A 57,671-nucleotide genomic window follows, 5' to 3' on the forward strand; every position below is an offset into this window, starting at 1 on the left:
ATGACGAGAGCAGTGAATCTTTTTATAAGCTATCGCCATCGGAGGCCAATATTTTAAGCTATCTTGTTGATAGAAATGGCCAATTAGTCTCGAAGGATGAGTTGATAGCGTTTGGGTGGAAAGGCAGGGTTGTGGGGAACAACTCTTTAAATGTTGCAATTCACAACTTAAGGAAGGTGCTATCTGTCAGTGAAGATATAAAACTGGAAAACATACCTAGAAGAGGATATGTTTATTCTAGTAGTTACATTGAATATGATAATAGGGAAGTCGTCTCTAAAAATAAAGAGCGAGTTAATATCAATGTGCGGCATGAAAATCTTATCAGTAGGAAGACCTTTCAGTTCATTAGACTAATGATACTCGTGTTCGCTAATTTGGTATTTTTCAGGTTTTATCTGATGACGTATATAGATGTTGTTGATGTGGAATGTAAGAGAAATCATTTAGGTATTGCCTGTTACTCTAAAGATAGTGCAATTGGTGCGCATGTTGACGATATAAGTAAAGGGGTTAGTGTTTTGTCTGAGTTAAACTCCACAAATAAGGAGATAACATGGTCAAAATTATAATGAAAAGTTTAAAGTTACTTTTAATCGCTAATGTTATCTTTTCGATCGTCTTTATCACTTTGGTTTATGTTAATGGTCTCGGTTGTAGCTTTTCAATGAAGTATTGGTTGCCGGATGCTCCATTTGATATTTATGCCACTTGTCACGCAGGAACTGTGAACCTAAGAGTTTCTGATAAAGAAAAACCGTCCAATACTATTTTGGAGCTTGAAGGATTACTATTTCCTATTTTTGATTATCAGATGGTATATGTAAAAGAAATTGATACAAAAAATTTAAATCAAACAGAACAATATCCATTTAAAGTTGGTTTGGAAAATAATTTTTTAATGAGTTCAGCTATAAAAAGGTTTAATCATAAGTGGGTGGGTGTGTTTGCAAGTAGTCCGATTGATATCGCTTATCTTGCTCAGATCGATGGCTATCTCAATATGCAGGATCGGTTGAGACTTAAGCAGGATTGACACAGTGTTGTATCGTCTGATTTTACCTGCATTATTAAATAATCACTTATGGTGGTGATTGTTTGGGTTTATCTTTTCGTAATAATTGCGAGTTATGTTATAACATAACAATAAATAAAAGGCGTTAGCATTATGAAAAAACACCATCTCCATCACTTTCGGCAACGAACCCATTTATTCAGACGAGCCTCTCGTTTTGTCAGTAATGTCTATCGCCAATTATCAAATTACAAACATTTATCGCGATGGCCACGTAAGAGCCTATTGCTTTGGGCGTTAGCGGTATTTGTGGTGCCGACTGTGCAAGCCCATCCTCATTCCTGGGTTGATATGAAAACCTATATCGAAGGTAAGGATGGGATGATCACTGGCTTTAAAATGGAGTGGTCTTTTGATGCGATGACCTCGGCTTACATGCTTGATGGTGAAGATGTTTCTTCCGAAAACGAGCAGGAAACCTTTCGTAAGATCTCGGCATCGGTGCTAGAAAATATGAAGTACGAACACTACTTCACTTACTTTTATGATGGCGATAATCCGATTAAGTACAAAGTGGCCCATAGCGAGAAACTAACGCGTGACAGAGCTAAGTTAGTACTCAGTTTTGAGCTTCCTTTTTCAAAGCCAAAGCCGGTTACACGAGATTCGTTGCGTTTATTGATTTTTGAGCCGAGTTACTATGTTGATATGGCGTGGAAATCGGCAAACGATGTTGTCTTGTCGGCTGAGCTTGCCCGCCAATGTCAGCTGGAAATGATTGAGCCTAATCCGACTTCTGAGCAAATGAGCTATGCGATGTCTTTGCCTACTGACGCCGATCCGGATAATGCGCTGGGACAGCTGTTTACCCAGACAGTGAAAATCCATTGTGCGGGTATTCCTGCTGCCTAATGAGTACTCGTCAGCCCAAAAGAAAAATAACCATGAACCAACCTTCTTCTCAATCAGAGCGTAACGAAATGGTAAGACATCGGGCTCACCGAGGTCGTTGGTGTGTAGCCGCTATTGTCTCATCAGCCTTAGCAATCGGGTTATATCAGTTGTGGTTGTTGTGGCCATCACTGGTGGTTGCCAGTATTCAGTGGCAGCGCGAGGTAAACGCTCAACTGGCAGACTTGTTATACGATGCCAAGGCAAACCCGTTGATTGCTGGTGGATACCTGGCCGGATTCAGTTTTCTTTATGGCATGCTTCACTCATTAGGGCCGGGGCATGGCAAAGTGATTGTTACTACCTACCTCGCGACCCATCCGACGAAGGTAAAAGCAAGTCTGATGCTTACAGTTATTTCAGCTTTGTGTCAGGCATTGGTCGCGATTGTATTGGTGAGTGTTTTGGTTTGGGGCTTTAGCGCGTCAATGCGTGCGGTTAATCAAAAGGCGATGATTTTTGTGTCGCTGAGCTTTGCGTTGGTAGCTGTGCTGGGAGCACTGATTTGCTGGAAGGCGATAAAGCATATTTATTACTCAATGCGGCATTCTAAGCTTCAGGTGATGGCTTTGACGCCGTTGTCAGCTCAATCACCTGACGAAACCGGACAGCTTGCGTTAGAGTCAGCGGCTCACTCTTCAGCCCAGCCTTTTGCAGGCAAGCCTTCTTTAGCTGAGAACCATCACCATCATTACGAAGGGTGTGGTTGTGGTCACCAGCATGTCGCTGATGCTGAAGCGATTAACCGGGCTTCCACATGGAGGGAGTATGTCGGTATTGTGGCAACGATTGGGATTAGGCCTTGCACCGGTGCCATTATGGTACTTCTGTTTGCCAATATGGTCGGAATGTATTGGATGGGAGTCATTAGTGCGGTGGTGATGGCGGCAGGGACAGCACTTACAACCTCCCTCATTGCGATGATGACTTTAACTGGTAAGCATTTGGTTAAGCGCTATCTGATGGCCGGCAACAATAGTAGCAAGACGGGCTGGAAACTGGCTGGTTACTATCTACAGCTTTTGGGCGGTATATTGCTGGTGGTTATTGGACTATTGCTGATGGGCGGGCAGGATTACGGTATTTCTCCGGTGTTTTCTGTTTAAATGAAAAAGCCCTGTGATGTTTCTCATGACAGGGCTTATTGATTTCAGTCAGATCCGCGAATTAAGGCTACTTCGTCAGGTCAAAATCGACCCACACCAGACGGTGGTCAGAAGAGACACCTTTGCTGTTACCTAGTTCTTTATCGTAAACAAGATGGTAGCCGGCTTCATCGCTTGCCGGCCAGAATACGCCAGAGTCTGTTACAGTCAGGTTTTCAGATGGGATTACGTGGTCGAGGCGAAGACCACTCTTACTAGTGATGTGATCAATGTACGGTGTGTTTTTGTTGTCACCGGTGCAGATTTCTAGATCGAAACATTCCGGACCGCCTTTACTGGTTGGGGTTTGGGAGCCGATTGTCGCGTGAATGTTTACCAGCGGACTCTTTTGCAGATCGTTAATGGCTGTCAGATCGCCATCCCCCTGAATTGGATCGGCGTTCAGATCACCTGCAATAACGAATTTGCTGCCTGCTGCAAGGCCGCCTGTAATGCCTTTGTCATCATACATGTAGTTGTCTGATTCGATGTAGTCTTTCCAGAACTCGATTTCAGCATGATTTCGGATGACATTGTGGTTTGCCGCATTTGCCCAGATTGGCGGGGTAGGGTGCGAAACCAGGAAGTGAATGACTTGTTCGCCGGAAGGTGTCGGGATAATAATCGGCAGATCCGCGTGGTTTTTCGATGAAAGCGGGAACTGCTGCCAGGCTTCATCACTGTACCAGTTGTCACCACAACTCTTGCCTGCCGGGATCTTAGTTGGGTCATCACATTTCACTATTTTCAGGTTGGTTTCGCCAGGCATATCTTTCCATTTGAAGTTCTGGAAAGTACGGATGTTGTTTTTATCAATTTTAAATTGGGAGAAAACGGCAAAGGCATACTGCCCGTGGTAATTACCAAAGCCCCATGCATCATTACCTTTATTTGTGTTGCCGAACTTATAGTCTAAATCGTAGCCGCTAGGCTTACCGGTATTGGTTGCTATATTTTGTTTGTAATTGAAACTGATTGGTTTCTGGCCATTTTGAGCATGAGCTAAATAGTTATCATGGAAGCCGTTTAGGGCTCTCATGTCTTCGCCTTTACCGTCGTTATTGAATTCAGCCAGCAGGAAAACATTCGGGCGGGTACGCTGAATGCTTTCGGCAACGTTGCGGATCTGGATAACTTTTTTCGCTGTTGCTTTCTCTGCATCTGTTAATGATGCGTCATTGTTATTGTAACGCTGAATAAGCGTAGATTGTTCATTGCGTTTTAGCGCCATTTCGGCAACAAGATCTTCATAAGAGGCACGGTCAAAAGAGAGATTATAAGTTGCAAAGCGGGCTTCAGTGAAAGTGTGGGGAGTTTCGTCATTATTCGTGCTACAGCCAGCTAGTGCAGCCAGGGCAATGGATGCAGCAATTATGCTTCGGGAAAATTTCATTTTTATTATCCGTAATGGGGTTTGAACGTGACGCATCCTACATACTTTTGTTGCAATGTGATTAGTTGCTTATTGTTGGTGTGAGCACAGTCTAACTAATTTGTCTTTGATGACTAAATTGTCGGCAATAAATAATCTGGTAAGCGTTTTGTTAATCTTGATGTGAGCAAATGATTATTTTGAGAGCGTATAGCGCCTTAGGCGCTGATCATTGAGTGAGTACAATGATGCTTTGGATTCTCTAATGATAGTTTTGTCAATTTAATGTGAGATTTGTCCAGAATGGGGGGTATGCGTTAGAAGAATATATGGTTGTTTTGTACTCTACGGGTTGAATTCATATTGAGGGTTTTATCAATGAGGCGTTTGGTTGTAGCGGGTATGGTAAGCCTTGCTCTTGTAGGGTGTAACTCTGGTTCGTCAGATAGTAATACGGCAAAATTTAATTTGGCATTTTCAGATGCGCCAGTTGATAGCCTGAAGAAGGTTTGTGTCGCTTTTGATCAGATTGCTGTAAAGAAGGCCAACGAGGATGAATCAAGTTGGGGAACAGCGTCATTTGCAGCTGACCAGAGCTCAGCAGAGTGTATCCCTGACAGCTACTCCATACCCGTTGATGCGGACGGTAATCCTCTGTTTATGGTCATTAACTTAATGGCTTATCAGGGAGATAAATCATTACAGGTTTTAAGTGATGAAGCTCTAGAAGCTGGTGCGTATACGCAAATGCGTTTGAATGCGATGGCTAGCGGAGATTATGGCGATTCTGCTAATACCCCATTTTCACATGTTGTAACGGATACCGATCAGGTTATGGAGTTGGGTTATACAAACGCCAATGGCAAGATCATTATCCCTAATTCTTTCAATATTTCGGCATCGTCGGCACCGAAATATACACTTGAATTTGATCTGCGAAAAGGCATTGTCGAAAATCAGGCGCATGGATACCGCTTAAAGACAACCGCTATTCGTATGGTGAACAATGAAAGTGTAGCTACTATTAGTGGTTCAGTGGGTTCGTCTGCTTGTAGTAGCGATATCAGTGATGCTCATGTTTACGTTTATACCGCACCGACTGATGGGAATTACGGAGATATTCAGGAGGGAGGAGAGAATACTCCTTACGCAACTACTGCTGTTGATTCTTCAACCGGTGCATTTGAGATAGGTTATGTTTCTGTCGGGACTTATGACATTGCCTTAGTGTGTAACGGTAGCGTTGATCATCCTGAAGAAGATAACAGCGGTGCCCTGAATATTGAAACGGGTTCAATCCATAAGGATACTGTTCTGACAACAGAAAATCTGACTGTTACGTTCTAAGGGAAATTAACTCCTCCGAATTTGAAGCCTGCTTGAATGAGCGGGCTTCTTTATTAATAACTATTTTTAAATCAAGTGATTATTCACTAAGCCTCACATTTTTCCTCAAACAATGGGCGTAGAATCTTTCGTTATCTCCTAAAGGAGTCAGTGTCAGCCCGGTATTTTCTGTCATCGCCACAGAATGATGCCGAGAGGGTTGATTGTCGAAAATAAGACTGGAGGGATACCATGACGATAGGCAAATACCTGCGTTGGAAAGATGAAAATGGCAATGAATTCAGACCAGTTTCCCTAACTGGTACCGAACTGCTCAACGACCGGACACTTAACAAAAGCACTGCGTTTACTTATGAAGAGCGGGAAGCGTTCCAGCTAAATGGCTTACTCCCTCCACGTGTTCAGACTTTCGAAGATCAGCTTAATCGTGTTTATGATGGCTTCAGGAATGCTTCGACTGATATAGAAAAATACCTTTTCTTGCGGGCGCTGCAAGACAGGAACGAAACTCTGTACTATGCACTGCTTTCGCGCCATGTTGAGGAAATGACACCCATTATTTATACCCCAACTGTGGGTAAGGCATGTCAGGAGTTCAGCCACCGTTACCAGAAAGCGCGTGGTCTCTACATTACAGAAGATAATGTCGACAATATGGGTGAGCAGGCCCGTCACTTCACGGGTAAAGATATTAAAATCATCGTGGTTACCGATAGCCAGGGAATTCTGGGGTTGGGTGACCAGGGTGTTGGTGGCATGGGTATTCCTATTGGTAAGTTGTCTCTGTACACATTGGGTGCGGGTATTCACCCTGCTCACTGTTTGCCAATTGCTCTAGATGTGGGTACTGATAATCAGGATCTTCTGGATGATCCAATGTATCTGGGTGTACCTCGTAAGCGGATGCGCGGTGAGGAATATAAAACCTTCATTAAGAAATTTGTTCATCAGGTTAAGCGTCACTTCCCGAAAGCTGTGCTCCAGTGGGAGGATTTCAGTAAGTCGAATGCATTCGATAACCTTAATGATTATGAAGACTTCCTGCCATCTTTTAACGATGATATACAGGGGACAGGATCGGTTGTTCTTGCTGGTATTTTGGGTGCGGTCAAAATCAAGGGTGAATCTCTGGCCGATCAAACCTATGTGGTATACGGTGCCGGAGCTGGTGGTGTAGGTGTTGCTGACCAGATTTATGCAGGCCTGTTGAAAGAAGGCTGCACCCAGCAAGCAGCTCGCGATAAGATCTTTATTCTCGATTCAAAGGGATTGGTCTTCGACGATCGTGATGGACTGGATGAATATAAGAAGCGTTATGCCAAACCTCATACTATTGCTGCTGACTGGCATACTGAGGAGCTAGGCAAGGTTAGCCTGACTGAGCTGATTAATAACCATCCGGTGACCGTGCTTCTGGGTACCAGTGGTATTGGCGGGGCATTTAAAGAAGAGCATGTGCAGAAGATGATGGAATACACCAAGCGTCCGATGGTGTTCCCGTTATCGAATCCAACCGCTAACTGCGAGGCTTTGCCTGCTGATATCTACAAGTGGAGTGATGGCCAGGCAATTGTTGCAACAGGTAGTCCGTTTGGAGATGTGAATTACAATGGCCAGGAATTCCGGATTGGTCAGGGTAATAACGTCTTCATCTTCCCTGGGGTAGGCTTGGCGGCGATTGTTTCCCAAACTAAGAAAGTCACTTTGGATATGTTTACCACGGCATCGTATGCGTTGGCGGAATGTGTATCTGAAGAAGATTTGGCTGCTGGTTGTGTATACCCAAGGATCAATCAGTTGACAACCGTATCACACCGGGTTGCGATGAGTATTCTGCAAAATATGCAGACTACGGATCCTGATAGCATCATGCGCGGCAAAGACATAGAGCAAGAGCTGGCCGAGCATATGTGGGAACCGACATACCTGCCTTACCGTCGGGTATAGCTTATTCGTTGATAGCAAGCAGTTTAAATTGCGCTTTATCATGAAAGAGCCCTGCATTATTGCAGGGCTCTTTGTGTTTATCTGGTTTTGGCGGTAGTGCTCTTTGCTTATATCGCTTTGTTTCGCTGTGCCCAAGCACCGACAAAAAGAAACGTTGCGACAACAACACAAAATAACCATTGGCTTGGTATGTTCCCCAGCTGTTTGGCGAGCCAGGGAGAGACGGAAATGCTCAGGAAACCATAGCCAAAGGCGTTAACCAGCACAAATACCAAGGTACGAACAATAAAGTTGGTGCAGGCAAGGTGGCGGCGTAGGATTCGGTTTATATCGGATCCGAAGATAACAAGCAGGCAAGCAATCATAGCGGTGGCAATTTCAGCCAGCCACGGACGCATAAACTGACCACCGTCGGCAAGGTAAGCTATTACTGTGTTCATGGGTATAAAAACCTAACTGTCAGATTGTACAGAGGATACTGTCTTAGCATAATCTTCAATATAGTATTGGGTTGAGCCTGTAAGCATGATCACAAATTGAGTCAAATCTTTTATAATAGTTGTACTTTGATTTACCGTTACAGGCGGGTTTAGCTTTTCGTGTTTACTATTTCTAATACCGTTCAGCTAGCCTTATTATAAATCCACCTTTTTCCTCAATACTTTCGTAGTGCCACGTTTTGTTTTGCTATCCATTCGGCGACGTTGTGAGCCTTTGGTCGGCTTCGTTGCTCTTCGAGCTTTCTGCACAACCATCGCTGATAGAATTAGTTCCTTCAGGCGCTCCAAAGCCGCTTCTTTGTTTTGTAACTGAGTTCTGAATTGCTGTGATTTGATGATGATTATACCTTCGGAGGAGATTCGACTATCAGAAAGCTTAAGCAGTTTTTCTTTGTAGGTGGTGGGTAAAGATGATCGCTTGATATCAAAACGAAGGTGAATGGCAGTTGCCACTTTATTGACATTTTGTCCCCCGTTACCTGCTGATCTGATTGCGTTAAGTTCAATCTCCCAATCGGCAATGGTTACGGTATTTGAGATTGCTAGCATGGCGACACCTATTTGTTCTGAACTAGTTTTGATGATTTGATCACTCGATTAGCCACCGAGTGCCAGCGGCGCTAAGGATAGCAAATAAACTGCCTTCGACATACTGGAGAGTCGTGTCTGTTGGCGGGGTATTGAACCATAGGCCTTCATTGAACGATTTGACTTATCATTATGCTACTTCACTGGGCTCAAATAGGCTAAGATGCTCGCCATTATTTTAGCTAGAGCCTTTATTACCCAATGACTACTGCCACAACGCCAGCCAGCTTCACTGAGCTTGCCCTAATTCAACCTTTGTTAGCTCGGCTAACAGAGCTGGAATATCTGCAGCCTACACCTATTCAAGCGCAAGTTATCCCAAGTGTGTTAGCGGGGCGTGACTTAATTGCAGGTGCAAATACGGGATCGGGTAAAACGGCGGCTTTTGCACTGCCAATGTTGCAGGATCTTTTTACGCAAAAACACACAGAGAAGACGAAGGGCAGCAAAGGTAACTATGTTACTGGGCTTATTTTGGTGCCAACGCGTGAACTGGCTAAACAGGTTGCTGACAGCATTAAGTCATACGCAGTGCACTTTAACGGTGCAATTAAAACGGTGGCTGTTTTTGGTGGTGTATCTGCCAATATTCAAATGCTTGCGCTGCGTGGCGGCACCGATATTTTGGTTGCAACGCCAGGCCGTTTACTTGATTTAATTTCAAGTAATGCGATTAAGCTAGATAGGGTAAAGACCTTAGTGCTTGATGAAGCCGATCGAATGTTAAGTCTTGGCTTTACTGAAGAGCTATCTGAATTGTTGGGTCAATTGCCAAAACAGAAGCAGACGCTATTGTTTTCTGCGACGTTCCCTGAGCAAGTACAGGCTTTAACTCAAGAGCTGCTTAATGACCCTGTTGAAATACAACTACAAAGTGATGATGCCAGCACCGTAGTACAGCGTGTTTTTAACGTAAATAAGGGCGAAAAAACAGCGGTGTTAGCGCACTTGATCAAACAGCATCAATGGCGACAAGCTCTTGTTTTCGTCAATGCTAAGAACAGCTGTGAGCACTTAGCCGATAAACTTTATAAGCGTGGTATTGAGGCCGAAGTGTTTCATGGTGATAAAGGGCAGGGCTATCGTACTCGTATACTTGAAGCGTTTAAGTCCGGTGAGATTGATGTGCTAATAGCAACGGATATCGCGGCCCGTGGTTTAGATATCGAAAAATTGCCAGTGGTGATCAACTTTGATCTACCAAGAAGCCCATCAGACTACATGCACCGCATTGGTCGAAGTGGCCGTGCTGGTGAAGTTGGCCTAGCCCTATCGCTGATTGATTATGAAGATTTTCATCATTTCAAAGTTATCGAGAAGAAGAACAAAATTCGCCTTGAACGTGAACAGGTAGAAGGCTATGAACTCGATGAAACCATTACCCAAGAGATGTTAGAGGCAAATAAGCCGATGGCAAAACCTGAAGGCACGGGTAAGAAAAAGCGTAAGAAGAAAGGACTTGGTAAATCTGATGTTTGGTTGAGAAATTCATAACCAAGCAATTAACCGATCAACCAAGCGATAAACATCATGCCAGTTGATAGTTGCTGACGTGCGATGATATACCCAAGTACCCTGAAGTTACTTGGGTATAGTCATTTGGTAGATAAAGCTTGATTTGAGAAGCGTTTAATCAAAGATACACTGAACAATAAGGTAGAGAGAATGAGTGGAACCAATCGAGCCAATATTCACCCTGGATTAGAAGTGAAAATTGTTCTTAAAAAAGATCAACGAAGCGGAACACTAACCTCAGGCATTGTAAAAGACCTTTTAACGAAGTCACCAAATCATCCTCACGGAATAAAAGTCCGCTTAGAAAATGGTGATGTTGGTCGTGTGAAAGTGATCTGTTAGTCATTTTTCTCAAATGGCGATCACTTTCAAAATGGTGACTACAGGTATGAATAGAAGTATCTAAAAACAACGATTACATGTCGTTGTTGAGTTTATTCACTAAATCACTTCTGGATAAAACTTTGTTAGCGAGATTCATCTTATATATTTTTTAAAAATAGGAAATATATCTAAACTGATAGTAAATATGGAGGTTTTCAGAGAAAAAAGCACTAAATCAAATATAGTAGAATGACACAAAGTTCAACCATTGGTATAAGGCTTGCTGTATTTCATAACGTGGTTCATTAATATGGCTAAGCTAGGAATTTGTGATATCAACAACCTAAAACTAAGTGAAAAAAGTCGGCGTTCAGTTGCTGATATAAAAGATATAATGGAATCTGGAGATTTGCTAAGTGGTGTGTTGGCTGCTACTCCGTTTTACTATATTTTTGGTACACCCAGTGTTACAACAAGCCCATTTGAAACACTGATTAACATTAGGGAGCATGATTGGGAAACCTTTGGTAAAGCTATGTTTGCTTCAAGCAAATATACTAGAGGAGTTATTTTTCAAATCGCTTATGAGCAGGAAATATACACTTATGGCGAAGAAAGAAAATTTTGGAATTGTGTCAGTGAATTATCTAAGTAAAGTATGTGCTCTCAGCTTTCTTCTCTTTGGTTGCTCGGCTCAAACCATTAGTAGCGTTGAAGCGGAAAAACTATGGCAAAAGCAATTCGATTATTGTCATGAAATCGCGCAGCAAAACAAGTCTTCTTTCCCTAAATCTGAATGGTTTCAATCCCTGTCTTTAGATGATAAAAAGACTGTCGTTGGTTATCTAGCTAACTACACTGATAGAATCTGTATGGAAGAGGCTTCAGCACAATTAAAACGCTCTCTGAGTGAAGAAAACAATCTAGAAAAGCTGAGCTACTATTCTGTTGACTTAACCCCGCTTGATGAATTGGCAGCTGAAAGGATTGCACATTTGGATGGGAATCAACTAAAAGATCTACAGCAGCAATTCAAGCAACCGTTCAACTTACGGTTTATCATAGAAGAGCAAAACCTTTACCCTTCACAATAATGGTACAGATTCGTGTCAGCTTAGGTACACTGACACGTCTTTGGGCTGAACTGACTTAGAGCAATCTGTCAGATCTAGTTAAATCGTGGTTTGGGAACTGTTCGATTGCGTCCTGACCCATTCTACTTACTTTTATTTAGAGATTGCGCAATATCGTGCTCAAATGCAGATAGCGTTTGATCGATTAGAAGTAGCCTCTAAGTAATAGCCACTCAACAGTATCGTACCTAAGAGCAAAACAAAGAAGATGCGCTACTGCTACTGTAGGAATTGATTCAGTTGGCGGTTGTACAGTAAAAAGCCCGCCGGGCGACTAAGCCGACAAAGGGATCACAACGTCGTCGCATGGATAAGAAAACACAACGAGGTCAGACGAAAACTTTGCTGGGAAAGGTGAAATTCTGAGCGGGTACAAACCCGACCTGTTACTTTTTAATCAGCATTTACTGGCAAATTGTGAGTTAAGCTGGTATTCATTTCAGTATGTTGAGATGAATGTTGAATGACAAGTGAGAGCCTGACCTGTGAATACAAGGACGAATACCATCAATTCGGTTGCTGTTGTTGGCGGCACACATGGAAACGAATTTAGCGGGATCTACCTGTTACGTAAATGGCAGCAGAATCCACAACTGGTTTCCCGAGATTCTTTTACGACCCAAATGGTTTTTGCCAACCCAAAAGCGTTTGATGAAAACAAGCGTTACCTTGATTGCGACATGAACCGTCAGTTTAGCCAAGAAGATCTGAATAATCAGGATCTGGCTAACTATGAGCAAAGTCGTGCGAAAGCCATTAACTTTCAGTTAGGGCCGAAAGGCAATGCCAAAACAGACTTCATCATCGATTTGCACAATACCACCAGTAACATGGGACCATCGCTGATCCTGCTTCAGACCGATGCGTTTAACCGAAAAATGGGCGCATACGTTAAATTTAAAATGCCTGATGCAGTTGTGGTTTTAGAAGATCAGGTTTCAGTTGAGCAGCATTATTTCCTCAGCTCGATTTCACCGCAAGGTGTGATTGTGGAAGTTGGCCCACAGCCACAGTCAGTGATCCGCCAGGATGTCCTCGATTGGATGGAAGAGATGACGCAGCATATTCTGGATTATATCGAGCTGCATAACACCGATGTTTTGCCTGAGCTTCCTGCCAGCTATGAAGCCTTCAAATATGAAGAGACGCTGAAACTTCCGGAGGATGCTGGTGGTGAGCGCATTGGTATGGTTCACAAAAATGTTCAGGATGCTGATTTTAAACCGCTGCATGCCGGTGATCCGGTATTCACATTGTTTGATGGCACTGAGATCTGCTGGGAAGGGGATTACGAAGCATATCCTCACTTCATTAACGAAGCTGCATACTATGACAATAACCTCGCTATGTCATTGGCGAAAAAAGTGGTTGTTGAAATTTAACGCTTATAATCTACCACTATTTCTTTTAAAACAGCTTTGAGGGAGTCACCCTCAAAGCTGTTTTTAATGGTGTGAGAAATCCAGATGTCGCTGTTTTATGAAATTTACGATCCATTGGGCGACAGGTAGATGATCGGTCTGTTCGTCCAATGAGTCCAGTGCGGAATCATAGGTTGGTTCGCTGAAATTATTGCGACGAAGCTGGATTAGGTCTTGGCTGTATGCTGGAGTAAATTCCGGGTGTCCCTGAATGCCGAGGAAGTGATTGCCAACCAGGATCATGGCATAGGGGCAGAATTTGCTACCAGCAAGCACAAGGGTGTCGGGGGGAAGTTCGGTAATTTGCTCCTGATGGCTGACAATCAGCGCATAATTTGCATCGGGAGCAGTAAGCCAGCTATGTTGAATAACTTCTTCCGGATAGAAGCTGACCCGCTTGACACCAATGCCCCATCCTTGGCTTGAGCGGCAGACTTCACCGTCAAGCGCCCTTGCTATCATTTGATGGCCGAAACAGATCCCGACATAGGGAATTAGTTGGTGGTAGAGCTGGTGGATAAAAGCTTCGAATACGCTTATCCATTTAGCTTCATCGTTAACTCCGTATTGGCTGCCGGTGCTTATGTAAGCATCACATTCATCTAAAGCATTAGGATACTGGCCGTCGATCACCCGGTAGAAATTGAGCTGCATATTGGGATCAACTTGTCCGAAGAGTTCGCTAAACATGGCCGGGTAATTACCATGCTTTCGCTGTAATTCCAGCCTGACATCATCGCACAGTAATACTCCTAATATCATATCCAGCCTCATTCACTGATAGATTAGTGTGCCTTTGACCGCATTGGTAAAGATCTCGGCATATTGCTCGGCCGTGAAATGGATTGGGTTACCTGCCGCAGACTGGTCTGAAACGGCCATTTGGCCGATGCGCTCCGCTTCTTTGCTATCAATACCGATAGCGGCAAGCGTATGCGGTATATTCAGATCTGTTCGCAGTGAGAGTAACCATGCCATTACCCCGTAAAAGTCTGGTTTGGGTAACGCAAGATAGCGGCCTAGCCGGTTCGTTTTTTCATCAATGTGGAGCTTGTTGGCTGATAGCACATAGGGCAACAGGATTGCGTTCAGCAGTCCGTGATGCTTGTCGTAGACAGCGCCCAGAGAGTGGGAGAGTGCATGTGTGGCTCCGAGTCCCTTTTGGAAGGCGGTTGCTCCCATACAGGAGGCAATTTGCATATGGAATCGGGCATTGAGGTTCTGACCTTCAATGTAAGCAACGGGTAGGTAATGCGAAATCAGTCGTATTGACTCCAGTGCAATGGCTTCTGCCATCGGGTGAAAAGTGTGAGTACAGAGAGCTTCCAGGCTGTGCGACAGTGCATCCATGCCTGTTGCAGCCGTTAGTTCTGGCGGTAACTCTGCCGTTAAAATCGGGTCCAGCAAGACGAGCTTGGGCATCATCTGGGGATGGAAAATGATCTTTTTAACCTGTTCTGTTTCATCTTTGATCACTGATGCCCGGCCGACTTCGGAGCCGGTACCTGCTGTCGTCGGTATGGCAATCACTGGCGCAATTTGATCTGGCTCTGCTTTGTGCCAGTTGTCGTCTTTGTCTTCAAAATCCCACAACGGGAAAGATTGCCTTGCTACCAAGGCGACAGCTTTGGCTACATCGATGCTGGAACCGCCGCCTAATGCAATAATGCCGTCATGGTAACCGTCGACATAATGCTTAATCCCTGCTTCGACATTCGCGCCGGTGGGATTACTTTGTATATGGCAGAACAGCTCAATTGGCAGGTTAGCTTCACGACATACTGCAATTGTGTTGCGGACCATTTTGGTTTCGGCCAGGTTGTGATCCGTGATCAGGAGGGGGCGATAGATCCCTGTGCTTTTGCAGTAGTCTCCCAGTTTGTGGGTGCAATTTTCTCTAGCGATGATCTCTGTGGGGTAATGCCAGTGTCCATAGTGCATGAGGGAAGCTCCTACAGGTGTTTGATATGAAAAGACTTAGGCCGGGTGAGGGCTTCAAATCCTAACTTGGATAAAGCGCAGCCATGTCCGGAGTGCTTAACGCCTGTCCAGGCCAGAGCCGGATCCAGATAATCACAGCGATTGACAAAAAAAGTGCCGGTATCGAGCTGCTCACCGAGTGCAACGGCAGTGTCAGTATCACGAGTGAAAATACTTGCTGTGAGCCCATACTGGCTGTCATTCATCAGTGATACGGCCTCATCATCAGAATAGACTTTCTGGACAGCGAGCACCGGGCCAAAGGTTTCTTCGGTCATGATTCGCATTTGGTGGTTTACATCGGTGAGTAACTGTGGGGCCAGATAAGGTGTACCCTGCTGACTTTTGGGGAAGGTCGTTTCCTGGATATGGGCTTTGGCACCTAATTCGATAGCTTCGGTAACTTGCTTGCGTACAAAATCAGCGGCACTGGTTCGTACCAAGGGCCCCAGTGTTGTATTTTCATCAATGGGTGATCCGAGCCGGTAAGTGCTGACGAGTTCTGTGGCTTTTGAGACAAACTCATCGTGACGGCTTTCATGTACATATATCCGCTCGATACCACAACAAGATTGACCAGAGTTATATAGTGCGCCATCCACTACCGTCTGAACTGCGTGATCAATATCTGCATCGGCCCTGATATAGGCTGGATCTTTACCGCCGAGTTCTAGCCCTAGGCTATGGAAGTGTCCAGCCGCAGCTTTTTCGACTATTTCCCCACCGGATACCGAGCCGGTAAAGACTACATGATGGATTTCCTCGCTGGCAATGAGTGCTTTTGTACTTTCATGGCTTAGGTGAAGATGCTGGAACACACCATGAGGCAATCCGGCTTCATCAAAGGCTTGTTGCAGTCGCTCTGCACATAGCGGTGTTTGCGAGGAGTGTTTCAGGATCACCGTATTGCCAGCCAGCAAAGCTGGGATAATGGAGTTGATTGCAGTGAGGTAGGGGTAGTTCCAGGGAGCAATAACCATTACAGTGCCGAGTGGTTCCCGCTTGATATAGCGGGTAAAACCCGGTTTCTCTGTGAACTTGATGGTTGCCAATGCTGTTTCGCTAATTGCAATCATGTAGCGGGCACGTTCTTCGACACCAGACAACTCGTTGCCGCTGAAGCGGATTGGGCGGCCCATCATCCAGCTGAGCTCGCTGGCAATTTCATTTCGGTGTGACAAGAGGGCATCAATTGCGAGAATACAGTAGTGTTTGCGCTGCGCCAGAGAGGCCAGACGCCAGCTTTGCCGGGCATAGCGTGATGACGTTAATGTCTCAAGGCAGCGTTGCCGCGAAGCGAGTTCACGGGTGACAACAACACTGCCGTCAACCGGAGATATTGTCTGTAATGTGGTTGTGTTGCCCTGAACAGTCATCACCGTTTCCTTTAAATAATTTCGAAGTAGCGATTGAGCTCCCAGTCAGTTACATGTTTTCTAAACTCACGGTCTTCCCATTCGCGGGAGGCGGCAAAGTGTTCAACAAAAGCATCGCCAAATAGCTCGCGAGCGGCTTCGGATGCCTTAAAGCGCTGGGTGGCATCCCATAGGGTACGTGGTAATTCCAATTTGGGTTGATGTGGTTGTTCATAGGCGTTGCCCACGACGGGAGCATAAGGCTCCCAGCCTCTTGCAATACCATAGAGACCAGAGCCTAATGCTGCAGCCAGGGCCAGGTACGGGTTAGCATCGGCAGCTCCGATGCGATACTCAATACGTTGGCTGATGGCAGAGCCGGCAATAACACGTAATGCCGTGGTACGGTTTTCAACTCCCCAGGTGGCATCGGTTGGTGCCCAGAAGCCTGGTATCATTCGGCTGTAGCTGTTGACTGATGGCGCTATCATACAGAGTAGTTCAGGCATCAGCCGTTGTTGACCGGCGAGGAAATGACGTTGAACGTCACTCATAGAATGGGGGAGATCGGGCGCGTAGAAGGCTGAAGAGCCGTCTTTGTGTCTTAGCGAGAGATGGATATGACCACTTTGTCCCGGGTAATCGTTGCTCCATTTCGCCATGAAAGTCGCCAGTAAGTCATTCTTCTGGGCCAGTACTTTCATATAGGTTTTGAACAGGGCTGCTTTGTCGCCGGCTGCTTCGGCATGATCGACCGCGAGCGCGGCTTCGATTACGCCCGGCCCGGTTTCTGAGTGAATGCCTTCGATTGGAAAATCCATTGTTTCGGCCATGCTAAGAATACTTTTGTACAAGTCAGAGTAGGTAGAATTGCGGATCATGGAATAGCCGAACCAGTCGGGAGTGATTGTTTCCAGGTTTCGGAATCCTTTCTCCCGTGCTGAGTGTGGTGTTTCCTTGAACAGGAAAAATTCATATTCCAGAGCGGCAAATGGATTAAAGCCCATATCTTTTGCTTGTTTTATCACTTTTCTTAATGTTGCACGCGGGCAGACTGATTCAGCATCTCCACTGAATTCTGCAATGAACAACAGCATGCCGTCTTCATCAAGTACGTCTCGGCAGCTTTCCGGAATAATACGGACCTGCGCATCCGGATAGCCGGTATGCCATCCCGTGTATTTTGCATTGTCATAGAGTTGGTCTTTTACATCCCAGCCCAACACAACATCACAGAAGGCAAAATCGTTTTCGAGTGAGGAAAAGAATTTGCTTTTTGACATGTACTTACCACGCATGACACCGTCACTGTCAAACAGGCCGACTTTAACGTGGGTCAGCCCTCGTTGCTTGATAATCGCTTTGGCATCTTCGATTGTTTTGACATCTCTTGGTTCCATATCGCAAGCATCTCCCCGAATGAACTAGCAGCCGTAGATTGAGTCATGGATTTGCAGCGGGTTAACGAAATCACGCTGGTACACATGCATTTATAGGTGGCTGATATATTTAACGTAGGAACGGCGTGAATATTCGTCAACTTACCTGGTTAGTCTTTATTGCTCCTGATAATACAAAGGGATCTGTGATGCCTATCTCAGTGCTGAGAAAGTATAAATTTTTCAGTAAGTAGCTGACTATATTCAGAGTAAGCGGAATTAAATCAGCTGGATGATTGTGCCTGTGATGTGTAAGGGGCAAAGAGCAAGGAGCAAATAAGATGAATAGAAAAGCTCTATGGGTGAAGTGGCTGTCGGTTATTGGTTTATTTTGGGTGTGTTCGACAGGTAATGCGGCGCAACTGGTTTTCTCGGAAGAGGGGGAAGTTGTTAAAACAGTTACTTTAGATGAGATGAAGAAGCAGCTTTCGATTCATCAGGTTGATATTTATGATCCGCATTATGGGAAGGACAAACGATATTTGGGCTTTTCGCTTCATGATGTTATGGCGTTGGCATATGGTAAAGCTTGGGAAGGTAAACAGACGACCGATGTCAATTTTATCGCACAGGATGGTTATCAGGCGGTGGCAACGTTTGAAAAGCTTATTGAACAGGGGGGATATATCATTTATCACGATGTAGACCTTCCGGAATGGGAGCTAATTGGTCATAACCAATCTAATCCCGGGCCATTTTATCTGGTCTGGAAAGGCAAAAAGCAGACACCCAAACAAGCCTATCCATGGCCTTATCAGCTGGCCGCCATTAATACGGTTGAATTTCAGCGTCAATATCCCGCGATTTACCCGAATGGAGTACAGACAGACTCTAGTGTATACAATGGTTTTAAGCTGTTTAAAGCTCGTTGTATGAAGTGCCATGCCCTTGATAAGCAAGGCGGGAAGGTTGGGCCAGATTTGAATGCGCCGAAGAATATTATGGCGTACCGTAGCTCTGATATGTTGCGAGAGTATATTCGCCAGCCGTCCAAATTCAGATATACCCAGATGCCGGATCACACCGATCTTAGCTTCGACCAGATAGACCGACTCCTTGATTACCTTGATCACCAAGGAAAAGTCAGTAGGAAATAGCAGGTATTAGCTCCGATATTTGTTTGTGCGTTAAAAGTCCGAACGCTGAACAGGGCTTATTCCGTTGATAATGGTTGGTTAAAAATAAGTTTGCGGTGTTAAGGAACTGTGTTCCAATAAGAAAAAATAAAAAGTTAGAAAAAGGAAGAATTTGATGTCCCTCATCATTCCGATGGTGATCTTTATGCAGCAGCGGATGGCTGAAGTTGGTGATCCCGAGGTTGCGAAGGAAATGCAGGCTTACATGAAGACCGATCAGCCGTTTTATGGTGTAAAGACGCCAGAGCGCTACGCTATATTCAAGCAGGCTCGTGAACATACGCAGATAAACACCTTTATTGATTATAGCCGTTTAGTGCTCTGGTTGTGGTCGGGGGAAAACCGTGAAGAGCAATACATGGCGATGGATGCTGCTGAGTATTACAAAGCATTTCGAATCAAGGAAGCGTTCGCAATTTATGAAGAGATGCTGCTGGGGGCGAGTCATTGGGATACGGTGGATAAGATTGCGTCTAACCTCATAGGCGTGTTGGTTAAAGAGCACCGTGAGTTTGAACAAAAGCTGATAGAGTGGCGCCAGTCCGATAATATGTGGCTAAGACGGGCATCCTTGCTGGCTCATTTAAAGCACAAAGAAAAGACGAATGTAGCGCTTCTGCAAGAGACGGTTCTGATGCTAGCCCATGAGGATGAATTTTTTATCCGTAAGGCCATTGGTTGGGCCTTGCGGGAATACTCTAAAACAGCTCCTGATTATGTTGCCAATTTTGTAGCCGACCATGATGAGGAGCTATCACCACTCAGTAGAAAAGAAGCTTTAAAGGTGATAGAAAAGGTGAGTGGGTAGAGTGGTATATAGATGTCAAAAAGCCATCCTGTTGGATGGCTTTTGCATTTTTCGTTGTTCTGCTACATTAAGCTCAGAAGTGCAGGCGGATCACTGATTCAGCAACACAGCCCGGACGACGAACACCTTCAATTTCAATCGTTAGCTCTTGAACAATTTCCAGACCGCGCTTAATAGGCGTGACGGACTGGATTTTAGTGCTCGCACGAACACGGTTTCCGGCTTTAACCGGGTAAGGGAAACGTACCTGGTTCATACCGACATTAACTGTCATTTTTGCAGTCGGGAACTTTTGGTTGTCAGGGTCAACACTGTCGGTAAGAACAGATAGCAGAGACAGAGTTAAAAAGCCGTGCGCAATGGTTGTTTTGAACGGAGACTCAACCGCTGCACGTTCAGGATCGGTGTGGATCCACTGATGGTCTTCAGTAACTTCAGCGAAAGCATTGATACGTTCTTGATCAACGGTTAGCCATTTACCGACGTGGATAACTTCGCCCAGAGTTTCATTCAGTTCATTCATCAGCTTTTCAGCTTCTGGCTTCATGGCGATTGGAGCTGGTTTGGGCTCTTCAACCGGAGCTGGCACTTCTTCAACAGCATCATCATTAGATGCAAGCTTATGATCTTTGATCAGTGAACCAAGCTGGCTATTATTGGCTTTATTAATTAATTCAAGCCAGTAGTCACGCAGAGATGGTGATAGCAAATCTTTCAGTTCAAACGGATGATGAGACAGAACATCACGTTTTTGTTTTAAAAAATCGACTACTTTCATGACCATGTGACCTTATTTTAATTTGTCTTGAAGAGGCTAAGGCGTTGTATTGTAGCGGCTATAGCGAACAATAAAAGTTATTTTGTGTCCCAGGTCGCACTTTTGGACTCGTCGGGTGAGTTTTTTTCTTTATATATCAGTGTTATAAGTCGTCGTTATTTTTAGTGTAAATAATCTATAAATTTTTCTTATAGAGTTTCAAATAGCATTAACTCTCAATAAAACATCGTTTTCAGCGAACAAGTGTACGCAGAAAAATATGTTTTGTATAAATAAAAAGCAAATAAACGCAATGGGTTAAAAATAAACAGCAAAATAATCATAGTGGAAATCGAAGATGTTTTCTTGAACTATTTTCTAAGAAATGATCTTTTTTGTTTTAACATATTTTACTTTGTTGTGATCGAGTTTGATTCTCAATTCAGAGAGCATTAGAAATCGTGGTTAGGCACTACCCTTAGGTGACATTCGTTGAGGGTTGATGCCTGTGTTGCTGAAGTTTTATAGACTGCTGGCGGCGATATTCCTGACTTTGTACTGTAGTGCGGTGGCTTTTTCAGCACTTAATGATGAAATTGTGTTCGCCCTTGATAGCTATGTGAAAAAGTCGGTCAAAGAAGGTGTACCGGGGGCTTCATTAGCGGTCATCATTTATGGTGATATCCGGCTTTTACGTGGTTATGGGGTGACGAAAGTTGGTGGTAAGAACAGAGTCAACTCCGCGACAGTTTTTCCATTGGCTTCCATTTCAAAGACTTTTACTTCAGGGGTTACCTCTATTTTGGTTGCCAAAGGGGTAATAGAGTGGGATACCCACGTAGTGCCCTACCTTGAGGATATTGAATTTAGCGATCCTGAATTGGGGAGTACGGTAACGCTCAGGCACCTGCTTTCACATGCATCCGGCCTGATGCCTCAAGCGTATTCTAATCTTCTTGAAGATAATGTTCGCTATACTCGGATTTTGCAGATGCTCAAACGGGTGAAATTTGTTTGTGATCCCGGCAAATGTTACGGCTATCAGAACGTCGTGTACAACCTTAGTGCCGATATGCTGGCTCTGGCAGCTGGGAAAGATTTTCCCTCTCTGGTGAAGGAGCTGGTATTTATTCCCTTAAAAATGGATCACGCTTCGTTTGGATTGGATGAATTCAAAAAAGCTCCCAACAGGGTGGTTCCCCATGTGAAGGTAAAATCGGGTTATTCGGCGGTAAAACCGGATCCGTACTACTATAAGGTGCCGGGAGCTGCTGGAATTAATGCCAGCGCCCAGGATCTGGCGAAGTGGATGCTGGCGCAGTTCGGTCATTATCCATCGGTACTACGTACATCTTCATTGGCAATTATGCATAAGCCTCATGTCAGGGCAAACCAATACCGTTATCGGGCTAAATTGAGCAATGTCTATTATGGTTTGGGGTGGCGTACCTTCGATTATCGCGGTATCACCGGTTTTGTTCACCACGGTGGTTGGGTTAAAGGGATCCGGACAGAAATGGTGTTTAATCCTATAACTCAGACCGGGATGGTTTTTCTGACTAACAGTGAAACCGATGTAGCTCGTGAAATTGTTTTGGAATTCCTTGAGCTCTATCGGAAGCATATCGTGGGCGAAGGAAATTGATGAGTTCGGTATAACGCATACCAGCCCATGTTAAAGGTTACTTATTTGGCTTGGGCTGGTTCTGCTAACATTACAAATTCTTCCAGGCAAACCGGTCGGCTGTGTAAAAAGCCTTGGGTGAAGTCGACATCCAGAGAGCGTAAGTACTCCAGCTGCTCCGTTGTTTCGACGCCTTCAGCGATAATATTGAGCTCAAGAGACTTGGCAATGTTGACGATATGTTCAACCAAGTTTTGTTTTAGGGACGGTGTTTCAGCTCCCCATATAAAGCTTTTGTCGATTTTCAGGGTGCTGACACTCAATTCGCGTAAACCTTCGAGATTAGAAAAACCAGTTCCGAAATCATCAATCGCTACTTCAAAACCGAGTTTCCGAAGATCCTGAACGCCTTTGCAAAGAGCCTCAAGGTTGTCAATCTTTTGCTCGGTCAGCTCAATAGAAAATAGCGAGTAATATTCTTCTGGAAGCTGTTGGCAAAGCAGATCTCGAATATGGCCTGAAGCGATATCACAAGGGAAAGCGTTGATTCCTACTTTGAGCTTACCCAGCAAGCCAGTTTTGGATAAATCGTTAATACACGTAGATACAACCAGCTTGGTTAGCTCTGCTGTTTGTCGGTTTTGTTCAACAATGGCAATGAATTCATCTGGTCGAATCCATTTGTTGTCCAGTGTGCGCCAGCGGCTTAGTACCTCACAGCCGATAATGCTGCCAGAGCTCATATCAAGAATTGGTTGGTAATGCAGGGTCAGCTGGTGGTCGTTAATACCATGACGGATCTGACGGGGAACATTGAAAAGGTGCTGGTGAGTACGCTCACCTAGAAAGGTCACCAGCGTAATAACCACCAGTAAGAATCCTCCCCAGTAAAAAAGCATGGAATGATTCGCTGCAAAGTAGGTAGGGATATCGATCGCAACCAGCAGGCATTCATTCTTGTTGATGCATTGGCTAAAGAGCAATTTACTGTTTTCATACCACTGTGAGTTGGCTGCGTGTTGGGTGAAATCACTGGCTAAGAAGCCGGTTGTTCCTGATAGGTAGTTCAGCTCACTATCTTTGTTGTACTCACTATCTTTGTTGTAATAGCTGACGTATTTAAGCCATGGCATCTGTGGTTCGCTGATAGCGTTTGAGTAATCCAAATAAGCCAGGAAATTACCAATCTGGACTGTTCTGCCAGTGACTTGCTCTTCAAAAAAGGGAACGACTTGATGTTGGCGGACTTTTACTCCGGCAAATGAGATCCAGTCGGGCTCAATAAGAATGGTTGGGGGAGTAATCATTCCCTGAGTAGAGCTGCAAATGATCAGGTTATCTTTTACGATTGAGATACTGGTAAGGAAGTTTGCAAAGTAATCAACCTGCTGCATTGCCATCATTGTTTTGTGATCGCAGACAGGTTCAGGGTATTGGTTGTTGAGGGCTGCTAGGTTGTTTTTCAGGTCGAGGGCAATGCCAACGGAAAGGGTGTCAAGCTGTCGGACAAGGTTGTCTTTGTGCTGAGACCATGAGTGTATGGTACTGAAGGTGAACAATGACAGGGTCGCAATTAACGTGCAGCTCCATAGTATGCAAAGTAGTTGTAGCTTTCCCAGGTGGAAATAGGTCTTTTTGATTCTATTTATCATTTGATTAATGTTTCTGTGCTAGGTTCTGTTGAGTCACACTTAAATGAGAATGTTTATTATTTAATGATATCTGAAATGTATGCCTTGTTTGCATATATGTCTATCAATAATTTATAGCTAACAAAAAAAGCGACCGTTTGGGGGTCGCTTTAAGTGTTTGCTACATCTTATTTTTTATATGATTAAGTTTTGAACTTATTTAGCTCTTTATGTAGCTCGGCTGCTTTACCTGCTAGTTCCTCGCTGGTGGCAAGTGAAGAGGTCATACTGTCCATAACATCGGTAGCCGTATCGTTGATAACGACGACGTTACGGTTAATCTCTTCAGAAACGGCACTTTGCTCTTCGGCTGCTGAAGCGATTTGATTGTTCATGTCGTTAATCACGTCAATGGCTTCGTTGATTTCTTTCAATGCCAACTGAGCAGCTAGGGTTTCTTCTTTGGTATCCATGGCTTGTTGCTGGCTTTGTTGCATCAACTCGACAATTGACTGCGTTTCTTGCTCCAGACGGCCAAGCATAGTGCGTATTTCTCCGGTTGACGTCTGGGTGCGGGTGGCTAGGTTACGTACCTCGTCGGCAACCACTGCGAAACCGCGACCGGCCTCGCCAGCTCGGGCCGCTTCAATCGCGGCATTAAGCGCCAATAGGTTAGTTTGATCGGCGATACCACCAATCTCGGTAAGAATTCCTTGAATTGCCGCGCTTGACTGAGCCAAGTCCTGGATTTGGCCTTGGGCATCATTGACTCGTACAGCCAGATCGCCGACCGCATTGGCGGCATTGTCCATCTGTCCCATACCGTTAACACTGCTTGTTTGTACCTGACTGGCCGCTGCCGCCGCCTGAACGGCAGATCCCGCAACTTCCTGCGCAGTTGCACTCATTTGGTTAATCGCCGCAGCGAGAGAGTTAACCTCATTAACCTGTACAATAAGTTTATCTTTTGAGTCTTCAGCCTTAGTTTTACCATCTATAGCACTGTGGTCAACTTGATTTGCCGTGTTCATAACGTTTTGCAGCGTTTCCTGCAAACGAATCAAGAAGGTGTTGAACCAATGGGATAACTGGGCAGTTTCATCTTGGCCTTTGACTTCTAGTCGGTAAGTCAGGTCACCGTCACCTTCTGCGACGTCTTTGAAACGGTCAACCAGGTTAGATAGTACTTTACCAAGGGAGTTTGCGATCATTGCAATAATTGCTATGCCGACTAAGGCCGTGAGCAAACCAGCAATAACACCTTGGTTGATGGCACTTTCATTCTGCTCGCCACTCCAGCGTTCGAATTCGGTAATACTTTGAACCAACTTGCTGTTTGGTACTGAAACCATCACGATCCATGGTGCGTCGGAGGTATCGACGGAGGTAATTGCAAACTCATCGTCACCAAGTGTCATTGTACTTACACCATTACGGCGAGCCATTGCTTGAATATCAGACCACTGTGTTGATAGCTGTCCGGATACTTTTTTACCAACTTGTGCTGGCTTACCGCTGTTAGCCAGTACCGCACCTTCCCATGATGTGATAATAACGTTACCTTGACCGTCAAAAAGACCGCGGGCAAGGTTTTCACTCTGTCCCTGCAGTTCTGCAAGTGATAAGTCAAAGCCAAGTGAGCCAATGATTTTACCATTCACTTTAATTGGTTGGCTGATGGTTGTGATTAGCTCTTGCTTACCGCGTACCGGATACATGTATGGTTCCATAACAAATGTTTTTCCGGTTTCGTAAGGCATTAGGTGCCAGTCATCTTTTCGTTCACCGTTGCCGTTTAGTTCGGTATTAGAAAAGCTCTCCATTGCTACAGGATCAAAGCTGCCTTGAGCATTAGGAGAGAAGAATGGAGCCAGATAACCTTTACTGTTAATTGCAGCGGTCGCACCGGCTTCAGAGTTGGCTGGCCATGTTTTCTCTTCCCACACCATATAGCCTGCAAAGACCGAGCGATCCTGGGCTTCCAGTGCTGCTGTAAATTGTTTAACAATAATGTCGGCACCAGCACCAGCTTCACCGCTTAATTCAATGATTGAGCGAATTTGGTCAAGCGTGGCCAGAACAGGAAAGAGATGGTTTGAAATGGTTTTCCCTTCTTCTGTTGCTGTCGCTTTAAGGTGCTGCTGTGTTGTGTTATTTAGCTGGGCCTTTACCTTGTCGGTAACTTGTTGGTTTACATTGGTAAAAGCTCGAGTCGTCATCCCCATTGCGATGAGTAGCGTAAATGCCATTGCTACACCGGCGCTGATGGCAATACGCGTTCTTATTGTTTTAAACACGAAAAGTCCTTGTTTCAAAGAGTAGTTGATTGGCGGCCTGTTATGTTTACGGTTTGTTCACCATTGAGTTACATCTATAAAGTGAAACAAAATGGAGGAAATCATCACAAATAATCTCAAAAAGAATTATATCCAAAATAGATTAATGGAATATGATGGTTTGTGAATGCTTTGTTGGTGTGTTTTGTGGGGTTATTAATACGCTCATCTAAGCCGATAATATAAAGAGAATATGGTTGATTGCCAAATATTGCATTATTGGAACATGAAACGTGATTTAAAACTGTCGCAGCCTGAAAGCGGATATTGAATGATAATTAATTGCACTTAATGTCCGTTAATAACGTATTTCTTATGCCACTGTAGTTGTTTTGATAATGGCCTTCTGTTCTCTCTAAAACAATAGTTTTCATTTCATTTTGTTAACAATGTTGCAAATTACCACCTATGCTTAAGGCTGGCTGAAAAATAACATGAATATGCCAATTTCGGAGGTAATGTTATGCAAGGCAACAATCAAGTGCTCGGTTATTTAAACCAGGTGCTTACCATTGAGTTGACTTCTATCAATCAGTATTTTTTGCATGCCAGAATGTTCAGAAACTGGGGATTGGGAGAGCTTGATGAGAAGGAATACAAAAAATCGATTAAGGATATGAAGCAAGCCGATGATCTCATAGAACGTATTCTTTTTCTTGAAGGTTTACCTAACCTTCAGCATCTTGAGAAGTTGCGTATTGGCGAAGATGCCGAAGAGATGCTGCAGTGTGATCTGGATTTGCAGATGGAGCAATTGACCTTGCTTCGGGAAGCTATCGCTTACTGTGAATCTGAAAGCGATTATGTCAGCCGTGAGTTGTTGGAAGATATTTTGACCTATGAAGAAGAGCATGTTGACTGGATTGAAACCCAACAAGAGCTGCTGAGAAATATCGGTATTGAAAATTATCTGCAATCTCAGATGTAAAGGGAGTAGGTGACGAAGATGAAAGGTAATAAGAAGATTATTGATTCTCTTAATGAGCTATTGGCTGGTGAATTGACCGCAATGGATCAGTATTTTATTCATTCCCGTATGTATCAGGATTGGGGGTTGGATAAGTTATATGAGCGTATTGATCATGAGTTTGATGATGAAAAAGGTCATGCGTCTCGTTTGATTGAGCGAATTCTGTTTTTGGAAGGTACGCCGGATCTCAGTAAACGCCAAGGCTTAAACATTGGTAAAGATGTACCAGAGATGCTGGCAAGCGACTTGCAGTTGGAATATTCAGTTGATAAAGCGCTTAAGGCGGCTATTAAGCAATGTGAAGATGAGCAGGATTACCAGAGTAGGGAAATCCTTGAAGTAATGCTGGCTGATACAGAAGAAGATCATGCTTACTGGCTTGAAAAACAATTGGGGTTAATCCAAAAGATTGGCTTGCCAAATTACCTTCAGTCCCAGATGTAATAGTGGGTACCAGCTTAACTATGGTTTGATAGATAGAGGTGTTAGATTGCAGTTTCTGTTTATCTAACACCTCGATCTAATACATATGGGCTTCAAGATAAAAATTAGTAGCGGATTTAATGCGTCACTGGGAAGCTAATAACTTGAGTGTTTAAGAATAAAGCCAGTAACTGCTGGCTTTATTTCGTTTCTTGTTATGTGAAGTTAAAATTCTATTTAACTTTGAAAAAAGCTAACTCATCTTTTAACTGTTGCGTCAATTCTGATATATCATCATTCGCTAAGGTCGTTTGCTTCGCATTTTCCAGGTTATGTTGCACGATATGATTAACATCTTCTAAACGCTTGGACATATCTTGTGTTACCGCTAATTGCTCTTCCGATGCAGTGGCCACCATAGAATTGATATCAGAGATGGTGGTGACTCTATCTTTAATCGTATTGAACGCTTCTGCAATTTCATGAGATATCGTTTGAGATTCATCAACCAGCGCAGAGTTTTGATTCATAAAGTCAGAGGCGCGTTGCGATTGCTCTTGCAGTTTTACAATGATGTCTTGAATATCCACTGTTGATTGCTGAGTTTTTGCTGCTAATGCTCGAACTTCATCAGCCACAACGGCAAAGCCACGTCCTTGCTCTCCCGCGCGGGCTGCTTCAATGGCGGCATTCAATGCCAATAAGTTTGTTTGCTCAGAAATATTGTTAATCACATCAACAACGGAGCTGATATTTTCAGAATGCTCTCTTAATTGATTCACAACACTTACAGATTCAGTTGTTGAGTGATGGACTTGCTGAGTAATGGCCTCAGAACGCTCTAGCGTGATGGAACTGGCTGATATCACTTCCATAGCAACAGTTGTGGAAGTATTCCCATTTTGCGCACTTCTCGCGACATCGGATGCCGTTGCTGACAGCTCAGTGGCTGCTGTTGCTACTTGCTCGACTTCAGCAATCTCTTTTTGTGCATTATCATGGCTATTGTGAATCACTTTCGATATCTGAGCTTGATTGATAGACAACTGGCTCATAACATTTTCTGAAGATTGGACAACCGATGATACTCTTTGCTGCAAAGAAAATAAGGAATCAGAAATAGTATCAAGCTCATTGCCTGCTTTCGGAATATCAATGGCGTCAAAATGTCCTTTTGACATGTTGGTGATGGCTGATACAAGTTTAGGTAAGTATTGTAACTCTCGCTTTAATATCCAATAAACTGCAATGCTTAAGATTAAGCCAATCACCACTAACGTTGCTATAACTGCGTAAATCCACATGTTTGCCGTGGTAATTGTTTTGTTTTGATCGGTTATTGCAAAAAGAAGCTCTCCTTTGCCTAAAGGTTGCTTGGATACACTAAACCACTTTTTTTCTGGGCTCTGATACAAAAGAGGAACAGCACCGATATTTTTATAAACAGGGCGAAGTTCATAAATGTTTTCATTAATCCATGATGCGTTGTTGCTATCTGTCGTTAAAACCAAGCCAGATTGATTTGTTATCGCATACTCAATTCCTAGCTCAGGTATCAATTTAGATAAATCCGCATATACCGCGAAGACTCCAACCTTCTGATTATTATTAAAAATAGGCGCTGAAATAGAAAGGGAAACATTGCCATCAATAGATACGTATGGAGCACTGATGTTAAACGGAGTATTTGAATTCACAATGTTCATGAACCACTCTCGCTTGCGGTCTCTTGCGTTGTAGTTAGGAGTCCACCCATCACTTGAACGCGCGAATGACCGTCCATCTAATGATGCGAACCATGCTGCCGTTAAAGCGTCATTATTTTCCACTGAATTTTCAAGAAAACTCAAAGCAGCATTTTCATCAAATTTCTCGTTTGGATTGAAAGTAATAAAAGATGCTATCGTTTGTACTTCTGAAGCTAGATTAGAAAGCGCAAACTCGTAAGACTTGGAAACAGTATGAACGACAACGTTATCAGCATCTCTAATACTATCGCTACTATCTTTCCAAGATGAAATATAAATATAGGCCCCTATGCTACATAGGGAAACTAAAGCAATAAGGATAATCAAAAAAGCCAGATTGATTTTTTCAATCATTATCCATCCAGATAAAATGAGTCAATTTGAACTCATAATAACAATAACGAATAAGCTACAGCAAGGAGATATTAACATTGAGGTAAAGTGAAAAGTAATCAAATATTATCATTATATTTTACATTGCTTTTTTTAGTGTCATTATGCTTGTTGTTTAATTTGCGCATACATTGAAAGCCTAGTATTGGTAATGGTAAAACTTTTCTTAATAACTCAATGCATAAGGTGTAAGTCTGATGTATGTTATGTTCGATTAATGGCTGGTGATTCATGATTAGCACTCTTTTATCTTTATTCAATAACTGAATTCAATGCTTCGCTTTAGGAGAGGGGAATATATTTGATTACTACTGATTGCATAGTGTCAATAATACATATGCATGTTTTTTGTGAATCGAACATGTTAATGTACATCACAAAGTCAGTAGCTGAGGTAAATACTGTCAGTGTGATACTTTTGCTTATGGAAAAGGATACTATTACTAGCTCTAATTTGGCTCTGTTCTTAGGGGGAGAGTATGAATGGTTGATTTTTATCCGGCGTAATAATGGATTAACTTCGCTGTATAAAATGAGTCAGCATATATGAGGTTTGAAGATAAAACTTAGTTGCTGATTATTCATCCATGAATAATCAGATTTACTCAAGAGCTGTCTATTTCAATTTGAATTTATTGACAACTGTTATCAACTGACTATTAGCAGCCGATAGATTAATGGTCTCACTGACAGTCGCTTCGCCATTTACAGATAGCTCTCCAACAATTTCGCGAATGGCTGCCATATTCCGGGTTATTTCACTTGCAACAGAACTTTGTTCTTCTGCAGCTGTGGCTATTTGCGTATTTAAGTCATTAATATGAGTGACTGATTGAGCGATTGTATCAAGGTCTTTTGCCACTAAAGAGGTATTTTCAGCCGTTCTTTCACAAGTGGTTTTAGTCATATCCATTGATGAAATAGCAGTGTCTGTACCTGTATGTAGCTTACTCAGTGTCTGTTCAATTTCGGCTGTGCTCGTTTGTGTCCTAGCCGCAAGTGCTCTGACTTCATCAGCAACAACAGCAAAACCACGACCTTGCTCTCCGGCGCGAGCTGCTTCAATCGCTGCGTTTAACGCTAGCAAATTTGTTTGATCTGCAATTTCACCTATAACCTTTAGTACATTGGTAATATCAGTCGTATCTTTACCAATTTCAGTAATGCTAACAGACGTATTTTCTACATCTTCAACAAGTTGAGATACTGTTGTTGTTGCATTGGTTACAACACCTTTAGAATCAGAAACCTGAGAGTTCGCATTATGTGTAATCTGTGAGGCTTGGGATGCATTATTTGCGACATCATTTGCTGTTGCACTCATTTCCTCAATCGCAGCAACAATTTGCTCGGTTTCTGTCGAGTGAGCAGTTAATACATCATTATTTGCCTCTGTTTGATTTTTAAGCTGCTCAACACTATGAGAAATATGCTCAGACGATGTAGAAACTTCAATCATCAAAGTCTGCAAGTTTGCAATGAAGACATTGATTCCTCCAGATATTTTCCCAAGATCATCGTTACTGGTCACAGGTAGTCGACGAGTAAGATCGCCATTACCTTGGGATAAATCGGTGATAACTTCTTTAAGCGAAAGGATTGGGCGATAAAGAATGTTTAACAAGATATAGGTAAGCAAAACTGCAATAGAAAGCATAACCAGAGAGGAAATAATTGCACTGGATAGCGCTTGATCAACCTCGGCATAAGCAACTGATTTGTCGATTACAATCAGTAGATACCATTTTTTGCCATTAACTAGATTAATCTCTTTAGTAAAGGCCAGTTTATCAATGTCTTTTTGTTCATAAGAAAAAGAATTAGTGTCCTGTGATAGCATTTGTCTTTGAACATCAGCCATACCGCTTTCGGTAAGGCTGGCACCCAATGATAGCTCCGAGGAAGTAGAAGCTAATACTTTTCCTTTTTTATCCAAAATTGAGCTAACAGCACCAGGGAAATCTACACTCTTAACCGTATCAGCTAGAATGGATAACTTAATGTCACCCATTACTACACCATCATTCAGCTTTTTCGAGATAGAGACAACATTCAATCCTGTTTCAGAATCGTTATAAACATCAGTCAGGTTTAAGCCATTTGCCTGTTTAGCCATTTGAAACCAAGGTCGAGTTCGAGGGTCATATATTGTGGTATCTGCCACACCATTAATCCATCGTCCACTAGTAGCCGTTGAATATGCAGTACCGTCATCAAAACCGAAAAAGACACTCGTTAATTCACCAGCGTCCTTGGTATATCTTGCGATATCAACATAATCTTCATCATGCATACCTTTTTCATAGCTTTTAGCTAATGAGTTGATTATTGTCGCTTTACTTGCAAACCATGTTTCAATTTTATTCGCTTCATAATGAATAGTAGATAATGACCGAGTATTGATGTTTTGAATTGTACTTTGTTTTAAATCACGATATGCCAGCCAATTCGATGCAAGTAAACACACAGTAACCATCATAATAGTTGAAACAATAATTGTTTCTTTGAACCCGAGCGATTTCATTTGTTTTGCCTTATTCAAATGGAAAAACGCGCATTAAGTCGTTGATCAGTATGGATGCGTAAGCTTTTGATTGATAATCATTGATAACGCAACCACTACCAGTGTGTTGCTGGCAGCACAACGCTTGTGTTAAGCGCATTATTTTTAGAAATACTAGTAAAAACAGAAGATAGCGACACGATGGGAATTTTCTTAACTTATTTGTTAGTATAATTTTAATTAAAACCTATCTCGTTGAAATGGTAGCTAAAATATACGTGTGTTTGATAGGAGATTAACCTTAACGATTGTGTACTCTTATTTTATGATTTGTTGAAGCGATTGATTTAAATAAAGATGAGTGATTATAAGTAAAATTAATTAAATGAGTGCTTTTGTTAGTCTTTGATGGGGGAGGAGAAGCAAAAATAATGCATTTAAATGCTTATGTTGACGAAAATCCGAGGCAATTGGCCTCGGATTTTAATTACAAAGTGTTATTTATTGCTATAGATATTACTCTTTTTGTTGTTTGCTTCGTTTTGTGTCTTCAGAAGACTTGTTTTTGGCTTTGTTCATACGCTTGATGCGGGCTAGCACCGCAGCATTAATGCTGTTCGCCGGGTATTTCTGTTTCGCATCCGGCTTGCCCATTTCTTTGTCAGTGAGTAGTGCCATGACCTGATCAAGGTGATCGACGGCCCAGATATGGAATTGTCCGCGCTCAACAGCCTGGCGTACGTTTTCATTGATCATCAAGTGGGCGATATTGGTTTTCGGAATTATGACACCATGTTCTCCATTTAACCCTCTGGTATTACAAATATCAAAGAAGCCTTCAATTTTCTCGTTTACGCCGCCAATAGCCTCGATATTGCCATGTTGGTCGATAGCGCCGGTAAGGGCAATGCTCTGCTTGAGTGGAACTTCGGCTATGGCTGATATCAATGCGCAAAGTTCTGCCGTCGATGCGCTGTCACCGTCAACCATACCGTGAGATTGCTCGAAAGTGAGGGTGGCAGAGAAAGACAATGGTTCTCGCTGTTCGTATTGTTGGCGCATAAAAGCTGTCAGGATCATCACTCCCTTGGAGTGGCTAGGGCCGCTGAGGCTAACTTCCCGCTCAATATTGATAACATTGCCTTGTCCGAGGTGAACTGCCGCAGTAATGCGGGTGGGGCGACCGAACATACTGTCATCAATGCGGTAGACAGAAAGTCCGTTCACCTGGCCGACTTTCATGCCCTCGGTTTCTATTGTACTAATCCCGCGGTGGATGTTTTCGGTGATCAGCTCTTTGATGTAGCCGGTTCGGTATTCTTTCTCGTCGATGGCTTGCTGTATGTTTTCAAGCGAAATCACATCTTGTTTGTGTTGCTCTGCCCAATAGTTGCTTTCAAGGATGAGGCTGTTGATATCGCCTTGGTGGAGTGTCATTTTCTCGCCGTCTTCGACCTGCCGGGCTGCAAATTCAATGACTCGGGCAACAGCTTCACGACTGAGCGGACGGGTTTGAGACTCGGCCTGCAGATGTTTGATGAATTTGGCATACAGCTGGCACACTTCCGGTGTGCGGTCGATTTCTTCTGCGCAGTCAGCCTGGACTTTAAATAACTGGCCGAAATCCGGGTCATACTGCTTCAGTAAGTAGTAGAACATACGGTTACCAAATAAGATGATCTTGATATCAATGGGGATCACTTCTGGTTCCAGACTGGCGATGGCATTGATGCTGAGCAGTTGTTCGAGTGGCTGAATGCGAAGCTCCCGGGATAAGAGCGTGCGTTTGAAGACATCCCAGACAAAAGGCTTGTTTAGCAACTGGTTGACATCGAGGAGCAGGTAGCCACCGTTAGCACGATGGAAAGCGCCGGGTTTGATTAAGGTGAAGTTGGTAACGAAGGCACCGAATTCCCCCCGGTGCTCAACCCTTCCGAATAGGTTGACATAGGTCGGATTGTCCTCATAGATGACCGGAGTTGATTCTGTTTTACTGTTATCAACGATAACGTTGACGTCGTATACGGTAAACGGGCTGAAGCTTAGCTTTTGTCCGGTATACTCGTTGACTTCTGTTTCAAGGCTGCCGCTGAATAGTGAGATATTGTCGAGTACATGTTGTTTCAGAGCCTGAATGTATTTATGGACGGCCTCAATTTCTAACAACTCTTCCGGTAACTGCCCTGCCAGATAATCAAGGGTCATTCCGACACACTCACGTTCCAGCTTTTCCTTTTTTGTTCTCATTTCCTGATCCCAGATAGGGACTTGCTTGAGCAGGTTGACGACCATTAGACGAAGCTCTTCAATATCATCATTAATGGTTTTCTGTTCTTTAAGGGAAAGCTTGGAAAACTCTTCTTTACTCAGTACTTTGTCATTCCGTATGGGATGAATTAGGTAACCGTTGCGGGAGCGCTTTAAGACGCAGCTCTTTTTTTCTGCTTTTGTTTCTATGGATTGAAAAGCTGATATTTCTTTTTCGTTAAGCTCGCTTTGTAGTTGATCCGTTTCTCGGATCAGGTTTTCACTTTGTAGCGAAGACGGTACGGTGACTTTCAGCTCATCAATAAGCAGCTGGATTTTATGTTTTAAGTGTTTACCCATACCTGCCGGTAATTGAAGGGCTAGCGGTTTATTGCTTTCATGAAAGTTATTGACATAGCACCAGTCGGAAATCGGTTTGGTTTTGTCAATGTGATCAGTCAGCAGGCGCTGGGTAATTGAGTGTTTGCCTAACCCCGCCGAGCCCATTACGTAAATGTTGAAGCCTTTAGATGGGATGCCCATGCCGAGTTTAATGGCATTAACGGCCCGGTCGAACCCAAGCGGGCTGCTGATAGGTTCGATATCATCAGTGGTGGAAAATTCAAACAGCTCGAGATCGCAAGGGTGGTATAGCTCGGATGGTGAGAGTTTTTTTGCTTCAGAAAGCGGTGCCAGGTGAGTTGTGTTATGGCCTGAATTCATATCCATATACTGTCTATTGGCTTTAGAAGAAAATTCTTTCATAGCTATACGCCACCGATCATTATTATTGTCTCGTGTTGTATATTAACCAATAGCATCTGATTCTGAGATTGCTTGATCTCTTCTATTATTTATGTGGAGGTGATCATGATTGAGTTCGATAAAATTTCTGAATTTTTCTCGGAATTCTATGATTTTAAGTTAAGTGATGAGTCCATCTATTGTGATTTTCATTTCCACACATCCCGAACACTGCGAGATGGTGGCGCGCCGTATCATCTTCAATTCCTGAAAGATAAGAAGCATCTGGTTTCCATTACTGATCATAACGAAATCAAGGGAGCGATAGCGGCTATGGATGCTGGCATCAATAATGTGCCCGGTATTGAGCTTGCCTGTAATGATGGATTTGAGATCCTGGTGTACTTTAAGAAAATTCAAGAGCTTGAAGATTTTTACATTCAAGAAGTTGAATGCCGTAAGCATTTTTGCCGGATAGGCCGAACCGACAAGGATATAGAGTATTACCTCGATGCGCTTGTAGGCCGGGATAGCTATATTTCAATCCCTCATATTAATGGCCTTGCAGGGCAGAATTATTTGCAAAACAAGCCTTACATAAAACGCGTGCTTAGTCGTATTGACGCTATCGAAACGTATAACCACGGCTTACCAAAAAACCGAAATATTACTGCGCAGATCATAAGGCGGACTTATGATTTGGAGGCAACTTTTGGCAGTGATGCCTACATTAGTCGTGAGATTGAGTCATTTTATCGATTGCTCAATTTAGAGCTGAAACGCCATCATAAGTGGGTGGAAAACCTCTATAAACTGCCTTCGGTTTCAGGATTGGCCTATGGACAGTTAGTTCATCTGAGAAAGTGAAATTTATTCGCTAGCCTTTTTCATCATTGCCGCGTTGCTTGCTAAGCCTTGATTCCCTGTATTTACTAAATATTGATTTATTGGTGTGGCATCAGCCTACCTTATTATTTTCTTGCAGAGTACGTAAGGAGTCATGATGAATGACAGCGAGAAACAGCAAGTTATAGATTTGCTGAACAATATCATGGAGCTAGAGTTGGCTGGTGTGGTTCGTTATACCCATTATTCATTGATGGTTTTCGGTTATAACCGTATTCCGATTGTGTCCTGGTTGAAGGGGAATGCCAATGAAGGTCTCCTTCATGCACACAAGGCCGGTGAACTTGTTACTTTGCTCGGTGGCCATCCTTCTCTTAATGTCGGGCCTTTGCTCGAAACTCAAAAGCATGATATCGGCGATATTATGCGTGAGAGCCTGGAACATGAAAAAGCCGTTCTGGTACTTTATTACAAGCTGCTGCATTTGGCAGAAGGCCAATCGGTGTTACTTGAAGAATACGCCAGGGAGATGATCGCTCAGGAAGAGCTTCATCTTGATGAAGTGGATAAAATGCTTAGAAAGCCAGGGGATGTAAAACCGTTTCATAGTGACTAGAGATATAGCTTGGTGATTACTCACTTTTCATTGTGTCGATACTGTGCTGTAGTTTAAGCACTTTAGTCCTCTTCTTATTTATTTTTTAGCTGCCTTTCCCCATCACTCCTTCTATGCAGCTCTTTGCGTATATGTGTTTTATGTATGGCTTACAGAGCACTAGGTTATGTGGCAGGTTCCAGAGAGAAGCCAGGAAGCGCTATCTGCGTGATGATCCTGCTGATTTGTATTGGCGGTAGGAACTTTTACCCGGTTTTACTTAATGGCTTGGCTGGGAGAGCGTATCTGCGCCGATATCAGATAAGTCCTCGGATGAGATCTATGCAAACCGTTAAAATCACAACGACCTAGTTCTGGGAATTGAGTCTTTTTTACTTCTATCTTGTTGACTAAAAAGGTTGTTTATTAATCCACTGTGTCAAAGGACGTTGGCTTATTAGACTATAGATGGCAATTGGTCAAAATAAAAGCGATTTTAGTTATTAACGACTGTGTTAATATGGTCGCTGTGAATATATATGAGATTTTGTCTCATAATCCTGAATTCACAAGAATTATATTGAGAAACGATTAAGGACAATGAAAGTGAAAAAATCAGTGTTGGCAGCATTATTAACTACAGCTCCGTTTATGGCTTCAGCTGATGTGATGCTAGGTGGTGATGTTGAAGTTAACATGTGGCAGCAGTCACATAGTTTTGCGGGTTCTGAAGTTAATGGTGATGACACGAGTTTCACCTTTGAAGCCTCTCTTGAGCACTTTGTGCCCCTCATTCCTAACTTTAAAATTGGTCAGTCATCAGTAGATAATGATGAGTACGCATACACCAAGCGTGACTATACGCTTTACTACGAGTTTTTGGATAATGGCCTGGTATCTTTGGATGCCGGTGTCGGTATCTCTCAATTTACTGATGGCGAAATTAAAAAGCTTGGTCTGAACCTTGAAGAATTCAGCGGCTACCTGCCTCACCTATATGCTGGTGCGGAAGTTGGTATACCGATGACGCCTATTTTCGTGTTCGCGAAAGGTACTGGTATGTCATTCAATGACAACAACATGTTTGATGCCTCTGTTGGTGTTCAGTACTCAATTGGCCTTTATGCGTTTGATCTGGAGCTTCAGGCTGGTTACCGCGTCCACAATCTTGACCTACAGGATTTCGACGATCTGAAGACAGATTTGGATATTAAGACTGATGGTCTGTTTGCCGGCGTAAACTTTGATTTCTAAAAGGATGACTTCTTAAGCTATTACGCTAAGCCCTGTTGTCCTTCTCCCTCGTTTTTAGTGGGAGAAGTCATGTGATTTTGAGCCGCTCCCAATCAGGTTTGTTCTTGGCTGGGAGCGGCTTTTTTTATGTTGTTTATTTTGGTATTAGCTTAATCATAAGATTTTTTGGGCGCATTGTGATTGCAAATTCTTCTTCGACAATGGGGGGATTTTCAGGTAGTCCGATTTTGAATTGCTGGCAAATCATGGCGATGACCATTTTTACTTCCATGAAAGCTAAGCCTTCTCCTGGGCAATGACGGGGGCCTCCACCAAAAGGAAACTGGTTATTGGCTTTGTGAGGGCAGGTCTCAGTTACCATTGATGCCTCTTCCCAGCGCTCAGGCTTGAATTGCTCGGCGTCGGCAAAAACTTTTTCGTTCATGCCACCTAATCGTGTCAGCATGAACAGGCCTGTTCCGGCGGGAAGCTCGGTACCATCTGGCAGTATCATTTGTTCTACCGTTTCACCTGATATCATCGGTGCGGTGGATTTCAGGCGCAGCGTTTCCCTCGTAACAGCTTCTAAGTAGGTGAGCTGGTCGAGGCCCTCAATGGTGAGCTTGTCATTGTATGTCCCTCTAACGCGATCAGCTTCTGCATTGATTTTGTTTTGAACATCCGGTCTTTGGCTGAGAAAGAACAACATCCAGGCAATTAGGTTGGAGGTGGTGTCTTCACCTGCTAGTAACAAGGTCAGGATATTGGCAAACAGTTCCTCGTTGGTCAGGCGGTTGTTGTCATCGTCGGAGGCTGCAACCATAGCTTGGAGGATATTCTCTGGTTCTTCTGCTAATTGCGGGTTTGACTGTATTTCCTGGTGAATCTGCTCAACGATTTCGAGTGCGTATTGCTTTACTTCCAGTAAGGCGCTGTCCAGCTCACGATCTTTTTTAAGTTTGAAGTAATGCCAGTAGGGAAAAGGCATTTTTGTACGGCTGTTTAATTGCGGGAAAATCACTTCCAGGTGCTTTTGAAGTCCGTCCCCGTCATTCTCAAGCAGCTTGGTATCGTGTCCGAATACCAATGAAGTGGTGATATCAACGGTAAAACGGCGCAGATCATCGTGAATGGCGATATCGTGGTTAGGTTCAGTACGGTTTAGTAGACGTTGGTGCAGTCGCTCGGTTGTGCTCTCCAACAGAGGAAAAAACGATGCCAGGCTTTTTTTACTAAAGGCAGGCATGATGAGTTTTCGCTGCCGTTTCCAGTTATCACCATTCGATGAGAGTACGCCGTGGATACCGAGTTTCTTGAAAACTTTTTCCAGGTTCGAGGTTCTGTTTATTGATTTCGGTCTTCGTCGTAGTAGATCTTTGACAATAGTGGGTTCCGATATCACCACATACTCTTTCCCTGCAATACTAAACTTAAACGTATCGCTAAATTCCAGGCTCCATTTTTCAAGCACCTGGTGTAGCTTAGCGTTGTTAATTTGGGTGAAGTTTCCGATCAGAGGCCACCCTTTGGGCTGGGGAAGATCTTTTATTGTTCTTTTGATTTCTTTGTTTGATCTGATCACTGATTCCGTCATGCTTTAACACTCCTTTGTTTTGACCAGCCGCAATTTGGTGATAAAACTTGATTAACACATCGTACCAGTTGGTAAGTATAGTAATGTCTTAACGATTGAAGACTAATTTTTCTTTTTTGGCAGTGTATTCAAAGGATTTGGTAGGAAAAATCGAGTAACATGCTGGCATTGTAGTACTTGTTGTTCGTTATATGGAAAAGAACCCTGCCCAAGAAATGTCTCAGGAAAAGGCATTACCTCGTCTAAAAAAAGCCTTCATTACCGGGATATGGGCAACGTTAGCCAGTATTTCCGTCGGATTCTTGTTCAAGATTTGGTTGGCACAGTGGGTACCGAAAAGTGATTTGGCGCTGTTTAACAGTGTGATTGATATTATCTCGCTTTCGCTGATCCTGATGACAGGTTTTCGTTCGTCTATGGTTGTCAGTTACAGCCAGACGCACAACGACCGCGATATTATCAATATCTTCCGTTTTAGCTTGATTGCTATGGTGCTGGTCACATGGGGATTAGTGCTACCTTATATCAAGCATGAGTTGCACATTAATGTCAGTTACCTGCAGTTGGTTGGGGTGATAGTCAGTATGGGGCTGAAGGTCTACTTCACCAATCTGGTTGCAATGTATCGTCTTTACAGCATTTCGAACCGGGTGACGTGGCTGGAACCGCTCAGTAATCTGCTGCTGTTTTTGTTGTGTTATTACGTGTTGCGGCTCGATGCGTTATCGTCGTTATTTTACGCTTTGAGCCTGTCATCCTTGGGTGTCGCGCTGTTTATGTATATTAATCGTCGTAAACAGGTCGCGACGCGGCCTCTAACGACGGTTCATCTTGACTCTGTGCTGATCAGCTATGTGAAAAAGAGCTTTACCGCCTCACTGGAAGCGGGCGCTAGCATCCTGATGATTTACATTACTGTACTGTTGACTATCAGTCATTTCAGTATTGATGAGTTAGGTGATTTTCAGGTGGTGGTCCGTCCGGTGTTTACTTATATGACTATGCTGTTTGTGTTCCCGATATACCGTTTTGTGTTGCCAGAGCTGTCGGTTTGCGTTCGCAAAGGACTGCATGGACAAATCAGGGACATCCGTCGCTGGGTATTCAGGCTGGCATGTGTCGTTGGTGCGACTTTCTTCCTAACCATGCTGCTGTGGGGAAGAGAAATCGTGATGTGGGTATTCCCGCTACAATATACTGGTGCAGTACCGGTGTTGTTCCATTTCTCAATTTTCTTTGTTTTCATGATGCTAAATGCTTATCAGCTGGCTTATATCAAAGCGCATGGTCACTTTACTCAAAGTTTGCTGATCCGTATTAGCGGAATTGTGACTCTGGTTGCAGCGTATTATCTGTTGTCGGTGTTTACTGCCAATGTCGTTGCCATTATCGTCGCTCTTTGCATGGGGTATGTGATGATGTTTATTTTTTCCAGCATTGCTGAGCACCGTATTTTGCGCCGATACCGCCAGCCGGTATCAGCTGAAGCCTGCTAGTTCGGGTGTTGTCAGTCAGCATTGATGGTTTAAGAGAAGGACTTTATAAGGATGAGTATTATTGAGTCTGCGGATTCAGTTCACCATTCAGCCGCACCATGCCTGATGAGGGCATGGCAGGCGCATCAGCATTCGCTGTTATCTTGGCTGTATAAATACACTGAGAATGATGCGTTAGCTGAAGATCTGCTTCAAGAGGTGTTCCTACGTGCAATGTGCAAGGATAAGTCCTTTTGCGATATTGAAAACGCCAAAGCCTGGCTGTTTCGGGTGGCAAATAACCTGGTGATCGATCAGTCTCGACAGCGTAGTTTTGTTCCTCTTGATGAGTTAGACATAGAGCAGGAGCAACAGGAAACCGCGGTAGTCGACAGCCTGACGCAATGTCTACCGCGGGTACTTAATGAACTTGCCCCGAAAGACCGCGATATTCTAAAAGCCTGTGATATTCAGGGGATGACCCAGAAAGAATATGCCGAACATCATGACATGACGCTGGTGGCGACCAAATCCCGCTTGCAACGTGCCAGGCAGAAGCTAAAGCGCCAGCTGAGCCAGTCGTGCCAAGTGAAACTTGATGAGTATCACAAGGTTTGCTGTTTCACCCCAAGAGAATCTCGAAACTAAAAATATTTTGCATCCTTTTTGCCCCTTCATCGTCTTTGTAATAAACGAGGTATTTTTATAAGGACGATGTAATGACATTCTCTTTGATTGCTTACTTTTCCGCTGAAAAACGCGCGGGGGAGAAGTAAGCATGTTTCAGATTTTTTCTGATATTGCCAGCTGGCTGGTATTCGATTTATTGGGCTTATCTGCCGAAACCAAGGCGGGTGATGCCTTACATTTCTTTATTGAAGATGTTACCAAGATTTTTGCGTTGTTAGTGGTAATGATCTATTTGATTGCGGTGATACGCGCGTCTCTGGACGTAGAACGGGTCCGTGATTTTCTGGCTGGTAAAAGTCGCGGGTTCGGTTACATGCTGGGGGCTGTTTTTGGGGCAATTACACCATTTTGCTCATGTTCCAGTATCCCCGTATTCCTTGGATTCAGTTCAGCCGGGATCCCGCTTGGGATCACCATGGCATTTCTCATCACCTCACCATTGATCAATGAAGTGGCTGTGCTGTTATTGATGGGGCTACTGGGGTGGGAGTTTACCCTGATGTATATCCTGGTCGGTATGGTGGTCGGCATGCTAGGCGGTGTGTTCCTTGATGCTATTAAAGCAGAGCGATGGTTACAGTCCTTTGCTGCTGAAGCGTTGAAACTGGGGGGGGAGAGCGAGTTTCAGTCAAATAATCAGCAAAGAAAAGCGCTTACGTTCAATGACCGTCACCAGTTTGCTAAGCAAGAAACCATCAATATTTTTAGCCGGGTTTGGAAGTGGGTGATTATTGGTGTTGGCCTGGGCGCGGCGCTTCACGGGTTTGTGCCTGACGGTTGGATTGAATCACATCTCGGCGACGGGCAATGGTGGTCTGTCCCCGCAGCCGTGCTGCTGGGTATTCCCCTTTATTCTAACGCCACAGGGGTGATTCCTGTGATGGAAAGCTTGATTGTTAATGGCTTACCAATCGGAACAACGCTCGCTTTTTGTATGAGTACCGTCGCTGCCAGCTTCCCAGAATTTATTTTGCTTAAGCAAGTAATGCAGTGGAAATTATTGGCCACATTGTTTGCCGTTTTGCTGGTGGCTTTCACCCTTGTCGGGTGGACATTCAATATCTTTTCATTGTCAACGATATAAGGAAACAAGATGAAAACAGTTAAAGTTTTAGGCTCTGGTTGTGCTAACTGCCGTAATACTGCAGATTTGATTCAGGAAGTCGCCGATGAGCTCAATGTCGATATTCAAATTGAGAAAGTGCAGGACATGGCGCAGATTATGGCTTATCAGGTGATGTCGACGCCGGCTGTAGTGATCGATGAGCAGGTAGTTCACAAGGGGAGCGTACCGAAGCGTGACGTTGTCACTGAGTGGTTTGCTTGATAGGTACAAAATAACTAATCAGTCTCAACCATTGGATTGAGACTGATTAGAAATTCCCATCCCCATTTAAGTCAGTTTAAACGATCAACATAACGATAGGTTTTTGGGTTAACCACTATTGGTATAAAGAACGTTCTGTTCTTAACCCCTTGATCAGGCTGACGCACATTAACAACAGGATAAAGGTAAATGGCAAGGCCGTCGCCACAACGCCAGACTGCAGTGCCTGAAGCGCTTCTTTGCCACCAACCCAAAGCATGACTGCCGCAATGGCACCTTCGACGGTTGCCCAGAAGATCCGTTGCGGAACCGGAGCTTCGACCTTACCACCAGCAGTGATACTGTCGATAACCAGTGAGCCAGAGTCCGAAGAGGTGATAAAGAAGATCAGTATCAACACAATTGAAATGATGGAAATGGCAGAGCCAAATGGCAGGGCATCGTAGACATGAAACAGGGTGAGAGAAATATCAGTTAAGCCCTCAGCCCCCAGCTCTCCAACCTTGTTGATCACCTGATCAAGGGCAATTCCGCCAAAAATAGACATCCAAATCATGGTCATCAGAGTTGGAATAAACACAACGGCGAACAAGAATTCGCGCACGGTACGACCTTTAGATACACGGGCAATAAACATACCAACAAATGGTGACCATGAAATCCACCATGCCCAGTAGAATACCGTCCAACCGTGCATCCAAGTTGTGTCTTCACGGCCATGAGGGTTGCTCAGGCCAATGATATTTTCCGCATAAGCCATGAATGTTTCAGGTAGTGAAAGCTTTGCAATATCAAAGCTGACATAAGTTACGAACAGCAGCAAGGCGAAGGCAAACAGCATATTGATGTTACTTAGTAACTTCACACCGCCATCGATACCGCGCACCACTGAAGCAATGGCAATCAAAGTCACGAATGTAATAACAACAAGCTGCATACCAATGCCGCCATCAGTGCCGAACACATGATTAATACCACTTGTTGCCTGCTGTGCACCCAAACCAAGGGAGGTTGCCAAACCAAACAAGGTGGCCAGTACGGCCATAATATCAATTACATGACCAAGCCAGCCCCAGGCACGGTCACCAAAGACCGGGTAGAACACTGAACGAATTGAGAGCGGTAGTCCTTTGTTAAAGGCAAAAAATGCCAACGCAAGCGCAACAATCGCATAGATAGACCAACCATGGATCCCCCAGTGGAAAATGGTCGCCCCCATAGCGAGCGATTTCGCTTCTGCTGTGTATGGTTCTACATTAAAAGGCGTGCCCCACCAGTTGGTAAAGTAAGCTGTAGGTTCGGCTACTCCCCAGAACAGAAGGCCGATCCCCATACCGGCAGCAAACAACATTGCCATCCATGAAACGGTAGAGTGTTCTGGTTTAGCCTCTTTGCCACCAATGCGGATTTTACCAAAGGGTGACAGCATCAAGGCTAGAGTGAAGAAAAGGAAAAAGTTGGTTGCCCACATGAAGAAGACGTCAAAATCTTCAATGATACCGTTCTTTAGGCTATTTAGTGCCTCTTTGGCGGTGCTGGGTTCGACAAGAAGCAGTGCCGAAAGGAATAGAAAAATCAGACCGGCGCTAATGCCGAATACGGGGTTGTGAATATCAAAACCCCACTTTTGAATGTTGTCCTGACCTACCTGATAGTCGGTTGTTTCAATGCTGTATTTTTTTAAAATGCTATCCATAAATGATACTCAAATGTTCAGTCCTTAATGCTTTCTTTTATGAAAAAGTAAAAGCGAAATAGCCTATAGAAATAAAGATGATTAGACCACTAAATAAAAAATCACGAAAAATGTTAACAGCAAATGCATCAATATTCAAATCTGGCTAGATTTTCGCTGGTTGTATGCTGTGTTGGCGACCGTTTCATGTGGTTGTATGTTATGTGTTCTAAATGTTTTTGAGGGGCTTAGGCGTGAAATGTCAACGTTGGAACAGAGCTAAGTGTTAAGTTGTAGGTGAGATAACTTCTGAATGCTATAGGAGAGAGTCTGGAACCAAATATGTGTAAAAGCCTCCGCCTGGTGATTATGGCGAAGGCTTTTTTCGTTTTTGAGGCTAGATTGAATGCTTTATTCAATCATATGAAACATTATTGCGGATTTCTCGCATTCAGATAGGCTTGTTCAGAAAGAGAGTGCCAATCATGGCCCTGATCTCGGAACATCATGTATGACACATAGACCTTCTGACTTAATGCATCTTTTTTAGCTTCTTCAGCTACAACCTGTTCTGATATTTCTTTTAATTGCTCAAGTACATCTGGTGGGAAAGGAAGTAGGTTTATTTTGTGTATACCCACTAAGCGCTCTAAAGCCGCATTATTACGCGCGGTATATTCAGCCAATACATTGACATTAACAATACGGGTTGCATTCATTACAATTGATTGAAGATCTTGCGGTAACTTCTCATAGGCTTTTTTGTTAATCAGTGCCTCAAATATAGTGCCGGGTTCATGCCAACCGGGGAAGTAGTAATATCTCGCGACGCGGTGCAGACCAGACTCCATATCATTGTATGGACCAATCCATTCAGCGGCATCAACTTTACCGTGTTTTAGCGCCATGTATATTTCGCTGCCGGGCAGGAGAATGGTTTCAACGCCTAACTGGTTCAGTACTTTACCAGCAAGGCCTGGAATACGCATTTTCAGGCCTTTAAGATCATCTATGCTTTTGATCTCTTTGTTGAACCAGCCTCCCATTTGTACACCTGTACTACCAGCAGGCATGGGAATAATACCAAATGGTGCATAGGCTTCATGCCACAGTTCGAGACCTCCGCCGTGGTATATCCAGCTATTCATTTCTTGTGCTGTAAGGCCAAAGGGGACTGCAGCGAAAAATTGTCCAGCAGGTACTTTATCTGTCCAGTAGGAAGCGGCACTGTGTCCCATTTGAACTTTACCGCTTGAGACAGCATCGAATACATCCAGTGCTTTAACTAGTTCTCCGGCACCATAGACTGTGACTTTTATACGGCCACCACTCATTTCGTTAATGAGTTCAGCCAGCTCATTGGCTCCAAGGCCAATTCCGGGGTAGTTTTTTGGCCAGCTGGTGACCATCTTCCATTCATATTCAGGTTTTTCTGGTTCGGCTGCATGGGTAACAAATGGGAATAAAAGCGTACTCACAATCGCTGCGGCCACTGCGAATTTTCTGACTACATCCTGCAACTGCATTGTGCTTTCCTCAACGTTAGTGTGTTTAAGAGTGTTTCGTGGTTCGTTTTAGCAGTGAAAATAGCTCTCCAACTAAAGTGTTCAATTATTCAGTTTGGTATTAAATATAGTCACTTCTTTTAAGGATATTTGAGTTGGTTAAATAACAAGAAGTTAAGCAGAGAGAAGTGCAATTTAAAGAAAAATCGGTAAAGGGAACACTGTTAGCCGATGCTTCTGAGGTGGCTAAATTGAGTATCAGCCAGCAAATATTAAAGCCTCCGTCATGGCGGAGGCTTTAATTTATTATCGTAAGTTCAGTTGAAATAAAGGGTTATTCAACCATTTGATACAAACGGCGCGGACGGCCGCCAGTCTTGTAGTTAAGCACTAGCTTGATCATGCCTTCCGATTCCAGGAACTCCAGATAACGTCTTGCCGTAATGCGGCTGACATTCATTCGTTTGCCGATATCATCAGCTGAAAAGTCATGTAGTTTTTCATTTTGCAAAATGGCTTTCAGTGAGGCCAGGGTTGTGGCATCAATACCTTTTGGTGTCTGACGTACCTGTCTTACTGGAGATTTTCGCAAGATCTGGTCGATGTCATTCTGATCTACAGTTGTATTTCCTGAAAGCTTTTGTTTATACAGCTTGTAGTCATCCAGAGCCTGGTTGACGCGAGACATACGGATAGGTTTTACCAGATAGTCAGTAACACCGAGCTGGACGGCTTTCTCGACCGTGGTTGTTTCACGTTCGGCTGTGGTCATGATGAAGTCACAGGCGGCGTTTTGTTCACGTAGCTGGCGGATTACATCAATACCGTTGCCATCAGGCAGGCTGATATCAACAAAGATCAGCACTGGCTTGAAAGCATCATACTGTAATAAGGCATCAGCACAGCTTTCACTGACGGCAACCACAGTGAAGTCTGGGTTTTGATTGATGGTTGATTCGAGCGTGTAGCTGGCACGAATGTCATCTTCGATAAGCATTACTGTTGTTTTAGTCATGAGCGCTGATTTCGTTTTTATCGAGGTAGATGCTGAATAATGTTGTGTTTTGTTCTGTCCGTTCCCAGTCGATGTTGCCGTGGAAGTAATCAACCAACTGCTTGACCAGGTAAAGGCCGATGCCGTTTTGTTCATCGTCATTTTTTGAACTAACGCCGAATTCCAGAATTCGGTCGGTAATATCTTCGGGTACACCGGCACCGCTGTCCTGGACTTCTATAATTATATGGTTGCTTCGGTCGCTCAGATAAACTTGTACTTCCGGCTCGACTTGTTCACGGTTCTGCCATGATGCAAGCAGGGCATTATCGATCAGGTTGCCAAGCATTGTGACAAATTTTTCCGATATATTCTTTTCGTAGCCCGACAAATTAATATCTTCATCAATCGTGAATTTTACGCCGATCTCTGATGCTTTATTGAATTTTGCCAGTAGCAATCCGGCCACGGCACTGTCGGTTACGGACATTACAATACTGCGGATAATCGACTGGCAGCGGTCGGTTTCTTGTTGGATGAAATCGACGGCTTCGTTATATTTGCCGATTTGCAGCATGCCGGAAAGGGCATTGAGTTTATTGGAATACTCATGGGTTTTGCTGCGAAGCAAGGCTGAATAGTTTTTCAAGTTGGTAACTTCGGTTTCAAGTTCATTCCTGTCCAGGTTGGCGAAGAACACAATGACATGACCACGCGGGCCTTTTGGGTTTTTGATTGGATAGATATTGGCGCGGTAGTTTATTTTTCCGATATTGAATTCGCCCTGATGGAAAGCTTCCTGGCTGGAAAGAACTAGGTGGCTCAGTGGTGCGGAATAGCGTGATAAGGGCTGGTTAACATAATCGTAGCGTCCCGGCACTCCCATCGACAGCAATTTCAGCGCGCTGTTATTGATGGTCGTGATGTTCATGTTGTGATCGACTGCAATGATGGCATCGCGAATACTATTGAGGACCATTTCATGTTCGCGGAATTTGTTGACGATAAATTCAGGTTCATAATCGAGGAAGGTTCGCTTCATTTTGAACACAAAAGCACCGGTAATGCCGATAGCCAGAAGATAAACCAGAACAATCAGTAATCCGATATAGCCGAATTGCTGATAGAGAATGGTTGAGGCCTTCTCTGACAGGTAGCCGATAGTAACCGTACCAATGATCTCACCATTAAGGATGATTGGTGAGAAGTTACGTATTGCTTTGCCAAGCGTGCCAGAGGCGACGCTGCTGAACTCTGCCCCGTCTACGATCGCAGGGATAATATCGTCACCCATAAAGTGTTTGCCGATTCTATCCGGGTTAGGGTGAGTCAGGCGTTCTGCTTTTTTGTCTACCACTACGATGTAGGAGGCGTCGGTACGGGTTCTTATGGTTTCTACGTAGCTTTGCAGATCATAGGCTTGCCCGCTGTTTTTTGCTTCAACAGCATCTATGACCACAGGATCGCAGGCCACAACCCGTGCAAGCTCGAGTCCCCGAGCTTTAATGCCTTCTATATGACTGTTTTGCAACAGGAAAAATATTGCTGTCGTTACTGCGATCACAATGCACGACGAGGTCGCCGCTGTTGTGAGGGCAAGATAACTTTTAAGTTTCATTATATTTGTTGTGTTTTAGGGTACGTCAAAGGAGGGGAGTATAACCGAATACACCATGCTGTGAATGGTTATCTTTCACAGTTGGTTATTCTTACAGAGAATTTGGATAACTATCCGCCATGATGCCGGATTGGACGTCGAATTTGTGGTGATGCTGGGAAATGAAATGGGTTGGTGGATAATAAAAAGCCGGGCATGAAAAGCCCGGCTCAGATATCTGAATTTTCAGAATCGTATCTGCTTTATTTCAGCAGCTCAATGATCAGTGTTGCAAGGATCAGCATGAATGCACCGCCAATGCGTGATGAGATCTGAGCAAATGGCATCAGTTCCATACGCTTACTTGCAGCAAGAACGGCTACGTCACCAGTACCACCCATGTTAGCCATACACAGACCAGCAGTGATCGCAGCTTCGATTGGGTGGAAGCCCATTAGGCGACCAACTAGTGCAGCACCGATGATAGCACCCAGAACAGTTGCGAATACCAGTAGGAAGTACACAAGGTTAAGAGATGCGATGATCTGGTCCAGATCTGTGTAAGCAACACCGATACCAACCAGTAGCGCTGGAGTCAGGTTATCTACCACAAACTTGTACCAAGCGTGTGCTGCTTGCTCAAGTTCACGAGGCATAAAGCCAGATACTTTCACTACTGCAACGAAGATAATCATCAGCGCGTAAGTGTGCATGCTGATAACATTGCTCAGTAGAGTACCTACGTAGAACATAGTGATTGCTAGTAGCGCACCAATACCCAGAACGTCAATAGACGCTTTGTGCTCTTGTTGTTCCTGCTGCTTTTCTTCTTCAGCGGCACCGCGCATCAGCTTACCGTTACCCGTTAGAGAAGGGTAGAAGTTGCCAAGCTTGTTCAGAAGGCCTGCCATGACGATTGCAACTGCGTTACCGATAGCAAGTGCTGGAACCATTTTTGACATTAGCATTTCAGCAGACATACCTGTGTTACCAGACATGATTTCAACTAGTGGTACAGCGCCTGCACCCATGCCGCCGCCCATAATTGGTAGGGCAATAAGCATAACTGAGTCGAAGAAACCATTGCCTAGCGCGCTACCTACAAGGCCAGCGAACAGGAACGAAACGGCAACACCACCCAGAATAACAGGGATGTATTTCAGTGCCGCTTTCTTAAGTGTATTGCCATCCATACCTAGGATAGAACCTGTTACCAGGCTGGCAATAAAGAAAGAAAGGAAACCGCCGCTCTTCATGAAGGTAGTTACTGTGTTTGCAGTTTCTTGAGGTACCAGGCCACTGTGGAAAATGTATGAAGAACCAAAAATGATTACAATGGCACCGCCACCAAAGAACTGGTTAACGATAGGTGTTTTGTCGCCTACGACATTCAGAATGTAGCCTACAACTGCCATGATGCCGATAGCACCGATAATGCCGTTAGGCATTTCATTTTGAATTGTGGCCAGAAGGATCACCGCCGCAGACAGTGCGAAAATGATGTTAATCATTCGCTTGTCGCTTTGGGACATTACGTTATTGGTTAGCATGGTTCACCTGTTTAGTAGGGTTGTTATGTTTTTTGCGTAGTCTAACAACACTTTTTCCCAGGTAGGTTGAATCCTTCCTTTATGTAACTATCTAGCTCTTTTGTAACTTTTGTAACTGCTTAAACTCTGTCTGTTGTGTTCTATTTAAAATCAAATTGTATGAATTGAATCATTCCTGAACATTCGGCTGCTTAATGAGATTGATTATTAACTACGCAGGGTTGCCTTAAGGCATAGCTCGATAGTTTCGAGAAGCTGGCTGTCAAATGCTAGTGTCCTGTTAAAATCCAATACCAGAAATTCAATCTGGCAGTTTCCTTTGCCCGGAATATCAACAGTGATCATCTTTATCTCCTTTAAACGAATTCTTACTGAATTATCGACGTAAATTGAAGGGGATACCGTTACCTTCAGCAGGTTAACGGTTCCCGCTGTTATGAAAATACACTTAAAAATAAAAGTTAAAGTGGAGTAATGATCACCTTGATATCTTCCGGCGCAGCGTAATACGGCGCAGAGGTAATAAAGAGGTTCACGCCCGTTTTGGCATACTCAGCTGCATTGTTGCGGTTGATGCCGCCGGCAACAGACAAGATGGTTGATTTGCGGGAATCGGTAACAAGAGCCAGAGCCTCGGACACTTCGTCTACTGAAAATTTGTCGAGCTGGATGATATCCGGTTCGCCTTTAAGGATCTCTTCAACCTGATCAAGAGTATCGGCTTCAACGGTAATTTTGTTTTCCGGAGCTTGTTGGCGAAGTCTGCTGATCTGAGCTTCGAAGTTATCCGGCTCTGCACACAGACGACGGTGATTGGTGAATACCAGAATGGTTTCGCTCAGTCCTGCTCGGTGAATGTGGCCGCCTCCGGCCAATACTGCGGCGGTTGCCAGTTTTCGGGTTCCCGGAATGCTTTTTCGGGTACAGGCGACAATAGCATTCGGGTTTTCTGCCTGAACTTGAGCTGTCATATTGGCGGTATACTGAGCCACACCACAGCTCCATTCCAGTACGAGTTGAACGGCTTTCCAGCCGGTATGAAGTTGTTCGGCTTTGCCTTCGGCTTCGATAAGTATGGTTTGAGCCTCAACATCGGCCCCGTCTTCGACATGAACAACAGGCTCTAGCCCCAGTTTCACCAGTAAGGCTCTGGCAACCTCAATTCCGGCAACCCGTCCGGCCTGTTTTCTCTTAAACACCATTTTACCCATGTGTTTTTCGATGCCGAGTGTGTGGGTGGTTAAATCTCCCCGGTAGGAATCTTCAAGTAAAAAGGCATCAAGTTCTTGATCGGAAAAGTACAACATGGGAACTCCTGTTAGTGGATAAGCCGACCGTCGAGGATACTTATCTGACGGTCGGAAAGGGCGTCTGCTTCTCTTGGTTCATGAGTGACCAGAAGAATACTGACCCCGGTTTCTGTTCGTAATTGTTGAATGACCTGCCAGAGCCGGGTTCTGTTGTCCCAGTCCAGGCTGGAAAAAGGTTCATCAAGCAGCAAGAGTTTAGGCTTGCTGATCAGGGCTCTTGCCAGCGCAACCCGTTGCTGCTCTCCTCCTGAAAGCTGATGGGGATAATGATCGGCAAGATGGCCGATGTTGAGTTGCTCCAGCAAAGCGATTTGCTGAGCAGAATCGACAGTCTGTTTGCTTCCTTGCTGCGCCAGTGCCAGATTGCCGGCAACGGTACGGTGAGGGAAAAGATAAAGCCGCTGGTTCAGATAACGACATGCCCGAAGCCAACTCGGTTGGGTATCAATTTTTGCTTGATCAATAGATATTGAACCCTGGTAGTCGTTATATCCGGTGATGGCATTGAGTAAGGTAGTTTTTCCGCTGCCTGAAGGGCCGGTAATCGCAATGCATTCTGCAGGCTTCAGATGTAAATGGGCATTTTTGACTATCCCTGTGCTTAACTGGTTAATCTTCAGCATGGCGTAATACCTGTTGGTCGATACTCTTTGGGGTTAATGTTAAGGCTGTTTAATGTTCACAACGATTAATCGCTCTGGTGACAAACAGCAGGCAGGCTGCAATCACTAATAGCCAGAGAGCTGCCCCAATCGCCAGCTGGAAATCGCCGCTCGAAATATTCAGGTAAATTGCCATCGGCAAGGTTTCTGTTCTGAACCTTGTCGCGCCTGCCAGCATAAGCGTGGCTCCGAATTCACCAATAGCTCGGGACCATGCAAGAATGGCTCCGCACACCAGGGGGCGCCAGCATAACGGAAGCTCAACTTTTAGCAGTGTTGCCAGAGGTGAAAGTCCCAGATTGTAAGCGGCCAGCCGATAGCCTGGATCAATAGTAGAAAATGCGCCACGGCAGCTTCTTAGCATGATAGCGGTGGCGACATAGGTTTGAGCAATCACAATGCCTGCCGGACTGAACACCAGCCCGCGCAGTGATGGCAACAACTGAGCGAGCGGACTTTGCGGACTGATTAACAATAACAGTCCCATACCTGTGACCAGCGGTGGCAATACCATTGGCAGATCAAGCAGGGTATCAATGATGCTTTGGCCGGGGAGTTTTACCTGGTTCATCAGCCAGGCAGCCGGAATAGCGATCAATATAGCAAGGCACAGTGAAATCAGTGATGTGCCGAGTGACATTCCAAGCGCAAAATGGATCTCCGGATCACAGATCGTTTCGATCAGCGAACCTGTATCAAGCTGGAAAATCATGGCACTAACAGAACCGCATACGATACTGAGTAAAAGCAGCAGCGGCAACAATGCCAGTTTTAAACTGATATTCATTTTCTAGTTGCTGATTGGCTTCAGTGGCAGAAAGCCAGCGTCAGTAAAAGCCTGTATACCTTTTGCTGAAGTCAGCTTTTCCATCAGCAGTTTGGCCTCATCGGGGTGCTGGCTGGATTTAAGCAGGGCAATGGCCGCAGTTTCTTCCGGAGCACCTTCAGGATTCGGCAGCATGATAACTTTGTCTCTGGCTTTCCATGCGCTAGCGCGACCAATGACAGCGGCATCAACATCACCATTCAGTAAATAGAGGGTTAACTGTTTTACGGTTGCTGCACGAACTACCACTTTGTTCATCAGGTCATCATAGTGGCAAGTCGTCCTTAAAAGCTTTTCTCCACTGCGTCCTAGTGCCATTGCTTTGCTGTCACCTAGCCCGAGGCGGAGGTTAGTTGCTGCTAACTCATCGACAGAGTGAATGCTTGCGGCTTTATCTTTGCGAATGGCGATAACAGGGATATGGCGAACCAGCTTTGATGATGCAGAAACCAGTCCGTCTTTTTCCAGTTTTGAGATGTAGCGATCGGAGCCGGGAATGAAGAGATCCCCCTGACCTGTAATTCTGTAGCGGGTAAGAATTTGCCCTGAACCGCCGTATTCCACTGTGACGGTATGTCCGGTTTGTTGCTCAAACTGGTTAACGATTTTTTCAACCGGTTCACGAAGACCTGCGCCGGCATAAACATGAAGTGCTGCGGCTGATACATTGGTCGAAATCAGGCTGGCAGTACTGAAACAGGCAAGGAATAGGAAAGGGGCGGCTTTGTTCATGGTAATTCACAAAATTATAATCGATATGTACTAAACTATACATCGAGCTAACCAAAAGATAAATAAGGCGAATTTGCGATTGATCATACAATTTGAAATTAATGTACTGCGGTTGCTGGCTTAGTGAATTAGCTTAGATTAGTCTCGTAGTGACCTTTTTGAACAACGTTTTAGAAGCAGTCTTAATCAAAAAGGAGAAACAGCATGGCAGTATTTCAATTCTTTCATAACAGCAAAGTGCTTACTTACATCGATATCAACTCGGCAACATGTCGTGAGGAGGAGAAGCAACTGAGAGAGCAGGGCTTTACGGATGTCGGCGACATTATCCAGGCTGAAAATGCCAGAGTGGCAATCAAAAAGTTCCGAGACACTGAGTATGATGATTTGAAAGAGTATGCTGCGATCAGTGTTCTTTGCTGTCTGGCAAACACATTGTAGATGAAGTTATTTCTTTAAGCGTAAAGACTCAGATCAAATTCAGCATGCTTGTATCTTAAGTGGCAGGGTATTATCGGGCAGTAACAAGGTTGTCAGTTTATTGGTATCACCATTAAGCCAAAGCCTGATGCTGTTGAGCGGAATAAATACCGGCATCCGCGGATGGTAAGGTTGGCATTCGTTGTTAGCAGATGTGGTCAGAGTGACAAGGTGGGGAGTTGCGTATGGAAACCAGATCCCTGCCATATAGAGTGGCTTTCCTTGAGCGTGAGTAAAAAGATACTTTTGTTTGCGAGGGGCACCTTCATCTCGCCATTCATACCAGCCGGAACAAGGAACAAGACAGCGATGGGTTCTCATCGCAAGACGGAATGTTTTTTTCTCTCCGGCCGTTTCCCCCTTTGCGTTGATAATCAAATGTGTTGCCCAGTCGGGCTGAATGCCCCAAATGGTGTCTTGCTGAACCAGTCGATTGTCGATCATTGCCAGCGTCGATACGGTTAGTGTCGGCCGCAAATCGATGTTGGTTTCGGTGGTAAATCTGACTCCGGTTTCCTCGTGTACCATGGTATCCAGTGATGTACTGACGACGCTGAATCTTCCGCACATAATTCCTGCCTTGCTTTAAGAACCGGCTTAGATAGCTTTATCCCAACCTGAATTTTCTTCGTTTCTGTTTTTATTCTAGTCCTTTGATTTTAAATATGATCATCAGCACATAATTCAAATTTATAAAATTATCAATCAATTGCATACAAAAGGGAGAGGTATAGAATGGATTGCCTAAGTTATTGTGTCGTAATGACTTGATCCGACTGTGCAAAGGTCTTACGACATGCATAGGTAAGGAGTAGTTGTTATGCGACAATTAATAAAAAATGCCAGAGTCATCGACGGAATGGGAGGCGCTGCTTTTAACGGTGATATTCTGATTGAGGGACGTCTCATCTCTGATGTTGCCTCCGTGATTGATACCGCAGCTGATGAGGTGATCGATGCTGCCGGCGCTTATGTTACACCGGGATTTATAGATGTTCACAGTCACGCTGATTTAGCGACCTTTATTCCGCGAGGATTTCAGCCCAAAATTATGCAGGGGATCACGACCGAACTGGTTGGCTTATGTGGCCTTGGGGTGACACCTTTGCCCAAGGCTCTTCAGCAGGAAGTGCGCGATCGGTTAATCATAGGCAATCCGCCAATAGACTGGAACTGGGAAGATTACACGACATATTGCGCGGCGTTGGAACAGCAGGGCCTTGAAGTTAACCTGTCTTCATTTCTGCCGCATGGGCTGCTGCGTTATCAGATTTGCGGTAATAGCAGTATGCCTATGACAAAAGAGCAACGATGTTTGCTGGAAAAACTGGCTCACAGGGCGCTGTCTGGCGGTGCGCGTGGCATCAGTCTGGGGCTGATTTATCATCCGGCACTGTTCAGTGACAAGAAAGAGCTGCTGACAGTGGCACAAGTGGCGGCAAAACACCGTAAGCCATTGGTGGTTCACATGCGAAGTGAAAGTGATGAAATTATTGAAGCCTTGCAGGAAATGATAGCCATCAGTGAGCAGGCTGGCTGTCAGCTGCATATCTCTCACCTTAAGCTCATTGGCCGTCGCAATGCCGGAAAAATGGATTCACTACTCGGCTTGATTGATCACCATGATCTGACATTCGATCAGTATCCCTATCACTATGGTAGTACGACGTTGTTTTCTATCCTGCCGCCGGCGTTAATTCGTGCTTATGAGCCTGAAGCCTTGATGCTTGCTCTGCAAATGCCTGATGTTCGACGTAAGGTTCGGGATTGGTTTGCTGAACGTATTCTGCCGGACGCAGGGGAGCCGTGGGATAACCTGCCTGCTTTACTTGGCTGGGATAATATTCTGATTTGTGAAGTTGAAAGTATAGATGCGCGCCAGTGGCTGGGACGCTCTATTAGCGATTGTGCCAGTCAGCTTGAGCTGCATCCGGTTGATTTTGTCCTCGATTTGTTAGTCAGTGAGCGGGGTAATGTTCGTATGATTGACTACTTTATGGATGAATCCCTGGTTGAGAAAATCTTTACTCATCCTCGTGGTATGGTTGGTTCCGACACCATCTTTGGTGGACGGTTGCATCCTAGAGTCAGCGGCACATTTCCCCGTATTTTGAGTCAGTTTGTTAATCAGCGTGGCTTATTACCGATAGAAAAAGCCGTCCATAAGATGACAGCATTGAGTGCAGAGACATTCGGACTTCGCTACCGCGGCAAGATAGCTGCTGGTAACTATGCAGATATCTGTCTGTTTGGTGATGATTTCCGTGACAATGCGACAGTTGAGGCCCCTGAGCTTTATGCTAGCGGCCTGCGTGAATTATGGATTAACGGCAAAAGGAAGGTAGCTCAAGGTGATTATCTCAATAGCCGTCCTGGTTTGGTGTTGCACCACATGACCTTTTGAGCCAAATAAAAGGTAACTGAAGCATTTACTGACTAGCAAAGAAGCATCAGTGCCAAAGCCTGGGGTGCAGTTGTTCAGCTTATTTCTGTTGATCTTGCGCCCCAAGTTCAATATTTCCGTCAGGGTTTGATTTTGATGTGCGTTCTTTAGCCTGCTTTTCATGCAATGCCTCGATCAGCTTGCGATCGAGCTCGGCAAAATACAGGTCTTCCTCTGCCTTTCCCTTTAGGCGCATTTTTTCATTAAAGTCAACCATATCCATTTCCCCTTAATGAACCTGTCAATTTAATACTAGCCTAGTATTTGTAGGGGGATTGGTTTAAGGCGTGAGGTTTGAGATCAGAGAAGTGGTGTATGTCGTTGGTCATGACTCAAATGGGTTGATGTGTGTTAGTCTATCCACTTTTCCTTGTAAGCACCTATGGCAACCATCCAAGTAAAATGTCGTTTCTGTCACCAAACTCAACCCGTGCGTAAACACGGTACTGGCTCTGGCGGATTTCAACGGTTCAGATGTCTTGATTGTAAGCGAACCTTTCAATTGGAATACGCCTACGAAGCCTGTCTTCCTGGTGTCAAAGAGAAAATCGTTGATATGGTAATAAACAGCTCTGGCGTCAGAGAAACTGGAAGGGTACTGAACGTTGCTTACAACACGGTATTGAACACTTTAAAAAACTCCAACCGAAGCAAGTAACTTCAGTCCCATTTGATAATGCTAAGATCGAGCTTATCTGTGAAGTCGACGAGCAATGGTCATTTGTTCAGAGTAAAAAGAATCAACGTTGGTTTTGGTATGCTTGGGAGCCAAGATTTAAGCCCAT

Annotated in this window: 51 protein-coding genes and 1 pseudogene (2 of these 52 cut by a window edge); 26 read left to right on the forward strand and 26 right to left on the reverse strand. The window is 44.2% G+C overall.

The genetic code is table 11. From position 1 onward, the window contains the following. The 4 genes from Q0852_RS00230 to Q0852_RS00245 all read left to right on the forward strand — a co-directional run. On the forward strand, positions 1-572 hold the 3' portion of the coding sequence (locus Q0852_RS00230) for a winged helix-turn-helix domain-containing protein (protein WP_299012855.1). Its footprint begins 64 nt before the window's first position; 572 of the gene's 636 nt are visible here — the last part of the coding sequence; the start codon falls outside the window, past its left edge; its stop codon occupies positions 570-572. After that, positions 557-1,036, forward strand: a complete 480-nt coding sequence (locus Q0852_RS00235; RefSeq protein ID WP_299012856.1) for a hypothetical protein — start codon at positions 557-559, stop codon at positions 1,034-1,036. Before Q0852_RS00230 ends, Q0852_RS00235 begins: the two co-directional genes overlap by 16 nt. A 132-nt stretch (positions 1,037-1,168) precedes the next feature. Further along, positions 1,169-1,927, forward strand: coding sequence for a DUF1007 family protein (locus Q0852_RS00240; RefSeq protein ID WP_299012857.1), 759 nt, complete (start codon positions 1,169-1,171; stop codon positions 1,925-1,927). Positions 1,928-1,995: 68 nt separating this feature from the next. Next, entirely contained in the window at positions 1,996-3,072 is a 1,077-nt protein-coding gene (locus tag Q0852_RS00245; RefSeq protein ID WP_299013427.1) for a nickel/cobalt transporter, read from the forward strand. Between the two features lie 67 nt (positions 3,073-3,139). Here Q0852_RS00245 and Q0852_RS00250 read toward each other — a convergent pair whose 3' ends face one another. After that, a complete protein-coding gene (locus Q0852_RS00250) occupies positions 3,140-4,504 on the reverse strand; it encodes an endonuclease/exonuclease/phosphatase family protein (protein ID WP_299012858.1) in 1,365 nt (454 codons plus the stop codon). A gap of 357 nt (positions 4,505-4,861) precedes the next feature. Between Q0852_RS00250 and Q0852_RS00255 the strand changes: the two genes are divergently transcribed. Both Q0852_RS00255 and Q0852_RS00260 read left to right on the forward strand, forming a co-directional pair. After that, positions 4,862-5,830, forward strand: coding sequence for a DUF4382 domain-containing protein (locus Q0852_RS00255; RefSeq protein ID WP_299012859.1), 969 nt, complete (start codon positions 4,862-4,864; stop codon positions 5,828-5,830). Positions 5,831-6,061: 231 nt separating this feature from the next. Then, complete coding sequence (locus Q0852_RS00260; protein WP_299012861.1) at positions 6,062-7,777, forward strand: NAD-dependent malic enzyme; 1,716 nt, start codon at positions 6,062-6,064, stop codon at positions 7,775-7,777. Between the two features lie 107 nt (positions 7,778-7,884). On the opposite strand, the gene Q0852_RS00265 is transcribed toward Q0852_RS00260, so the two are convergent. Next, complete coding sequence (locus tag Q0852_RS00265) at positions 7,885-8,217, reverse strand: DUF3392 domain-containing protein (protein ID WP_299012862.1); 333 nt, start codon at positions 8,215-8,217, stop codon at positions 7,885-7,887. Positions 8,218-8,412: 195 nt separating this feature from the next. Next, a complete protein-coding gene (arfB, locus tag Q0852_RS00270) occupies positions 8,413-8,826 on the reverse strand; it encodes an alternative ribosome rescue aminoacyl-tRNA hydrolase ArfB (protein WP_299012864.1) in 414 nt (137 codons plus the stop codon). A gap of 240 nt (positions 8,827-9,066) precedes the next feature. On the opposite strand from arfB, the gene Q0852_RS00275 reads away from it, so the two are divergent. The 5 genes from Q0852_RS00275 (at position 9,067) to Q0852_RS00295 (ending at position 13,219) form a co-directional block, all read left to right on the forward strand. Then, on the forward strand, positions 9,067-10,359 hold the full coding sequence (locus Q0852_RS00275; protein ID WP_299012866.1) for a DEAD/DEAH box helicase: 1,293 nt from the start codon (positions 9,067-9,069) through the stop codon (positions 10,357-10,359). Between the two features lie 171 nt (positions 10,360-10,530). Then, complete coding sequence (locus tag Q0852_RS00280) at positions 10,531-10,722, forward strand: YwbE family protein (RefSeq protein WP_160650618.1); 192 nt, start codon at positions 10,531-10,533, stop codon at positions 10,720-10,722. Positions 10,723-11,014: 292 nt separating this feature from the next. Beyond that, the gene (locus tag Q0852_RS00285) at positions 11,015-11,359 is read left to right on the forward strand and encodes a hypothetical protein (RefSeq protein ID WP_299012870.1); all 345 of its coding nucleotides are present in this window, start codon (positions 11,015-11,017) and stop codon (positions 11,357-11,359) included. Next, positions 11,310-11,798: a hypothetical protein gene (locus Q0852_RS00290; protein WP_299012872.1), complete on the forward strand. Its 489-nt coding sequence runs from the start codon at positions 11,310-11,312 to the stop codon at positions 11,796-11,798. Before Q0852_RS00285 ends, Q0852_RS00290 begins: the two co-directional genes overlap by 50 nt. Positions 11,799-12,322: 524 nt before the next feature. Further along, positions 12,323-13,219: an aspartoacylase gene (locus Q0852_RS00295; protein WP_299012873.1), complete on the forward strand. Its 897-nt coding sequence runs from the start codon at positions 12,323-12,325 to the stop codon at positions 13,217-13,219. A 63-nt stretch (positions 13,220-13,282) separates the two neighbouring features. Here the strand turns inward: Q0852_RS00295 and Q0852_RS00300 are convergent, their stop codons facing one another. From Q0852_RS00300 to Q0852_RS00315, 4 genes are read right to left on the reverse strand one after another with little or no spacing between them, the layout of a single operon-like run. Next, on the reverse strand, positions 13,283-14,020 hold the full coding sequence (locus Q0852_RS00300; protein ID WP_299012874.1) for a GMP synthase: 738 nt from the start codon (positions 14,018-14,020) through the stop codon (positions 13,283-13,285). 12 nt (positions 14,021-14,032) lie between these two features. Continuing rightward, positions 14,033-15,199: an iron-containing alcohol dehydrogenase gene (locus Q0852_RS00305; RefSeq protein ID WP_299012875.1), complete on the reverse strand. Its 1,167-nt coding sequence runs from the start codon at positions 15,197-15,199 to the stop codon at positions 14,033-14,035. Between the two features lie 11 nt (positions 15,200-15,210). Beyond that, positions 15,211-16,614: an aldehyde dehydrogenase family protein gene (locus Q0852_RS00310; protein WP_299012877.1), complete on the reverse strand. Its 1,404-nt coding sequence runs from the start codon at positions 16,612-16,614 to the stop codon at positions 15,211-15,213. 11 nt (positions 16,615-16,625) lie between these two features. After that, entirely contained in the window at positions 16,626-17,993 is a 1,368-nt protein-coding gene (locus Q0852_RS00315) for a glutamine synthetase (protein ID WP_299012878.1), read from the reverse strand. Positions 17,994-18,313: 320 nt separating this feature from the next. Between Q0852_RS00315 and Q0852_RS00320 the strand changes: the two genes are divergently transcribed. Further along, on the forward strand, positions 18,314-19,129 hold the full coding sequence (locus Q0852_RS00320; RefSeq protein ID WP_299012880.1) for a cytochrome c: 816 nt from the start codon (positions 18,314-18,316) through the stop codon (positions 19,127-19,129). A 154-nt stretch (positions 19,130-19,283) separates the two neighbouring features. Then, positions 19,284-19,976: a DNA alkylation repair protein gene (locus Q0852_RS00325; protein WP_299012881.1), complete on the forward strand. Its 693-nt coding sequence runs from the start codon at positions 19,284-19,286 to the stop codon at positions 19,974-19,976. 73 nt (positions 19,977-20,049) lie between these two features. Here the strand turns inward: Q0852_RS00325 and Q0852_RS00330 are convergent, their stop codons facing one another. Further along, complete coding sequence (locus tag Q0852_RS00330; protein WP_299012882.1) at positions 20,050-20,754, reverse strand: MaoC family dehydratase; 705 nt, start codon at positions 20,752-20,754, stop codon at positions 20,050-20,052. Between the two features lie 481 nt (positions 20,755-21,235). On the opposite strand from Q0852_RS00330, the gene Q0852_RS00335 reads away from it, so the two are divergent. After that, positions 21,236-22,378 (forward strand): serine hydrolase, encoded by a 1,143-nt coding sequence (locus Q0852_RS00335; RefSeq protein WP_299012883.1) that lies wholly within the window; start codon positions 21,236-21,238, stop codon positions 22,376-22,378. Between the two features lie 41 nt (positions 22,379-22,419). Here the strand turns inward: Q0852_RS00335 and Q0852_RS00340 are convergent, their stop codons facing one another. Beyond that, entirely contained in the window at positions 22,420-24,009 is a 1,590-nt protein-coding gene (locus Q0852_RS00340; protein ID WP_299012884.1) for an EAL domain-containing protein, read from the reverse strand. A gap of 182 nt (positions 24,010-24,191) precedes the next feature. Next, positions 24,192-26,285, reverse strand: coding sequence for a methyl-accepting chemotaxis protein (locus Q0852_RS00345; RefSeq protein WP_299012885.1), 2,094 nt, complete (start codon positions 26,283-26,285; stop codon positions 24,192-24,194). Between the two features lie 502 nt (positions 26,286-26,787). Between Q0852_RS00345 and bfr (Q0852_RS00350) the strand changes: the two genes are divergently transcribed. Then, positions 26,788-27,252 carry a bacterioferritin gene (gene bfr / locus Q0852_RS00350; protein ID WP_299012886.1) on the forward strand — a complete coding sequence of 155 codons (465 nt, stop codon included), beginning with the start codon at positions 26,788-26,790 and terminating at the stop codon, positions 27,250-27,252. 18 nt (positions 27,253-27,270) lie between these two features. Beyond that, complete coding sequence (bfr, locus tag Q0852_RS00355) at positions 27,271-27,738, forward strand: bacterioferritin (RefSeq protein WP_299012887.1); 468 nt, start codon at positions 27,271-27,273, stop codon at positions 27,736-27,738. A gap of 212 nt (positions 27,739-27,950) precedes the next feature. On the opposite strand, the gene Q0852_RS00360 is transcribed toward bfr (Q0852_RS00355), so the two are convergent. The 3 genes from Q0852_RS00360 to Q0852_RS00370 all read right to left on the reverse strand — a co-directional run bounded on the left by Q0852_RS00360 (position 27,951) and on the right by Q0852_RS00370 (position 35,373). Then, positions 27,951-29,819: a methyl-accepting chemotaxis protein gene (locus tag Q0852_RS00360; RefSeq protein ID WP_299012888.1), complete on the reverse strand. Its 1,869-nt coding sequence runs from the start codon at positions 29,817-29,819 to the stop codon at positions 27,951-27,953. Positions 29,820-30,474: 655 nt separating this feature from the next. Further along, entirely contained in the window at positions 30,475-32,382 is a 1,908-nt protein-coding gene (locus Q0852_RS00365) for a methyl-accepting chemotaxis protein (protein WP_299012890.1), read from the reverse strand. Between the two features lie 495 nt (positions 32,383-32,877). After that, a complete protein-coding gene (locus Q0852_RS00370; protein WP_299012891.1) occupies positions 32,878-35,373 on the reverse strand; it encodes a Lon protease family protein in 2,496 nt (831 codons plus the stop codon). Positions 35,374-35,478: 105 nt separating this feature from the next. Here Q0852_RS00370 and Q0852_RS00375 point away from each other — a divergent pair, with 105 nt between their 5' ends. The 3 genes from Q0852_RS00375 to Q0852_RS00385 all read left to right on the forward strand — a co-directional run bounded on the left by Q0852_RS00375 (position 35,479) and on the right by Q0852_RS00385 (position 38,047). Continuing rightward, a complete protein-coding gene (locus Q0852_RS00375; RefSeq protein ID WP_299012892.1) occupies positions 35,479-36,219 on the forward strand; it encodes a PHP domain-containing protein in 741 nt (246 codons plus the stop codon). 133 nt (positions 36,220-36,352) lie between these two features. Further along, positions 36,353-36,814, forward strand: a complete 462-nt coding sequence (locus Q0852_RS00380; RefSeq protein WP_299012894.1) for a ferritin-like domain-containing protein — start codon at positions 36,353-36,355, stop codon at positions 36,812-36,814. Between the two features lie 585 nt (positions 36,815-37,399). Further along, positions 37,400-38,047 carry a TIGR04219 family outer membrane beta-barrel protein gene (locus Q0852_RS00385; RefSeq protein WP_299012895.1) on the forward strand — a complete coding sequence of 216 codons (648 nt, stop codon included), beginning with the start codon at positions 37,400-37,402 and terminating at the stop codon, positions 38,045-38,047. Positions 38,048-38,180: 133 nt separating this feature from the next. On the opposite strand, the gene Q0852_RS00390 is transcribed toward Q0852_RS00385, so the two are convergent. Continuing rightward, positions 38,181-39,620, reverse strand: coding sequence for a cytochrome P450 (locus Q0852_RS00390; protein ID WP_299012896.1), 1,440 nt, complete (start codon positions 39,618-39,620; stop codon positions 38,181-38,183). A 191-nt stretch (positions 39,621-39,811) separates the two neighbouring features. Between Q0852_RS00390 and Q0852_RS00395 the strand changes: the two genes are divergently transcribed. From Q0852_RS00395 to Q0852_RS00410, 4 genes are all read left to right on the forward strand, one after another. Next, entirely contained in the window at positions 39,812-41,116 is a 1,305-nt protein-coding gene (locus Q0852_RS00395; protein WP_299012897.1) for a hypothetical protein, read from the forward strand. Between the two features lie 51 nt (positions 41,117-41,167). Beyond that, on the forward strand, positions 41,168-41,743 hold the full coding sequence (locus tag Q0852_RS00400; protein ID WP_299012898.1) for a sigma-70 family RNA polymerase sigma factor: 576 nt from the start codon (positions 41,168-41,170) through the stop codon (positions 41,741-41,743). 130 nt (positions 41,744-41,873) lie between these two features. Then, entirely contained in the window at positions 41,874-42,869 is a 996-nt protein-coding gene (locus Q0852_RS00405; protein ID WP_299012899.1) for a permease, read from the forward strand. 9 nt (positions 42,870-42,878) lie between these two features. Further along, positions 42,879-43,112 carry a thioredoxin family protein gene (locus Q0852_RS00410; RefSeq protein WP_299012900.1) on the forward strand — a complete coding sequence of 78 codons (234 nt, stop codon included), beginning with the start codon at positions 42,879-42,881 and terminating at the stop codon, positions 43,110-43,112. A gap of 115 nt (positions 43,113-43,227) precedes the next feature. On the opposite strand, the gene Q0852_RS00415 is transcribed toward Q0852_RS00410, so the two are convergent. The 10 genes from Q0852_RS00415 to modA form a co-directional block, all read right to left on the reverse strand. After that, positions 43,228-44,808, reverse strand: a complete 1,581-nt coding sequence (locus Q0852_RS00415; protein ID WP_299012901.1) for a BCCT family transporter — start codon at positions 44,806-44,808, stop codon at positions 43,228-43,230. A gap of 410 nt (positions 44,809-45,218) precedes the next feature. Next, a complete protein-coding gene (locus Q0852_RS00420; protein ID WP_299012902.1) occupies positions 45,219-46,313 on the reverse strand; it encodes a TRAP transporter substrate-binding protein in 1,095 nt (364 codons plus the stop codon). A gap of 313 nt (positions 46,314-46,626) precedes the next feature. Then, entirely contained in the window at positions 46,627-47,307 is a 681-nt protein-coding gene (locus Q0852_RS00425) for a response regulator (protein ID WP_299012903.1), read from the reverse strand. Continuing rightward, positions 47,300-48,904 (reverse strand): sensor histidine kinase, encoded by a 1,605-nt coding sequence (locus tag Q0852_RS00430; RefSeq protein ID WP_299012904.1) that lies wholly within the window; start codon positions 48,902-48,904, stop codon positions 47,300-47,302. The genes Q0852_RS00425 and Q0852_RS00430 overlap by 8 nt, the downstream gene beginning before the upstream one ends. Positions 48,905-49,146: 242 nt before the next feature. Continuing rightward, positions 49,147-50,433, reverse strand: coding sequence for a 2-hydroxycarboxylate transporter family protein (locus Q0852_RS00435; RefSeq protein WP_299012905.1), 1,287 nt, complete (start codon positions 50,431-50,433; stop codon positions 49,147-49,149). Between the two features lie 207 nt (positions 50,434-50,640). After that, entirely contained in the window at positions 50,641-50,778 is a 138-nt protein-coding gene (locus Q0852_RS00440) for a hypothetical protein (protein ID WP_299012906.1), read from the reverse strand. Positions 50,779-50,894: 116 nt separating this feature from the next. Continuing rightward, entirely contained in the window at positions 50,895-51,740 is an 846-nt protein-coding gene (gene modD, locus Q0852_RS00445; RefSeq protein WP_299012907.1) for a ModD protein, read from the reverse strand. An 11-nt stretch (positions 51,741-51,751) separates the two neighbouring features. Beyond that, positions 51,752-52,366 (reverse strand): ABC transporter ATP-binding protein, encoded by a 615-nt coding sequence (locus tag Q0852_RS00450; RefSeq protein ID WP_299012908.1) that lies wholly within the window; start codon positions 52,364-52,366, stop codon positions 51,752-51,754. A gap of 49 nt (positions 52,367-52,415) precedes the next feature. Then, positions 52,416-53,192: an ABC transporter permease gene (locus Q0852_RS00455; protein WP_299012909.1), complete on the reverse strand. Its 777-nt coding sequence runs from the start codon at positions 53,190-53,192 to the stop codon at positions 52,416-52,418. A 3-nt stretch (positions 53,193-53,195) separates the two neighbouring features. Beyond that, on the reverse strand, positions 53,196-53,963 hold the full coding sequence (modA, locus tag Q0852_RS00460; RefSeq protein ID WP_299012910.1) for a molybdate ABC transporter substrate-binding protein: 768 nt from the start codon (positions 53,961-53,963) through the stop codon (positions 53,196-53,198). Between the two features lie 204 nt (positions 53,964-54,167). On the opposite strand from modA, the gene Q0852_RS00465 reads away from it, so the two are divergent. Beyond that, positions 54,168-54,404, forward strand: coding sequence for a hypothetical protein (locus Q0852_RS00465; RefSeq protein WP_299012911.1), 237 nt, complete (start codon positions 54,168-54,170; stop codon positions 54,402-54,404). A gap of 39 nt (positions 54,405-54,443) precedes the next feature. Here the strand turns inward: Q0852_RS00465 and Q0852_RS00470 are convergent, their stop codons facing one another. Beyond that, the gene (locus Q0852_RS00470; protein WP_299012912.1) at positions 54,444-55,013 is read right to left on the reverse strand and encodes an SOS response-associated peptidase; all 570 of its coding nucleotides are present in this window, start codon (positions 55,011-55,013) and stop codon (positions 54,444-54,446) included. Between the two features lie 250 nt (positions 55,014-55,263). Between Q0852_RS00470 and Q0852_RS00475 the strand changes: the two genes are divergently transcribed. Beyond that, positions 55,264-56,847, forward strand: coding sequence for an amidohydrolase family protein (locus tag Q0852_RS00475; protein ID WP_299012913.1), 1,584 nt, complete (start codon positions 55,264-55,266; stop codon positions 56,845-56,847). A gap of 79 nt (positions 56,848-56,926) precedes the next feature. On the opposite strand, the gene Q0852_RS00480 is transcribed toward Q0852_RS00475, so the two are convergent. Beyond that, a complete protein-coding gene (locus Q0852_RS00480; protein ID WP_299012914.1) occupies positions 56,927-57,103 on the reverse strand; it encodes a hypothetical protein in 177 nt (58 codons plus the stop codon). 165 nt (positions 57,104-57,268) lie between these two features. Between Q0852_RS00480 and Q0852_RS00485 the strand changes: the two are divergent. Beyond that, positions 57,269-57,671 (forward strand): annotated as a pseudogene (locus tag Q0852_RS00485) (IS1 family transposase) (it continues 285 nt past the right edge of the window).

Origin of the sequence: uncultured Photobacterium sp., assembly GCF_947502415.1 — a bacterium.
GTDB lineage: Bacteria > Pseudomonadota > Gammaproteobacteria > Enterobacterales > Vibrionaceae > Photobacterium.

What these genes read in the sequence shown, in the direction of transcription:
- Q0852_RS00235 (WP_299012856.1), top strand. Translation starts at nt 557, where the DNA reads ATGGTCAAAATTATAATGAAAAGTTTAAAGTTACTTTTAATCGCTAAT.
- Q0852_RS00240 (WP_299012857.1), top strand. Translation starts at nt 1,169, where the DNA reads ATGAAAAAACACCATCTCCATCACTTTCGGCAACGAACCCATTTATTC.
- Q0852_RS00245 (WP_299013427.1), top strand. Translation starts at nt 1,996, where the DNA reads ATGGTAAGACATCGGGCTCACCGAGGTCGTTGGTGTGTAGCCGCTATT.
- Q0852_RS00250 (WP_299012858.1), bottom strand. Translation starts at nt 4,504, where the DNA reads ATGAAATTTTCCCGAAGCATAATTGCTGCATCCATTGCCCTGGCTGCA.
- Q0852_RS00255 (WP_299012859.1), top strand. Translation starts at nt 4,862, where the DNA reads ATGAGGCGTTTGGTTGTAGCGGGTATGGTAAGCCTTGCTCTTGTAGGG.
- Q0852_RS00260 (WP_299012861.1), top strand. Translation starts at nt 6,062, where the DNA reads ATGACGATAGGCAAATACCTGCGTTGGAAAGATGAAAATGGCAATGAA.
- Q0852_RS00265 (WP_299012862.1), bottom strand. Translation starts at nt 8,217, where the DNA reads ATGAACACAGTAATAGCTTACCTTGCCGACGGTGGTCAGTTTATGCGT.
- arfB (WP_299012864.1), bottom strand. Translation starts at nt 8,826, where the DNA reads ATGCTAGCAATCTCAAATACCGTAACCATTGCCGATTGGGAGATTGAA.
- Q0852_RS00275 (WP_299012866.1), top strand. Translation starts at nt 9,067, where the DNA reads ATGACTACTGCCACAACGCCAGCCAGCTTCACTGAGCTTGCCCTAATT.
- Q0852_RS00280 (WP_160650618.1), top strand. Translation starts at nt 10,531, where the DNA reads ATGAGTGGAACCAATCGAGCCAATATTCACCCTGGATTAGAAGTGAAA.
- Q0852_RS00285 (WP_299012870.1), top strand. Translation starts at nt 11,015, where the DNA reads ATGGCTAAGCTAGGAATTTGTGATATCAACAACCTAAAACTAAGTGAA.
- Q0852_RS00290 (WP_299012872.1), top strand. Translation starts at nt 11,310, where the DNA reads ATGGCGAAGAAAGAAAATTTTGGAATTGTGTCAGTGAATTATCTAAGT.
- Q0852_RS00300 (WP_299012874.1), bottom strand. Translation starts at nt 14,020, where the DNA reads ATGATATTAGGAGTATTACTGTGCGATGATGTCAGGCTGGAATTACAG.
- Q0852_RS00305 (WP_299012875.1), bottom strand. Translation starts at nt 15,199, where the DNA reads ATGCACTATGGACACTGGCATTACCCCACAGAGATCATCGCTAGAGAA.
- Q0852_RS00310 (WP_299012877.1), bottom strand. Translation starts at nt 16,614, where the DNA reads ATGACTGTTCAGGGCAACACAACCACATTACAGACAATATCTCCGGTT.
- Q0852_RS00315 (WP_299012878.1), bottom strand. Translation starts at nt 17,993, where the DNA reads ATGGAACCAAGAGATGTCAAAACAATCGAAGATGCCAAAGCGATTATC.
- Q0852_RS00320 (WP_299012880.1), top strand. Translation starts at nt 18,314, where the DNA reads ATGAATAGAAAAGCTCTATGGGTGAAGTGGCTGTCGGTTATTGGTTTA.
- Q0852_RS00325 (WP_299012881.1), top strand. Translation starts at nt 19,284, where the DNA reads ATGTCCCTCATCATTCCGATGGTGATCTTTATGCAGCAGCGGATGGCT.
- Q0852_RS00330 (WP_299012882.1), bottom strand. Translation starts at nt 20,754, where the DNA reads ATGAAAGTAGTCGATTTTTTAAAACAAAAACGTGATGTTCTGTCTCAT.
- Q0852_RS00335 (WP_299012883.1), top strand. Translation starts at nt 21,236, where the DNA reads ATGCCTGTGTTGCTGAAGTTTTATAGACTGCTGGCGGCGATATTCCTG.
- Q0852_RS00340 (WP_299012884.1), bottom strand. Translation starts at nt 24,009, where the DNA reads ATGATAAATAGAATCAAAAAGACCTATTTCCACCTGGGAAAGCTACAA.
- bfr (WP_299012886.1), top strand. Translation starts at nt 26,788, where the DNA reads ATGCAAGGCAACAATCAAGTGCTCGGTTATTTAAACCAGGTGCTTACC.
- bfr (WP_299012887.1), top strand. Translation starts at nt 27,271, where the DNA reads ATGAAAGGTAATAAGAAGATTATTGATTCTCTTAATGAGCTATTGGCT.
- Q0852_RS00360 (WP_299012888.1), bottom strand. Translation starts at nt 29,819, where the DNA reads ATGATTGAAAAAATCAATCTGGCTTTTTTGATTATCCTTATTGCTTTA.
- Q0852_RS00365 (WP_299012890.1), bottom strand. Translation starts at nt 32,382, where the DNA reads ATGAAATCGCTCGGGTTCAAAGAAACAATTATTGTTTCAACTATTATG.
- Q0852_RS00370 (WP_299012891.1), bottom strand. Translation starts at nt 35,373, where the DNA reads ATGAAAGAATTTTCTTCTAAAGCCAATAGACAGTATATGGATATGAAT.
- Q0852_RS00375 (WP_299012892.1), top strand. Translation starts at nt 35,479, where the DNA reads ATGATTGAGTTCGATAAAATTTCTGAATTTTTCTCGGAATTCTATGAT.
- Q0852_RS00380 (WP_299012894.1), top strand. Translation starts at nt 36,353, where the DNA reads ATGATGAATGACAGCGAGAAACAGCAAGTTATAGATTTGCTGAACAAT.
- Q0852_RS00390 (WP_299012896.1), bottom strand. Translation starts at nt 39,620, where the DNA reads ATGACGGAATCAGTGATCAGATCAAACAAAGAAATCAAAAGAACAATA.
- Q0852_RS00395 (WP_299012897.1), top strand. Translation starts at nt 39,812, where the DNA reads ATGGAAAAGAACCCTGCCCAAGAAATGTCTCAGGAAAAGGCATTACCT.
- Q0852_RS00400 (WP_299012898.1), top strand. Translation starts at nt 41,168, where the DNA reads ATGAGTATTATTGAGTCTGCGGATTCAGTTCACCATTCAGCCGCACCA.
- Q0852_RS00405 (WP_299012899.1), top strand. Translation starts at nt 41,874, where the DNA reads ATGTTTCAGATTTTTTCTGATATTGCCAGCTGGCTGGTATTCGATTTA.
- Q0852_RS00410 (WP_299012900.1), top strand. Translation starts at nt 42,879, where the DNA reads ATGAAAACAGTTAAAGTTTTAGGCTCTGGTTGTGCTAACTGCCGTAAT.
- Q0852_RS00415 (WP_299012901.1), bottom strand. Translation starts at nt 44,808, where the DNA reads ATGGATAGCATTTTAAAAAAATACAGCATTGAAACAACCGACTATCAG.
- Q0852_RS00420 (WP_299012902.1), bottom strand. Translation starts at nt 46,313, where the DNA reads ATGCAGTTGCAGGATGTAGTCAGAAAATTCGCAGTGGCCGCAGCGATT.
- Q0852_RS00425 (WP_299012903.1), bottom strand. Translation starts at nt 47,307, where the DNA reads ATGACTAAAACAACAGTAATGCTTATCGAAGATGACATTCGTGCCAGC.
- Q0852_RS00430 (WP_299012904.1), bottom strand. Translation starts at nt 48,904, where the DNA reads ATGAAACTTAAAAGTTATCTTGCCCTCACAACAGCGGCGACCTCGTCG.
- Q0852_RS00435 (WP_299012905.1), bottom strand. Translation starts at nt 50,433, where the DNA reads ATGCTAACCAATAACGTAATGTCCCAAAGCGACAAGCGAATGATTAAC.
- Q0852_RS00440 (WP_299012906.1), bottom strand. Translation starts at nt 50,778, where the DNA reads ATGATCACTGTTGATATTCCGGGCAAAGGAAACTGCCAGATTGAATTT.
- modD (WP_299012907.1), bottom strand. Translation starts at nt 51,740, where the DNA reads ATGTTGTACTTTTCCGATCAAGAACTTGATGCCTTTTTACTTGAAGAT.
- Q0852_RS00450 (WP_299012908.1), bottom strand. Translation starts at nt 52,366, where the DNA reads ATGCTGAAGATTAACCAGTTAAGCACAGGGATAGTCAAAAATGCCCAT.
- Q0852_RS00455 (WP_299012909.1), bottom strand. Translation starts at nt 53,192, where the DNA reads ATGAATATCAGTTTAAAACTGGCATTGTTGCCGCTGCTGCTTTTACTC.
- modA (WP_299012910.1), bottom strand. Translation starts at nt 53,963, where the DNA reads ATGAACAAAGCCGCCCCTTTCCTATTCCTTGCCTGTTTCAGTACTGCC.
- Q0852_RS00465 (WP_299012911.1), top strand. Translation starts at nt 54,168, where the DNA reads ATGGCAGTATTTCAATTCTTTCATAACAGCAAAGTGCTTACTTACATC.
- Q0852_RS00470 (WP_299012912.1), bottom strand. Translation starts at nt 55,013, where the DNA reads ATGTGCGGAAGATTCAGCGTCGTCAGTACATCACTGGATACCATGGTA.
- Q0852_RS00475 (WP_299012913.1), top strand. Translation starts at nt 55,264, where the DNA reads ATGCGACAATTAATAAAAAATGCCAGAGTCATCGACGGAATGGGAGGC.
- Q0852_RS00480 (WP_299012914.1), bottom strand. Translation starts at nt 57,103, where the DNA reads ATGGTTGACTTTAATGAAAAAATGCGCCTAAAGGGAAAGGCAGAGGAA.